Here is a 57,671-nt window from a genome sequence, read left to right as displayed (position 1 = left end):
ATGCTGATCGGCGGGGGTGCCCCGTGTCCGCCCGAGGTGCACAAGCAGGTGCGTGAACACCTACGCGTACCCGTCGTGCATGCCTACGGAATGACCGAGGCGCCGATGATCTGCGTCAGCGAGGCCACCGACACCGACGAACAACTGGCCAACAGCGCCGGCCGGCCCATCCCTGGATCACAGGTGCGGATCGGCGCGAACGGCGAGATCGAGTTGCGCGGCGCCAACCTGACACCGGGATATCTGCAGCACGACCAGTGGGCCGACGCGCTCACCGCCGACGGGTGGTTCCGCAGCGGCGACCGGGGCCACCTTCGCCCGGACGGGCGCATCGTGGTCACCGGCCGCACCAAGGATTTGATCATTCGCAAGGGCGAGAACGTTGCCCCTGACGAGATCGAGAACGAACTGCTGGCCCACCCCCTGGTTGACGAAATCGCCGTGCTCGGCCAGCCCGACGAACTGCGCGGCGAGTTGGTATGCGCGGTCGTGCGTCGTTCGCCACGCCATCGCGCCGTCACCCTCGATGAACTCTGCACGTTCCTCGACCAACGCGGGCTGATGAAGCAGAAGTGGCCCGAGCGGCTCGTCCTCGTCGACGAGTTCCCGCTGACAGGGCTCGGCAAGGTCGCCAAGTCCGAGCTGGCCCGGCAGATCGCAGGAGGAACCCGATGACGGCGTTGTCCGCTGACGAGCGTCAGGAACTCGCGCAATCGGTGCGCTCCGCCTGTGAGCGACTGGCATCCGAGGACCGAGTGCGCGCCGTCGCATACGCCGAGGGCAACCGCGGCGGCGGAGACGGGCATTCCGGCTTCGACACGGTGCTGTGGGACGTGCTGTGCAACCAGGTGGGGGTGGCCGGCATCGCGCTGCCCGAACACCTGGGCGGCGCAGGTTACGGAGTGTCCGCGCTGGGTGTGGTCGCCCACGAACTCGGCCGCGCGCTGGCCCCGGTGCCGTTCGTCAGTTCCACGGTGCTGGCCACCGGCCTGCTGCTCGACCTGACCGAGCGCGACCCGGATGCGGACAAGCGACTCACCGGGCTCATCGAAGGTCGCCGCACCGCCGCCGCAGCCCTTACCGGCGACGGCGGGTTGTGGCGACGGTCCGCGGTGACCCTGCGAGCAGCTCGCGCCGGGGATGATTGGAACATCGACGGCACGGTACGCCACGTGCTGGGCGGCTCCGTTGCCGACGACCTCGTCGTGGTCGCCATCGACGAAGATGGCGAGCCGGCGGTGTTCCTGCTCGACCCGACTATCGACAGCGTCGTCGCGAAGGCCGAACGCGTGCTCGACCGCACCAGGCCGATGGCCACCATCACGCTGAGCTCGGCGCCGGCGCTGCGGCTGTCCGGCGACGCACCCCTTGGCGACGTCGTCGACCGCAACGTCGACATTGCGCTGGCGGTGCTCTCGGCCGAACAGGTCGGCGCCTGCGAGCGAGTGCTCGAGATCGCCACCGACTATGCCCGCACGCGTGAGCAGTTCGGACGGCAGATCGGCAGCTTTCAGGCCATCAAGCACAAGTGCGCCGACATGCTGGTCGATCTCGAGTGGGCGCGCTCGGCCTCACAGGCGGCCCTGGAAGCTCTCGACGATCCGGACTCCGCGGCCGTCGGCGAAGCGGGCTGGCGGGCGAGCATGGCCAAGGCGGTCTGCTCAGAGGCGCTGCGCAACGCGACTAAGGCAAACGTCCAGATTCACGGCGGCATCGGCTTTACCTGGGAGGATTCCGCACACCTGTACTTCCGGCGCGCCCGCACGGACGAGGTGCTCCTCGGCGCCCCGGGCCAGCACTGGGACCGGCTATCGACGCTGGACCCGTCGACTCAGCCGCCGGCTTCGCCAGAAGTGACGAAAGAGCTCAACGATGTCGACGCCCTACGCGCGGAGATCCGCTCTTTCCTGGACAACGCACCCAGGCCGGCCGGCCTCCGGAACTACGGGCCCACTCCCACCGCGGACGACGTCGAAGCCGGCCGGGTCTGGCACCGCTACCTGGCCGACCACGGCTACGCGTGTCTGCACTGGCCGCGCGAGTTCGGCGGTGCCGCAGCAACAGTGACGTACCAGGCCGTCTTCGCCGAGGAGTGCGCGCGAGCCGAAGTGCCCCGTCAGCTCAACATCACCGGCGCTGACCTGGTCGGACCGGTGCTGATCAAGTTCGGCAGCCAGGAACAGAAGGATCGCTACCTGGAGCCGATCAGGCTGGGCGACGATGTCTGGTGTCAGCTCTTCTCCGAGCCTGGCGCCGGGTCAGACCTCGCCGGTGTGCGTACCCGTGCCGAGCGCACCACGACCGGCTGGCGGATCGATGGTCAGAAGGTGTGGAGTTCGGCGGCCGCCTCGGCCCGCTTCGGGCTGCTGCTCGCCCGCACCGGCCCGGACAAGCACCGTGACTTGTCGATGTTCGTTGTGCCCATGGATATCCCGGGGGTGACGGTGCGCCCACTGACCCAGATGGACGGTGAGAGCAAATTCAACGAAGTCTTCTTCGACGGCGCCGAGCTCGACGAAGACGCCCTGATCGGTGAAGTCGGTCAGGGCTGGACAGTGGCGATGGTGACGCTGGGCCGTGAGCGCCTGACGTTGGGTTCGCAGGCCGTATCGATGTTCCGGTTGCACGAGCGCATGGTCGATGCGGCCCGTGACCACGACCTGCTCGACCCGGTGCTGTCCAGGTCGATGACCCGATTGTGGGCCAGGATGTGGCTGCTGCGGTTCACCTGGCAGCGCGCCATCGACTCGGGTGACCTGACGTCGCCGGCCTTCTCGGTACTCAAGCTGATGACCTCGGAAACCGATCAGGACCTGGGTGACATGGCCACCGAGGTGCTCGGTACCGACGCGTGCACCGACCCCGAGGAGGACGGCCTGGTGCACCACATGCTGATCGGTCGAGCGCAGACTATCCTGGGCGGAACCAGCGAGATTCAGCGCAACATCCTCGGCGAGCGAGTGCTCGGACTTCCCAAAGAACCGCGATGACAGCGGGTTTGAACCCTTTGACCAGGGTCGACTTCACCGCCGCGTTGCGCGCTGCGCTGCGCCCCGGAATGACGGTTGCCCTCGGCGACGGAGTTGGCGCGCTGGGCTGCCTTGACGACGGCGGCTCGGTCGGCGCGGCGCTGAGCGCCGCGGCCAGGGAGGTCGGCTCGGTGCGGCTGGTACTGGGCTGGCTGCCCGCCCCGATCGACGGCCTCGACGCAGACGCGTTCGGTGAGGTGGTTGCGTTGATGCCCGGGTGGGGTGTGCGTGAGGTGCTGCGCAGCCCGAAGGCGCGGTTCCTGCCGACGCGGCTGGCGGCGATTCCCGCCCTGCTGGCCGATGTGCTGCGGCCCGACGTGCTGCTCACCCGGCTGGTCCGCCGGGATGGCTTGCTGCACTTCAGCACCGAGGTGTCCTGGCAGCGCGCGGTAACCGACAGCGGGACAAGGACTCTCGCGATCATCGACACCTCGGCGCCCGCAGCGGCTGCCGAGCCTGGACTCGGCCCGCCGGGCCTCGAGGTACTTGGCACTGTGCGGGGCGGCCCACTACGAGTACCGCAGCGCGAGCCCGAGCCGATCCACGAGGCGCTCGCCGATGCGGTATTGCGGTTGCTGCCAGAGGGCGCCCGGATCCAGTACGGGCCCGGCCAGCTCGGCACCGCACTGCTGCGACAGGCACAGGTACCGTTGTATATCGACACCGGGCTACTCACCGACGCCGTCGTCGACTTGGACCGGCGCGGCCTGTTGGCGGGCACTCCGTCGGCGACGTATCTGCTGGGCAGCGACGCGCTCTACGACTGGGCCGACGGGCGCCGGATCCTGCGCGGACTCGACTACACCCACGACCTCACCCGGCTGTCGCGCGGGTCACCGCTGGTCGCAGTGAACACCGCCATCGAGATCGACCTATACGGGCAGATCAACGTCGAAGGCTTGGGCGACAAGGTAATCGGTGGCATCGGCGGCCACCCCGACTATTGCGCCGCCGCGAGGATGAGCCGCGGCGGTCTGTCGATCATCGCCGTTCCGACTCAGCTGAACGGACGCTCACCGCTCGTCGAGCAGCTCAGCCGTCCCGCCTCCACGCCCGCCCATGACGTGGACGTCATCGTTACCGAGTCCGGATACGTCGACCTGCGCGCAGCAGACTGGTCGCAACGCCGGCAACTCATCACCGAATTGTTCTCGAAGTGAAGGGGCTAACGAGCATGCCTGAAGGTCCACTGACCGGCAAGGTCGTTTTGGTGACGGGCGGCGGCCGGGGAATCGGCCGAGCCCACTGCCTCGAGTTGGCCAAGCAGGGTGCGGCCGTCGTGGTGAACGATCCAGGTGTCGGCAGGGATGGCTCAAGCAGTGACGAGGAAGGTCCCGCGGCGGACGTCGTCGCCGAGATCGAGGCGTCCGGCGGCAAGGCCGTCGCGCACACGGGTTCGGTGTCGGCGTGGGACGACGTCGCCGACATGATCTCCACCGCCATCGACACTTTCGGTTGCCTGACCGGAGTGGTGAACAACGCGGGCATCCTGCGCGATTCCATGGTGGCCGCCTCCAGTGAGGCCGATTGGGACGCCGTCATCGCCGTACATCTCAAAGGTACCTTCGCGGTCACCCGACATGCCTGCGAGTACTGGCGCGCTCAGTTCAAGGCAGGCAACCCGATTGACGCGCACGTCGTCAATACGGTGTCCGGCGCGGGCTTGTGGGGCAATGTCGGGCAGAGCGCTTACGGCGCGGCCAAGGCCGCGATCGCCAACCTGACGCTCGTCACCGCGATGGAGGCACAACGTTACGGTGTTGCAGTCAATGCGATCTCGCCACTGGCGATGTCGCGAATGACCGCCGATGTCTTCGGCGCCCGGGCTGACGATCCCGCGCTGGATCCCGCCCGCAGCTCCGCTGTGGTGGCCTGGCTGCAATCGGCGCAGTCGTCGTGGCTCACCGGGCAGATCCTGCGTATCAACGGCGACAAGCTGACCCGCATCGAGGGCTTTACCGAGGCTCCTGGCGCCTACCACGCCAAAGACGGTTTCTCCCTAGCCTTTTCGGAGATCGGACAGGCCGTCAGCTGGCTCTACGGCACTTCGCCCCGCGGGCTGGCCGGGCCGCTGCCGACGGCCTGAGTTCGTTACTAGGGCGCGCCACCGTCGGCGTAGATGGTCTGGCCGGTGACGAACGCGCAGACGTCCGACAGCAGGAAGGCGATCAGAGCGCCGATCTCATCGGGCTGTCCGGGGCGCCCGAGCGCGGCGTCGAACCCGAAATCCTCCACCAGTGCCCGCTCGAGGGCCTCGTCGTAGGGATAGCCCTTGCTTTCGGCGACGTATCCCCGGATGGCATGCAGCGCATCGGTTTCCACGGCGCCGGGGGCTACGCTGTTCGCCCGGATGCCCGATTTGCCATGGGTGCGCGCGATTCCGCGGGTGAAGGTGGCAACGGCCGCCTTCAGGCTGGCGTAGGGCAGCCGGGGCTCGTGCGGCGAGCGCGCCGAGTACGCGGCGGTGGTCACGATCGCGCCTCCGTTGACCGCGAGGTGTGGCAGTGCCGCCTGCACGCTGCGGACGGTGGCTAGCAAGACGTCGTGAAACGCGGCGTCCCAGGCGGCGTCGTCGGAGTCGATCGGCATCATTCCGGCGGTGCCCATAGTGACCGCGATGCCGTCGAGCCTGCCGAGAAGCCGCACTGCCTCGTCGACCGCGGCCACTGCCGCTCCGGGCTGACTCACGTCGAAGACCAGGTCATGCGCCGAGGCCGCACCCGCTGCGGCGACTTCTTCCGCGGCGTTCTTTCCTCGCTGTGGGTCGCGCCCGACCACGACGACCGACGCACCCTCGCGAGCCAGCGCCCGCGCTGCCGCCAGTCCCATACCCGCCGTCCCGCCGACGACGACATAACCCTTGCCGCGCACTCCCAGGTCCAACGCTCAACCCCTTTCCACGGCCGGACTGAAGTACTTCAGCGGCCGCTCGACGAATTCGAATACCACTCCGTCGGGCGAACGCAGGAAGGAGATATACAGCCCCTCGATCTTTGTCCCCGGCAACGGGCACCACACCGGATCACCCATGGTTTCAACGGAATTCGGGACCAACGCCATTGCCGCCTCGGTGTTTTCCACCCGCAGCGCGCAGCGGTACAGCCCTTGATGGTTCCCGCCCCACGGCACCGGGTCCACGTCACGGGTGTCGGGATGTTCCACAATGGTGAGGCTGAACTGATGGGCGTCCTCAGGAAGCGCGTAGCGCGACACCGCGCATTTGACGGCATCGGGTGACCCGTCAGGCGTGAGTTGGTCGCCGGCCACCTCGACTTGAGTCAGCGCCTGCACCTGAGTGAAACCGATCGCGGCAAGGAACTCTCCGGTGGCCACTGCGTCGATGGCGGCGAGGCGGATTCCGGCGAACACCGCCCCCGGCTTATCGCTCGGGGCTTCGGTGAGCTCGATGACCGCTCCGTCGGGGTCGACCGCGAGAACCGATTTAGAGCCGGAGATCAGGCCGTCGACCGGCCCGCCCACGGTGATGCCGGCCTCACGCAACGCTATGACGGTTGCATCGAGATCGGCCACTGTCAGCAGCGTTGACCGGATGCCGGGACGAGTCGGGTCACTGTTCGGATCGGCTTTCAGCGCCGGGTTGTGAAACTCGATGGCCTCCAAAGCGCAGCCGGCGCGGCCGCCTCGCGAATCGTAGAGAAACGATGTCTCGCAAAACGTTTCGTCGCCGTCGATGCCGAGGATGCTGCCGTCGGTCGGAACTTTGGGATCGGTGCGCATTCGCGCCGCCAGTCCAAGCTGCCCGACATAGAGCGCCTCGGTGGCGTCCAGCGATGCGCAGTTGAGATTGACGTGCAGGAACCGTCGCGCGAGTTCCTCGGAACCCACTACAGCACAACCGAATTGATTTTGAATTCGATGATCTCTTCTTCGCTGAAGCCCAACTCGGCCAACAGCGCGTCGGTGTGCTCACCGTGGCCCGGCGCACACGTCAGGTCCAGCGGAGCCTCGTCGAACTGCACGGGGCTGGCAGCCAGCGCGAACTCGTTGTCGTTCGCATCGGTGACCCTTGGCAGATACCCGTTCGCGATCACCTGCGGGTCACTGTGCACCTCATGCGCGGTGTGCATGACGTCCCACACCCCGTCGAAACCAGCAAATGCCTTCTCCCAGTGCGAGAGATCTTGGGACTCGAACGCGCTGCGCAACTCGCCGATACACTCCTGACGGTTGCCGAACCGCACGACCGCATTGGCGAACCGTTCGTCCTCGATCAGATCGGTGCGGCCCAGCCGGGTGCAGAAGTCCGCCCAGAATCGGTCGGCCTGCAGCAGCACGAAGGCGATGAACCGGTTGTCGCGGGTCTTGTAGATGCTGGCCACCGGGTTGGGCATCTCGTCGAGGTTGAACTTCGGGATGTCCTGACCGGTGACGCCTGATCCGACGATGTCCGGACCCAACTGCCAGATCGCGGCGTTGAGCAGCGACACGTCGACCACCGACGGTTCGCCGGTGCGCTCGCGCTTCACCAGGGCCGCGGCGATTCCGCCCGCGATCGCCAGCCCACCATAGGAGTCGCCGAATGCCGGTCGCTGAATCGGCGGGTAGGTGCCGTCGCCGGCCGAATAGGCATCGCCGATGCCGCCGCGCGCCCAGTAGGCGGCCAGGTCGAAGCCGCCCTGCGAGGCGAGGTCGCCACGGGTGCCGTAGCCGTGGCCGCGGGCATAGATGATCTTGGGGTTGCGCGCCCGCACCTGCTCGACGTCAATCCCCATCCGCTGGCGCGAATCCGGCAGCAGATTCGTGACAAAGACGTCGGCGGTTTCGAGCAGCTTCATCAGCAGCTCGAGCCCGTCCGGGGTCGAGGTGTCCAGCCCAATGCTGCGCTTGCCGCGGTTCGGTTGCTCGATGAAGTGATTCACTCCCCCTGCGCCGGTGACGATCCCGGAGCTGATCAGGCCACGCTGCGGGTCACCGGTCTCGGGGTGCTCGATTTTGATGACGTCGGCACCCCAATCGGCGAGCACGGCGCCCGCGGCCGGAACGAATGTCCACGCCGCCAGCTCAACGACGCGTATTCCGCTGAGGATGTCGCTCACAGGGGGTATCCGATCGTCTTGGTCTGTAGATGCTGCTCGAAGCCCTCGATGCCGTTCTGCCTGCCGATACCGCTCATCTTGTAGCCACCGAAGGGGGCGTCGGCGCCGTAGTACATGCCACTGTTGATCATCAGTGAGCCGGTGCGGATGCGGCGGGCGACGGCCATGGCGCGCTCGTCGGAGCCCATGATGCCGCCGGCCAGGCCGTAGGTGGAGTTGTTGGCCAACTCGACGGCGCCGTCGTCACCTCCGTCGTACGGCGTGATGGACAGCACCGGCCCGAACACTTCCTCCTGGAAGATCGTGTGGTCCGGTGCGACGTCGGCAACGACGGTCGGTGCCACGAAGTATCCGCGGTCCAGGCCGTCGGGAACTCCGCCGCCCGTGGTGACGCGGCCTCCGTCACGCTTGGCTATCTCGATGTAGTTCAGCACCCGGGCCTGTTGCTTGGCCGAGACCAGCGGCCCGCAGAAGGTATTCGGGTCCGCAGGGTCGCCGACGGCCAGGGAGCCAAATGTCGCGGAGGCGACCTCGACGGCCTGGTCGTAATGGGAACGCGGGACGAGCATCCGGGTGGCCAGCGCACACCCCTGCCCGGAATGCATCAGTGCGCCGATACAGCCGGGCAGCGCCGTGTCCATGTCGGCATCATCGAGCACCAGGTACACCGACTTGCCGCCGAGCTCGAGCATGTTGCGCTTCATGGTGTCGGCCGAGAGCCGCTGGATGACTTTGCCGACAGCTGTTGATCCGGTGAAGGAGACCATGTCAATCCGCGGGTCGGTGGCGAGCACCTGGGCGATGTCGTTGTCCGACGCCGGGACGATGTTGACGACACCGGCCGGGATGTCAGTCTTCTCGGCGATGATCCGGCCCCACCGCAGGGCGCTCCACGGCGTCTCCATGGCCGGCTTGAGCACCATCGTGTTGCCGGTGGCCAGGATCTGGCCCACCTTGTTGCTGATGATCTCGAACGGGAAATTCCACGGCGTGATCGCGCCGACGACACCCATCGGCTCCTTGACCACGACGCGGTTGTACGGCACGCCCATCTTCGCGTCCTGATCGAGCATCCGCTCCCATTGGAAGGTCGAGATCAGCTGGGCCGGCCACCGGATGGCGTCGGCCAGCGGCCATCCCATCTGTGCGATGTGGGTCATCCCCACCGTCGCACCGACCTCGGCGATCAGCTCGGCGCGGATGTCTTCGGCTTCCTCCTGCAGCGCGTCGTGCAACTGCATCAGGCAGCGTTGACGGAACTCGTGGTTGGTGGACCAGTCGGTGGAGTCGAAGGCACGCCGGGCAGCGGCGATGGCCTCCTCCATGTCTTCGGCGCTGGCGTCGGTGGCGAGGCCGAGCACTTCTTCGTTAGCCGGATTGATGTTGTCGACGGTCTTACCGGTCGACGAATCCCGCAACCGGCCGTCGATAAAAAGCCTGGCCTCGGGATTGAACTGGACAGTTGTAGCGGCGACCGGTGAAGCCGTCATTGGCGCTCCCTCTCGCAGAGTTGTCGGCGTGGGGCTAGTGTACCTTGTTATAGATAACTGTTTAGCGGATTCAGCTCCGGCTGGCGAGACGCGAGAACCAACGGAAGGGCAGCAGTTGTCCGCCCCTGTCGATAGCGCCCTGCATAGCGGTCGCCACCCCGAATACCTGTCCAGCATCGCGGCGTACCGCGAGGACTTTCGACGTTACCTGCGTAATTTGAAGACAGCCGACGAGTGGCGCGCGGCCGCGTTCACCAGCGCCGAGGACGGACTTGCGCGCGACGCCACGGTGATGGCCACTCTGAACGCCGACGGCTGGAACCGGTACGGCTGGCCGGAGGCCGCGGGTGGGTTGGGCGGCAACGAGATTCACCGTGCGGTGTACTACGAGGAACTCGGCCGCGCGATGCTGCCCATTCCGGCCCAACACTGGACGCTGGAGACCCTCGGCCCCGCTCTGTTGAAGTTCGCTCCCGGTCTGGCCGCGGCGTATCTGCCGGGTTACCTCAGCGGCGTCGAGTGGTGGGGCCAAAGTTTCTCAGAACCCGAGTCGGGCAGCGACCTGGCCAGCCTGCGCACCCGCGCGGTCGACGACGGGGCCGGGGGGTTCGTCGTCAACGGTCAGAAGATCTGGACCAGCCAAGGGCCCACCGCGACGCGCCTGTTGGCGTTGGTCCGGACCGGAACCCCCGAGAGCCGACACCGCGGGCTGACGATGATCATGGTCGACGCCGACGCACCGGGCGTCACCATTCGTCCGATCGCGCTGGCCAGCGGACGCCGCGAACTCGCCGAAGTGTTCTTCGACGACGTCCGGGTCGACGGTGAGCGGGTCGTCGGCGACGTCGGCGGCGGCTGGGCCGTGGCGATGCATCTGATGCAGTACGAACGCGGCATGTACGGCTACGCGGTGCTCAACAAGGTGCTCACCGAATTGGGTCGATTGCGTGAGCACATGGTGACCGCCGGCGCTACCGACGCGCAACGCCGGCGCTTCGCCAGGGTGTATGTCGACGTGGCGGCCGCCCAGGCACGCACTGCCACCACCGTGCGCCGATTGGCCGCGGGCGAGGCGGTCGGTGCCGATAGCAGCATCGACAAGCTGCTGTTCGGCCGCGCCGAGAAGGAGGTCAACGACCTCATCCTGGAAATCGAGCGAGAGCACCTGATCGCCGGCACAGGCCGTGGCGGCGCGGAACTGGACACCGCGCGGGCCGAGTGGTGGTACTCGCGGGCCGCCACGGTGATGGGTGGCACCGCCGAAGTGCAGCGCGGCATCATCGCCGACCACCTGCTCGGGCTGCCCAAGGAGAAACGATGAGGAAGGCGCCGGTGCCCGACGAGTCATGGCAGATGGTCGAAGAGGCGGTGTTTCGCCTCTTCGAGGAACTGGCGGGTAAGAACGCCGGTGAGCACCTGGCAATCGGTGGGCGGCTGGCCGAGTTGGGCTGGTCGGAGATCGAGGCCGAGTACCCCGTCCAGGCGGGTGAGCTGTTGTTCCGCGCGCAAGGCAGATCGCTGGCCCTGACGGACTGCTTGGACCGCATCATGTTGGCCGAACTGGCCGGAGTGCTCGACGGTTCCGCAGCTCACGTGCTGCTGCCCGACCTCGCCACCGGAAGTGTGGCGGGTTCCGATGCTGAGCGGGTCTCGGGCATCATGCTGGGACCGCCGGAGGGCCGGATCGTGGTCCCGGTAGTCGGACCGAGGAACACCGTTTCGGTGGCCGTTGTGGACGCATCGCGGCTCAACGGCCAGCGGCTGGACACCTTTGACGTGTCGACGCATTGGACCCGAGTGAGCGGATCAATCGACACCCCGCTGGTCGAGGCCTCCACCGAATGGAAGAACGCCGTCACCGCAGCCCGTCGGGCGCTGGCCACCGAACTGGTGGAACTGGCCGAGCGGGCGCTGCGCATCGCCGTCGACCACGTCAGCGTGCGCGTCCAGTTCGGCGCACCGATCGGGTCATTCCAATCGCCGCGGCATGCACTGGCCGATGCCTCGGCGGTGCTGGCAGGCGCGCGGGCGCTGCTGGGCGAGTCATGGCGAGACGGCGGCGAACTGTTGGCGCTGGCCGCCAAGGCCGCCGCGGGCCGGGCACACCGCGCCGTCAGCGACGTGGCACTGCAGGTGTGCGGTGCGATCGGACTGACCGCCGAGCACGATCTGCACCGCTACGTCACTCGAGGATTCCAGATCGACGCGCTCTGCGGGTCACACGACCAGCTCGAAGGGCTGCTCGCGGAGCGGCTCTTCGAGGACTCCGACGAGGGCTGGGCCACCGGCCGCGCGCTGCCCGCCGTCGTCACGTGGGCCGACGAGACAGCCGAGTAGAGGGAAGTACATGCGCCGCAACATTTTCGAGGAGATCCACGACGAGTTCCGGGCCACCGCCAGGAGCTTCTTCGAGCGCGAATGCGTGCCCAACGTCGAGAAGTGGGAACGCGACGGCAAGGTGAGCCGTGAGGCCTGGCTGGCCGCAGGCGAACACGGATTGATCGGCTGGGAGTTCGACGAAAAGTACGGCGGGCTCGGCGTCAAGGACTTCCGGTTCAATCAGATCGTCTCCGAGGAGATGTTCCTTACCGGCTCGGTCGGCATCGGCCTCGGCGTGCAGAACGACATCCTGGTGCCGTACCTGAACGATCTGACCACCGAGGAGCAGAAGGAACGCTGGCTGCCCAAGTTTGTCTCCGGCGAGTACATCGGGTCCATCGCGATGTCCGAACCCGCGGCCGGGTCCGACCTGGCCGGCATCAAGACCACCGCGCGCGACGAGGGCGACCACTGGGTGGTCAACGGCCAGAAGACCTTTATCAGCAACGGCCTGCTGTCCAAGCTGGTGCTGACGGCCGTGAAGACCGATCCGTCGGCGCGGCACAAGGGCATCAGCCTGCTGATGATCGAGGACGGGATGGAGGGTTTCACCCGTGGCCGCAAGCTCGACAAAATCGGCCAATACTCCGCCGACACCGCGGAATTGTTCTTCGAGGATGTCAAGGTGCCCAAGGAGAACCTGGTGGGAGAGCTCAACCGCGGCTTCTACCATCTGGTCTCCAACCTGCCCAGCGAGCGGGTCGGCGTAGCCTGCTACGCGCTGCCGGCCGCCCGCCGTGCGCTCGACCTGACCAAGGCCTACGCGCTGGAGCGCACCGCGTTTGGGCAGCCCATCGGCAAGTTTCAGGTCAATAGGCACTTCCTGGCCGAAATGCAGACCAAGCTCGACGCCGCTCAGACCTACCTCGACCAATGCGTGCTCTCGGTCAACGACGGCACCCTGAGCGATCAGGACGCCGCCGGGCTGAAGTGGTGGACCTCGGAAGTCCAGTGGGAGATCATCGACCGCTGCCTGCAGCTGCACGGCGGCTACGGCTATATCAACGAGTACGAAGTAGCCAGACTCTGGCGGGACTCGCGGGTGCAGCGGCTCTATGCGGGCACCACTGAGATCATGAAGGACCTCATGGGTCGGGCCATGGGGTACTAAGGGTGAGTTTGCTAACTGACGGTCGCCGATTCCCGACTCGGCCCTCTAGTTCGGCTAACCTCTAAATGGTTAGTTGATTCGCATATTCGCATAGCGGTGGAGGTTGCAATGGAGGTCACCAGTCTTCGAGAACCGAAGATGGCCGATCGGGTGGCCACGGTGCTGCGGCGAATGTTCATCCGCGGCGAGATCACCGAAGGCACCATGTTGCCGCCGGAATCGGAGCTGATGGAGCGTTTCGGCGTGTCCCGGCCGACGCTGCGGGAAGCGTTCCGCGTGCTCGAATCGGAGTCGCTGATTCAGGTTCAGCGTGGGGTACGCGGCGGCGCCCGCGTCACCCGCCCCCGGCGCGAGACACTCGCCCGCTATGCCGGCTTGATTCTCGAATACGAAGGCGTCACGGTGAAGGACGTCTATGACGCACGAGTGACGCTCGAGGTTCCGATGGTCGAGCAGCTGGCCAAGGACCGCAATCCCAAGGTGATCGCCGAACTCGAGCAGATCGTCGAACGCGAATCGCAGCTGAATCCCGGCAGCGACGCCGTCGATCAGCTCACCGACTTCCACGCCGCAATCGCGCGGTTATCCGGCAACAGCACTCTGCAAATCGTCAGCGACATGCTGCATCACATCATCGAGAAGGCCAACCGGTCGCTGCAGCCCACCAAGGGCACGCGCGCCGAGCAGGCGGTCCGCCGCTCAGCGAAGACCCACCGGATGGTGCTGGACATGATCAAGGACGGCGACGCCGAGCAGGCCGGCGAGCTCTGGAAGCGCCACCTGCAGAAGGCAGAGGAGTTCGTCTTGACCGGCGCCGAATTGTCCACCGTCGTAGACCTTCTCGAATGACCGGGGTCGACGAACAGGTAAACCAGCACGATCTCGAGACACCCGACTCGATACAGGTCCGGTTCGGTATCGAATACGTCGAATCAGACCCGCCCAAGGCCACAGCCGTGCTGTCGATGCCGATGCATCGATTCCGCAATCCGTGCACCGGCGCTCCCACTGTGGCCCCCTTGGCGATCCTCGTCGACGCGGCCGCCGGGATCGTCAACCACTACCGCAGGCGGCCCGGGCACTGGACGGTGTCAAGCGAGCTTTCGATGGACCTCAGCCCCGACGTCGGCGAACTCGACGGCCCGGTGCTGGCCAGCGCGCACTCACCCGGTCCGCTGGGTGCCACGTCGCTGGGGATCTGCACGCTGACCTATCGCGGCGTGGTGATCGGCACCGGCATAGTGCGGTCATTCTTCGTCCACGCCGGCGACATCGTCCCTCAGCAACGGTCGGAGACCCTGCGCCGGTCGGGCGAGACCGCGTTCGCCGACCTGATGGCGGTGCACGTCGCGCAGGATGGTCCGGCGACGGTGCTGGCGCAGCGTGCGGACGGCAACCTGAACAACGACATGGACATCGTGCACGGCGGCGTGGCCGCCGCCGGCCTCGAGCTCGCGGCTTCGGCGGCGATCAACCAGAACCGTTCCGGCGGTCTGCTGCAGACCTCCTCGTTGCGAGTGAACTTTCTGCGTCCGTTTTTCGCCGGCAATGAATCCCGCTACGAGGGCACGCCGTTGCGGGTAGGCCGCAACACCGGCGTGGGCGATGCGCAGGCCACCGGCCACGACCGCAAGGTGGCGATCACCGCGCGAGTGACGGCCTACCGCTGACTGATTCCCGCGCCGGCCCGTCGAGCTACTTCTTCGAGCGCGCCCGGAACGCGGCCACCCGCTCCTTGAATTCCGGGGTCGAGAACGACGTGTATTCCTCGGCCAGCGCGTACTCCAGCACACCGAGCGCGGCCCGAGACAGGTGCATGTTCATCGCGACCTTGCTGGCGCGCAGGGCCTGAGGCGGCAGACCGGCCAGCCGCTCTCCTATTGCGAGCGCCTCGTCGAGCACGGTGTCATCGGTGGCCACTTTGGTGACGAGGTTCAGCTTGTCCGCAATGGCAGGGGTGATCCGATCCCCCAGCAGCACATACTCTTTGGCTTTCATCAGGCCGATCAGCAGCGGAAGCATCGCGGCACCGCCGTCACCGGCCACCAAGCCGACCGCGACATGCGGGTCGGCCAGGTAGCTGTTCTCCCCCATCACCAGGAAGTCGCTCAACAAAGCGATCGAGCAGCCGAGCCCGACAGCCGGGCCGTTGACGGCCGACACCAGCGGCTTGGGGAAATTGATCACCTCAAGAAAAACCGTGCGGGCCTCGGTGATCTGAAACTGACGTGCCACTGGGTCCTCGATGAGGCGCCCGAACATCACCATGTCGCCGCCCGCGGAAAATGCCTTTCCGACACCGGTTGTCACCACCGCCCGCACGTCATCGTCGGCGGCCAGTACCCGCCAGATCGTCGCGAACGCGTGGTGCACGTCCTCGTTGACGGCGTTGAAAGCCTCCGGCCGGTTGATGCTGATCACGTGCACGTTGCCGGTCTTCTCCACCAGCAGCCACGGCGCAAACTCTTCGTAGCCGGGCAGGGTGGCGATCTCGGAAGTTGTCATGTGATGGTCCTATCAGTTCTTCTGGTTGGAAAGGACGGTGACCGCGGAGACCGCGGTCGGCCCGCCGATGTTGTGCGCCAACGCGATTCGTGCGCCGTCAACCTGATTCTCGGCTTCACCGCGAAGCTGGTTGAACAGTTCGTAACACTGCGCCACGCCGGTGGCACCCGGCGGATGCCCCTTAGCCTTCAACCCGCCGCTCGGGTTGATCGGAATCGACCCGCCCACATAGTGTTCGCGGCCTTCCACCAACTTGTAGGCCTCGAAACGGTGTGCGAAGCCCAGATCTTCGTAGCTGATCAGCTCGACGCCGGTGAAGCAGTCGTGGACCTCGGCGACGTCGATATCGCGCGGCGTCACCCCGGCCATCGCCATTGCGGCCTTGGCGGCACGCACCGTCGGCGGAAACGTCGTCATGTCCGTCTTATGCTGGTGCATCACCCGGTCCATACCCAGCCCCACGCCGCGAACCCAGACGGGACGGTCGGTGTAGCGGTCGACGACGTCCTCGGCAGCCAAGATCACCGCGGCCGCGCCGTCGCTCTGCGGGGTGCAGTCGTAGAGCCCGAAGGGTTCGACCACGATCGGCGCGGCAAGCGCCTGCTCGACGGTGATCTCATAGCGCAGTTGAGCTTTCGGGTTGTTCACCGCGTGGAAATGGTTCTTCACCGCCACCATCGCCATGTGCTCCTTTGTCGCCGGAGACTCGTGCAGATATCGCATCACGTGCAGCGCGAAATTGGCGGGCGCAACCAGCCCCAGCGGATAGTCCCACGCGTTGTCGCGGGTCATCGCCGCCCAGTCCCAGAACGTGGTGTTCGAGGAGGTCTCGCGGACCTTGTCGGCCCCGACGACGAGCACCACATCGTAGAGGCCGGAGGCAATGGCCAGCGTGCCGTTCCGGATCGCGTCATTGCCGGTGGCGCAGGCATTTTCGACGCGGGTTACCGGGATGTCGGTCAGATCGAGGGTGTCGGCCAAAATGCCGGACGGGAACCCGTCGGTGGTCGCTAACTCGCCGAACCACGCGGCTTCGAGCTCAGACTTCTGAATGCCCTTGTCAACGTTGGCGACCGCTTCGGCGTAGGCCATCGGCACCAGGTCCTTGATACCCAGTTCGAAGTGTTCGGCGAAGGGCGTCATCCCCGCGCCGACGATGGCGACTTTTCTCATGCAACCGCTCCTTCCAGCGTCCGTCCGGGCCAGAAGGCGTAGCCGTAATCGGGAATGCCGGTGCGAGTGGCGATCCTGCGCAGCACCACCGACCCCGGCTGTCCGATCGTCGCCTCGCCCGCGGGCACACCGGTGACTTTCAGCAGCACCCGCACCGGGCTGTCGTCGAGTTGAACGACGGCCAGGGAGTACGGGCTGGGCAAGTCGGGCACCGGAATCCGCACCGTGGTGTGGGTGTAGACGGTGCCGGTTCGCGGCAGCGACTCGAGCCGGTACTCGGTGGCCAACCGTCCGGCATTGTCGACTCGCAGCCGCGGTGGAAACTGCGGTGCGGCATCGATGCCGGGGCTCTCTTCGAAAACCGCTGCCTCCCAACGGATCTTCGGCTCGAAAGCGCGCGCATACGCGGGCATCGAAATCGGAATGCCGACGCCGTCGGCAACGCGCGCCTTGGGTAGCTCCCGCGCCGGAAACTCGTCGCGGGCGATCCTGGGCGTGGCGCCCCCCTGCGCGAGATCGGCCGCGCTGACACTGGATTGCTCGACGGCGATCAACAAGCCTTGTGTGCCAGCCTCGATCGCATCGGCCAACAGCCGGATGATCGCCGTGGCGGAGACGGTGGGGATGCCGACGGCGTGCGATGTGTCGAAGTCACCCCCGACCTGCGCGACCGGCACGCCTGCGACCGCTGCCACCGCCGAGTTTGGGGCGAGGCCCAATCGGGCCAGTGTGGAACGCACCCCGACCTCACGTTGCAGCCGGGGGTCGACGTAGGAGTGGCGGGCGCCGTCGGCACCACGGGCCGTCAACGGCAGACTGCGGGTCTGGCGTGCCAGCGGGGTCACGGAGGCGCCGCCATCGCCCGTGAGCACCGCACCGGCCCCCGCCGCGAGATCGTTGTCGTCGGCGGCGATCACCAAGGTGCCTTCGCCGGCGCTGGAGATTTGGTCCAACACGGCGGGCGCACCGCCGAGGACCTCGGCGACGGGGGTGTCGGCCGGCAGGGACAACGCGGCCAACAGCACCGCGCCGTTGCCGCCCTCCAGCAGCGGAAAGTCACGTGACACCAACGCCACGCGTTGCGCCGTGGCCTCGGGATCGGCGGCGCGACCGGCGGCGACGGCCATCGTCAGCGCGTCCTCGTCGGGCCCCTTGACCCGCCGGTCGCGCACAGTCCATGGCGGCAGATAGGTGCCGATCGACAGAACCTGAGTCATGGGGCCTCGCTTCGGTCGGGCGGGTTCATCCCTCCCACTAATGAGCTATATAGTTATAGCATTCCTCGAATCACCGCAGCGACGGCGGAAGGCCAACAAACCGTGGGTAGTCCCGATTCTCGCACCTTGAAGCACCGCGTGGTCGTGGTCACCGGCGCGAGCCGCGGTATCGGAGCCGCCGTCGCCGTTCGGGCCGCCGCCGATGGCGCTGCTGTGGCCCTGTTGGCTAAGACTCAGACGCCGAATCCCAAGATCGCGGGCACCCTTGGCGAGACCGCGGACGCCGTGCAACGTGCCGGCGGTCGGGCGCTGCCGCTGACCTGCGATGTGCGCGATGCGGCAGCGGTCGCAGCGGCAGTCGAGGCGGTAGCCGACGCGTTCGGTGGCATCGACGTCGTCATCAACAACGCCGGAGCCTTGGATCTACGACCGACCGCGCAGCTACCGCCCAAAAGCCTGCGCCGGCTGCTGGAGGTCAATGTCGAAGGGCCGTTCGCGATTGTGCAGGCCGCACTTCCGTACTTGCGCCGGTCGGGCAACGCGCACGTGGTCAATGTCGCCCCTCCGCTGAACATGGACCCCCGATGGGTTGGTGCCCATGTCGGGCACACCGTGGGCAAGTATGCCGAGAGCCTGCTTACCTTGGGATGGGCCGAGGAGTTCGCCTCGGTGCCGATCGCGGTGAATTCACTGTGGCCGGCCACCACGATCGCCAGTACGGGAATGATGGTCGCAATGGGCGAGGAAACGGTGCGGGCGCAGGCCCGCAGCCCGCAGATCATGGCCGAGGCGGTGCACGCGCTGGTCACCCGTCCCGCCGCGGCGTGCAGCGGCCACTTCTACACCGACGAGGAGATCCTTCGTGAGGAGGGCCGCGCCGACCTGTCGGAGTACCTACTGGCGGCCAACGAGGATGACCTGACGCCCAACTTCTACCTCCTGTCGGCCCCGGCGCCTACGGTTTAGGAAGCGGCAGTGGTGAATTCGTTCGACGCGTTGAGCGCCCGTGAGCCTGAGTTGGTCAAACTGCGGCACGCCGTGCGCGACTTCTTGGAGTCCGACCGTGCTGAATTCGGCTGGCAGCCCGGCGTCGATTCATGGCTGGCCGGGTGGGACGAGGAGTTCTCGGGGCGGCTTGGCGCCGCCGGATTCACCGGCCTGACCATCCCGCAGCGTTACGGCGGCCACGGGCTGGGGCACCTGCACCGCTACGTGGTGACCGAGGAACTGATCGCGGCGGGCGCGCCCGTGGCCGCCCACTGGACGGCCGACCGTCAGGTCGCACCCGCCCTGCTGACCTACGGCAATGAGGAGCAGCGCGAACGTTTGTTGCCCAAGATTGTTGCAGGACAGCTTTTTTCGTCAATCGGCATGAGCGAACACGGCGCCGGGTCCGACCTTGCTGCTGTGCAAACCAAGGCTGTCCGCGCCGACGGCGGCTGGCTACTCTCCGGCAGCAAGGTGTGGACCAGCGGGGCCCACCATGCGCACCAGGTCGTCGTGCTAGCCCGCACCAGCCCGCCGGATCCAGAACACCGCCACGCCGGGTTCAGCCAATTCCTGGTGCCGTGCGATGCCGAGGGCGTCCGCATCGAGCCGATCATCTTGATGTCGGGGGCTCACCACTTCAACGAGGTGCTGTTCGAGCAGGTCTTCGTTCCCGATGCCGACGTGCTCGGTGAGGTCGGCAACGGCTGGCACCAGGTCACGTCCGAGTTGTCGTTCGAACGCAGCGGGCCCGAGCGGATCCTGTCCACCGGTCCCCTGCTGTTCGCCGCCATCCGCACACTCGGTCGCGGGCCGGTGCCCGACGACCGTACCGCCGCCGACATCGGCGACCTGATGGCGCGGTTGATCTCGCTGCGGCAGCTGTCGTTGTCGGTGGCCCGCACGCTCACCGACGGCGGCGACGCGGCGAATCAGGCGGCGCTGGTGAAGGACCTCGGCACCCGTTTCGAAGCCGAATCCGTCGGGTTGATCGCCGACCTGCTCGAGGCGGCACCGCCGAATTCCGAACTGGAGGCCATGCTGAACACCGCGTGGCTGCACAAACCCATGTTCACGCTGCGCGGTGGCACCAACGAGGTGCTACGCGGCGTCATCGCCCGCGGTATGGGGCTGCGATGAGCGCGCTGGCCGGCGGGGTATTCGCCGCGACCGACTCTCAAAATGACGACACACAGCTGCGCCAGCTCGTCGACGACCTTGGCCGGCGTTCCTATGACGCGGGGCTGGGCCGTCGCGGCATCCCCGAGCAGTTCGACGCCGAACTCTGGCGCAACCTCGAGGACACCGGGCTGGCCAGGCTGACGAGCACGCCCGACATGGGAGCCGGCCCGCACGAGTTGGCCATTGCGCTTTACGGCGTGTCCCGCCACGCCGGCGCGGTGCCGTTGGCCGAAACCGACGCGCTTGCCGGGTGGCTGGGCCAGCAGGCCGGGATCGAGCTCCCCAACGGGCCGCTGACCGTTGCCGTCGCCGATGCCGAAACCGACGGCGCCAGGGTCACCGGCACCGCGACCGGCGTGCCATGGGCTCGAGCGTGCGCCGCCGCCCTGCTAGCCGTCACCACGCCCGCCGGGCTGCGGGTCGGCGTCATCGACGTGGCCTCTGGTGATCTGCAGGAAGGCCACAACCTGGCAGGCGAACCACGCGATTCGGTTCCGTTCGACGTGTCCGCCGACCAATTACACGCCGTAGACCCGGCACTCGGCGCCGAGCTGACTCGGCGCGGCGCATGGTCACGCTGTGTGCAGACCATCGGGGTGCTGGACGCCGCCGCCGCACTTTCAGTCGAGCACACCCGGCAGCGCGTCCAGTTCGGTCGTCCGCTCAGCGCCTTCCAATCCGTGCAGCAGTCACTGGCCGGCATGGCCGGAGAGATCGAAAGAGCCCGTGCCGCTGCGGAATTAGCTGTCGCCGCCGCTTCCGAGCACGGCTTCAACTCCCCCCACACCGACTATGCCGTCACCGTCGCGAAGGTCGCAGTCGGCCGCGCCGTCGGCCCGGTCACCAGCGTCGCCCATCAGTTGCACGGCGCGATCGGCGTCACCAGTGAGCACCCGCTGTGGCTGTTCACCCTGCGCGCTCAGAGCTGGACCGCGGATTACGGCACGACCGCGAACTACGCACGACGACTCGGCCGGCTGGTGCTGGCCGCGGAGGATCCGTGGAGCTTGGTGACGGGCGATCCGCCTGAAGTGAAAACAATGGTTAATAAGGAGAATTGGTGACTGTAGCGAAATTCGACGGAGCGTCGGCGATTGTCAGCGGCGGCGCGGGTGGCCTGGGCGAGGCGACGGTCCGTCGGCTCCATGCCGACGGACTCGGCGTGGTGATCGCCGATCTCGCCGCCGACAAGGGTAAGGCTCTGGCCGACGAACTGGGCAGCGGGGCACTGTTTGTCAGTACCGATGTAACCAGTGACGAGAGTGTGCAGGGCGCCATCGAGCAGGCCAACCAGCTCGGTCGATTGCGCTACGCGGTCGTTGCGCACGGCGGCTTCGGGGTGGCCCAACGGATCGTGCAGCGCGACGGCAGTCCCGCCGACATGGCCGCATTCACTAAGACGATCAACCTGTATCTCAACGGCACCTACAACCTGACACGGCTGGTAGCGGCTGCGGTAGCCGCTGCCGAACCTCGTGAGGACGGCGAACGCGGTGCCATCGTCATGACGGCCTCGGTTGCCGGCTATGAGGGCCAGATCGGCCAGACGGCTTATGCCGCAGCGAAAGCCGGCGTGATCGGGTTGACCATCGCTGCCGCTCGCGACCTTAGTTCGGTGGGCATCCGAGTCAACACCATCGCACCTGGAACGATGAAGACGCCGATCATGGAGTCGGTCGGCGAAGAGGCGATCGCAAAGTTCGCCGCCAACATCCCGTTCCCCAAGCGACTAGGCACTCCTGCCGAGTATGCCGACGCAGCAACGTTTCTGCTGTCCAACGGCTACGTCAACGGCGAGGTGATGCGCCTAGACGGCGCGCAGCGCTTCACTCCGAAGTAGCCGGCGTGGACTGCGGGCCGACCTCGCGTCGGCCCGCAGCGACGGGCTACAACCGGCCCTGGACCCGGAGTTCCGGGTGCACCCAGTCCGGCGAGTCCTTCTGCTTGAACGCCCGAAAGCCCTCGGCCGCCTCGGGACCGAACAGACTGGTCGTCATGCCGATCCGGTCGTACAGCCCGAGGTAGTTGTCCAGGCTCGCCTTGACCAACCCGCGCGCTCCCGGAGCGGTCCGGCAACACTGCGCGAGCAACTCCTTGGCGACGCTCATCAGGTCGTCGTGCGGGACCACCCTGCTCACCATGCCCCAGTCGAGCGCCTCCTGCGCGTTCAGCGTCCGTCCGGTGAACATCAGGTCCTTGGTCCGGACCGGTCCGATGAGCCGGGCCAGCACCTGGCTGTAGTACGTGTCGGCGATGCCACGGAACAATTCGGGCACCCGGAAGACGGCCCGATCACTCACCACGGCGAGGTCACTGCACATCGCGATCTGCAGGCCACCACCCTGACAGATGCCGTTGACCGCGGACACGACCGGCTTGGCCGACTGCCGCAGCGTGTCGAACGGCGTGACGTCGGTTCCCATGGTGGACGCGAAGTCCATCCAGTTGTCTGCTGCTTTCTGACCCAGGTCACCTCCCGGCGCGAAGACGTCGCCGGTGCCGGTGATGAGCAGGCCCGCGAGGTCGGGGTCGGCATTGACGCGACTCACCGCGTAACGGATCCCGAAGTACATCGCGGGCGTCATCGCATTCCGCGCCTCGGGGCGGTCCAAGGTGCAGATCGCAAACGCACCTTCACGTTCGAACCTCAGGTAGGGGCTCCCCAACCAGTCACCGTCGGGTGGGCGCGGACCGCCATTGGGGCTGTCGGACATGTGATATCCCTTCCAAAGCTCGGAGTGTTCCGTCGTCCACCAAATTAGCCAAATAGTTGTATGATTCCAATTCCGCGGCGTAACGTGGCGCACGTCACTGCGTCGCGCCCTCACCATCCCGCAGAGCGCGGCCGATAGCGAGAGCTACTGGAGGCTTAAAGATATGGGTTCACTGGACGGCAGAGTTGTCTTCATCACCGGAGCCGCTCGCGGGCAAGGCCGTTCGCACGCGGTGATGTGCGCCGAGCAAGGTGCCGACATCATCGGCGTCGACATCTGCGAGAACCTCGACATCGTGCCCTATGCACTTGGCACCGAAGACGATCTCGAGGAGACGGCCCGCCTGGTGGAAAAGACCGGCAGGAAGATGCTGACCCGCAAGGCGGACGTCCGCGACAAGGCTGCCCTGCAGGAGGCGTTCGACGCGGGCGTCACCGAGTTCGGCCACGTCGACACGGTGCTCGCGAATGCCGGGGTCGTGCTCACCAACGCCGATGAGCGCGACGCCTCAGAGGCGCTGAGGCTAGGGCTCGACATCATGCTCATCGGGGTGTGGAACGCCTTCCAGGTAGCGATCCCCCACATGAAGGAACGTGGCGAGGGTGGCAATCTGATCGCGACGAGTTCGATGATCGCCCTACTGGATCTCACCGACGGCCGCGGCGGCAGCGACGCCTACCTGATGTCCAAGGTCGCCGTCGTCGGCCTGGTCCGCGCGTACGCAGCCATGCTTGCCCCCGACCGTATTCGCGTCAATGCGGTGGCGCCGACGAATTGCGCGACCCCGATGATCACTGACAACCCGGCGCTGTTCAAAGTGATCGAGGACAACCCCCGCATGGTCAATGCAGTCCAGACCGCGCTGCCGGACTTGCCGCTGATCGAGCCACGCGACGTCAGCAACACGATCCTCTTTTTGATCAGCGACGCGGGCCGTTCGTTCACCGGAAGCATGCTCAAGGTGGACGCCGGCATGGACGTGCGGCGAGGCTAGTCGGCGCGCCGGATGCATTACGGAATCGACGGCCGATCGGCGCTGGTCGTCGGCGGCAGCAAGGGAATCGGCTTCGAGGTCGCCAAACTGCTTGCCGCAGAAGGTGCGCGGGTTGCGATACTGGCGCGGACTAAGACCGATGTCGACGCCGCGGTCGAGGCGATCCGCACTGAAGGGGGCACTGCCATCGGTGTCACTGCCGACGTGGCCGACGACGGGCAGCTCACCGACGCCGTCCGCGAGATTGCGGCCCGGCACGGGGCACCGCTGATCGTTGTCGGGCAGGCCAAGTACCAGCGGCCCGGCGATTTCGCCGATATCACCGATGTGAACGTCTACCGTGAGTCCTTCGAACTGCACACGATGAGCCAGATCCTCCTGCTGCACGCGGTCCTGCCTGCCATGCAGGACGCCGGCTGGGGCCGATTCGTGCACATCGGCTCCGCCACCGCCAAGGAGCCGGCGGGCAACATCCACCACGCGGTGGCCAACACCAGTCGGCCGTCGACGATCGGCCTGCTCAAGACGGTCTCCGACGAGTACGCCCAGTTCGGCATCACGGTCAACACCGTCGCGCCCGGCTGGATCGAGACTGAGAACGCACTGGCCTACCTGGAGCAGCACCTCGGCGCGAGCACCGATCAGGAGCGACGCGAGTTCATGCTGCGCGAAGCTCGGGTGCCGGCAGCGCGAATGGGCAAACCGAGCGAGATTGCCTCGCTCATCGCCTATCTTTGCTCAGAACCTGCCGGCTACCTCACCGGTAGTTGGATCGAAGTCGACGGTGGCTTGCACCGGTCGGCATTCTAACCTTTAGGAGCATACGTGGAAACCCTTGGCGCACCCGAACTTTCCTTCGCCAGCCTGCCGATGGCGGCAGACCGCGGGGTGGGGTGGAAGGTCCTGCGTGACGCAGGGCGGGTGGTGTCCGTCGACGGAATCTTCTATCTGACCCACCGCGAGGACGTGCTGGCCGCGCTGCGCGATCCCGAATTGTTCTCCTCGAAGAAGGCTTTTGACGTGCTCGGCAGCCCGCTGCCGTTGGTGCCCATCTCGTTCGATCCGCCGGAACACACCCGGTTCCGTAAGATCCTGCAGCCCTTCTTCAGTCCACACACCTTGAAAGAGATGCTGCCCTCGCTGCAGCAGCAGGCGATCGAGATCATCGAACGGGTAGCCGCACAAGGCGAGTGCGAAGTCGTGGCCGACGTGGCGATCCCCTATCCCTCACAGGTATTCCTGACCTTGTTCGGGCTTCCGCTGGAGGATCGCGACAAGCTCGTCGCGTGGAAAACCTCGGTCATCGCGATCTCGGAAGCGCCGTCACTCGAGGATGCCGACCTGACGCCGGCACTCGAATTGGTCGCATACCTCACCGAGGCGATCAACGCACGGCGCGCCGACCCCGGGCCGGACATCCTGTCGCAGTTGCTCAATGGCGAGGAGCCACTCGACGACGCCGAAATCATGGGCCTGAGCTTCCTTTTCGTCCTGGCCGGGCTGGACACCGTCACCGCGGCGATGAGTTCCGCACTGCTGGAGCTCGCCCGCAACCCGGAGCTGAGGGCCACCCTCCACGACGATCCCGACCAGATCGATGTGTTCGTCGAGGAGATCGTCCGGCTGGAGCCGCCGGCGCCGATGCTGCCCCGCGTGACCACCACCGAGGTCACCATCGGGGACGTCACGCTGCCCGCCGACACCATGGTGCGGTTGTGTGTCGCTGCCATCAATCGCGACGACAGCGACGAGATCTCGACCAATGACGTGGTGATGGATGGAAAGGTGCACCGGCACTGGGGCTTCGGTGGCGGGCCACACCGCTGCCTGGGGTCGCACCTGGCCCGCCTCGAGCTGAAGTTGATCGTGGGCGAATGGCTCCGGCGCATTCCCGAGTTTTCGGTGAAAGTCGGTGAGGAACCGCAGATTGTGTTCCCCGCGAGCACCTTTTCACTTGAGCGCGTGCCTCTGAAACTGGGCTGATCACCTATCCCTTCGCCGAATATTTGCCGACGAGCTGCTGCTTGTACAACTTACCGGCATCGGTCCGGGGCAGCTGCGCCTCGAACGAGAGAGACCGCGGACACTTGTAGTGCGCCAACCGGTTTCGCAGCCACTCCAATAACTCCGCCGCGAAGCCGTCGTTGGCATCAGCCGGATCTACCGTCTGCACCACGCCTTTGACAGCCTGACCCATCTCGTCATCCGGAATACCGAAGACTGCGGCGTCGAGCACCTTGGGATGGGTGATCAGGAGGTCTTCGGCTTCTTGCGGGTAGATGTTCACGCCACCCGAAATGATCATGTGATGACGGCGATCAGTGAGATAGAGGTAGCCATCCACGTCGAGATAGCCGATGTCACCGACGGTCACCCAGCCGTGCGCGTCGTGGGCCGCCGCCGTCTTCGCATCGTCTTTGAGGTACTGGAACGAATGCCCTCCCTCATAATAGATCTCGCCGGGCACACCGGGCGGTAGCTCATGGCCGCTCTCGTCGAGGATGTGTGGGACCCCAACCAAGGGTCGGCCGACCGAGCCGGGGTGGGTAAGCCAGTCCTCGGCGCGGATGAACGAGGCTCCCACCGCCTCCGAAGCGGCGTAGTACTCGTCGATGATCGGCCCCCACCACGCGATCATCTGTTTCTTGATGTCCACCGGGCATGGCGCGGCCGCATGCACCACCCGCTGCAGGCTGGAAACGTCGTAGGATATGCGCACCGCTTCGGGCAGTTTGAGCATCCGCACGAACATCGCCGGGACGAATTGGCCATGAGTGATGCCGTAGCGCTGGATGCACTCGAGCGCGTGTTCCGGGTCGAACTTCTCCATCACGACGGTGGTGCCGCCCAGCGACTGCACCACCATCGACCAGAACGACGGCGCGGTGTGGTACAGCGGCGCCGGGCTCAGATACACCGACTCGCTGGTGATTCCGACGGCATTCATCAACGGCATCAGGATGCTGGGTGCTTCGCTTGGTGGTAGATGCGGAAGCTCACGGCGGATCCCCTTGGGTCTGCCAGTGGTTCCCGACGAGTACTGCAGCAGATCGCCTTCGCTTTCGTCGGGGATCGGCGTCTCGGGTTGGTCGGCAACGCATTCCGGGTAGCGGTACCATCCGTCTAGATCGTCGTCGGCGATCAGCAGCAGCTCAGGTAACCCGCCGGGGGAATGCTCGGCAAGGCCTTCGCAGATGTCGCGAGTCGCGCGTGACCCGATCAGCGCCTTTGCTGAACTGTTGTCGACGATGTAGGCGGCCTCGGCGGCTGTCAGGTGAGTGTTGATCAACGCGTAGTACAGACCGCTTCGGCGCGCCGCCCACATCACGGCATGGACGTGTTCATTGTTCTCGAGTAATGCCGCAACCGTGTCGCCCTCGCGAAGTCCGGCGGCATACCAGAAGTGAGCCAGACGATTGGCACGCTTCTCCAGCTCGGCAAAGTCGATCACCGTGCCAGTCCGAGCGAGGACCAGGGCAGGTTTACCGGATGAGATGTGATCGCGGATCTCCACGATTTCACCTTAGAGTCTTCCGAGGTAAAGAAGGCGAAACGCGATATTTTGTAAGGGATCTACCGAATTTTTCGTCACAGGTGTCAAAAAAATGGACTAGGGTGCAGGGATGGCTCCGACACCATGGGACCCCGAGACTACGGCCGTTGTCTGTGTGGAATGCCAGAACGGTGTGCTAGGCCCCGAGTCCGTCTTGCCCGCTTTGGCCGCCGACAGCTCTGAACTCGTCTCCAGTGTGCGCCGACTTCTCGATTCCGCCCGCCAGTTCGGCGCGCGGGTGGTGCACGCGACCTATGAGGGCAACCTCGGGGGCCGGCCGACCGGGACGGCGCGCATCTGGCGGGCCCTGGGCCCCGCAACCGCTCACTGGGCACCCGGAACCGCCTCCACTACAGTGCTTCCCGAGCTACTGGCACCCACCGATCTGGTGTTACCGCGCCACCACGGCCTTTTCCCAACGCTCGATTCCGAACTACTGCCCGTGCTCAAAGGCTTCGGCGTGAGCACCATCGTCCTTGCCGGCGTTTCGCTGAACCTGGCGATCACCCACACTGCCGGGCATGTTACGCAGGCCGGTTTCGAACTCGTCGTCCCGCGCGACGCCGTCGGCGGCACCCCCAAGGACTATGCAGAACAGGTGCTGGACAACACTATTGCCGTGCTGGGTCGGCTGACCACGATCGATAAGCTTATCGGCGAATGGACATCGGTCAGGTCTGACCGTTGACCGTTCGCCACAGCATCTCGGTGGCCGCCATGATCACCGCTTGGCGTGTCGTCGACGGGACCTCGTTGTGGCGAACCATCAGCCATGAGCGTTCGAGCATCGCCATTATCACCAGCCCGGTAGCCACGGGGTCGAGGTCGGGCGGTGTCGGCGCCATCTTTGCGATGCCCTCACCGAGCGCGGCGGCGGTTCGACGGTGCGAGCGGGCGACCGCCGCGCGGAATTTGCGATCGGGAGGCATGTCCTCCGTGGAGCGGATGACGAACGCACCGTTGCGGTCGAGGTAGTCGAAGTAGCCGGCAACCCAGGCCTCGACGTCCTCCCGGCTGGGCGGGCTCCCCTGCTCCATGAAACCCTCGACAACCGCCAGCGCTTCGCGGTAGGTGTCGGTGCCGAGCTCGATGAAAAGCTCGGTCTTGTCGGAGAAGTAATAGTAGAAGCTCGCCCGGGTGACCGGCGCGAGGTCAGTGATGTCCTTGATGGTGACGCCCGAGAAACCCTTGCGCGCAAACGCGGTCCGCGCAGCGTCCAGGATTGACTCTCGGGTGCGGTCGGACTTGCGTGTTACCCGCGGGGGCGAGCCCTCAGACACCATGCGCGACCGGCTCGGCGGCAGCCTCCGGTTCGGGATAAAACCCGCTCGCCCACCGGCGCAGCGCGCGAAAGCCTGCCGCCTCCGAGGTCGCCAGACCCGGCGGTTCGAGGTACTTCTGGTGCTCCCAGATCCGGATGTCGTCGGGCAGGGCGAGTTTCGCTGCGGCCAGGCGCGCCTCGAAATCATCCGGGCCTTCTGACGTTTCCTCGCTGATCCAGTAGCCGGCGAAGATGTCGGATCTGGTGTCGTCCACCGGTGTCGCGCAGATGGAGATGACTCGGATTCCGTCGCGGACGTGTTCGCCGTTGTAGCTGAGCCCGATTCCTGACCAATAGATTTCGATCGTGTTCATCGTGTCGCCGGTGCGGTCCAGGCCGTCGCTCCACCTCCGGCCAAAGCCGACCTTGGCCGACCAGGTCGAGCTGTCGGTGCTTTCACGCAGTACCACGGGACTGATCGGGGTGCGATGGACGAATTGGAAGTGGTGAGGATCGACGGCGTTCTCGGCGATCACCTGGGGATGCACCTTTACCCGCTCATGCCGCGTCCGGCAATCGGCTGTCAATGGGTGGAATCGTTGCGAGCGGACGTGTTCGCCAAGCACCGCGAACGCGTCGGGTGCCGCCCACAATGGATCTCTGCCCGCGCTGTCATGCCAGATCAAGATCGAATCGTTGAGCTCGGCGACCGGGTAGCTACGTACTCGGCGGCCCTTATTGGGCCGATCCTGGTAGGGAATGTGGACGTTGCGTCCCGCGCCGTTCCACACCCAGCCGTGAAAAGGGCACTGGATGCCTTCTTCGACTACGCAGCCGCCGTGGGCCAGGCTCGCGCCAAGATGCTGGCAGTGCGCGTCCAGCACCTTCACCACCCCATCCAGCTGCCGGAAGGCGACCAGATCCCGGCCGAAGTAGTGCATCGGGATCACCTCGGCGACGGCAAGGTCAGCGCTCCAGGCGACCTGAAACCACCCGGTGGGCAGCATGCTCGGCAATGTTTGCATTATCGGAATGTCCTTTCCACGCACGACGCCTAGCAGCAGGACTATCGCGAGGCTACTCTTTTTTGACACTTTTGTCGAAAACGATCGATGCAGGGGCGATGGCGTAGCCACCGGGCAGGAAGTACAATTACGTATCTAACTAGGTTAGTGACGTAGTGCCGACGGATGCGAGGACGCATGGACTGGGGTCTGCCGTGGCCGGGGCCCGCGCTGGCAGCGCAGGCGGAGACCGCCGGCGCGCAGGCGTTTTGCGCCGGCGAGTTCGCCGATCTCAACGCATACATCACCGCGACCGAGATGGCTCTCGGTACCTCGCGGGCGTACATCGGCCCGGGAATCGCATACGCATTCGCCCGGTCCCCGTTCGTGCACGCCGCGGCGGTCCGACATCTCTGGACACTCGCCCCGGGCAGGGTCTTTCTGGGACTTGGGTCGGGGACCTCACGGATGAATAAGGACTGGTTTGGTGTCGACGCCGCCCACCCCGCCCCCCGGATGGCCGAACTGATCGAGGCGATCCGGGCGTTCCTGAACGCCGAGAACGGCGAACGCGTCCGTTACGAGGGCCGGTTCTACACGATTGACGCCGACATCCGTGCACCGGTGCTCGGCCGGTTAGACGTTCCCATCCTGATCGGAGCGTTCAACAAGATCATGTTGCGGACGGTAGGTCGCATCGCCGATGGCGTACTGGGGCACGGCCTGTTCACCGATCGGTGGTGGACCGAAGTCGTGGAGCCCGAACTGGTCCGCGGCGCGGAAGCAAGCGGACGCGACCCGGCCGAGCTACGACGTTGGGGGTGGCTGATCACCGCGATCGACAACGACGACCCGGCCCGGGCTGTCCGGGACGCGCGGCTGCAGATCGCCTTCTACTTCACCGTGAAGACCTACGACTCACTCGTCGAACTGCACGGCTGGACAGACCAGGTCGCCCGGATCCGATCGGCCTTCCGCAGCGGCCATCCGGAAACGATCGCCGACCACGTCACTGACGATATGCTGTGGTCGATCGCGATCTGTGGCGACGACACACAGGCACGCGAGATGCTGGCGACTCGCAAACGAGTGCCCGACACGGCATTTGCCTCACCGCCAAGCTTCCTGGTCGGACGTCGACGACGCTCCGGCTATGGTGCGGCCGCGACGCGCGTTCTTTCGCAACTACATTGACGCCAGCTACGGATGCACCAGATGGGTGCCTTACATGGTGTACTGAGTACTACATGTCGAGTTCAGGAGGTCGCGATGCCCAAGCGGGAACCGCTCGCGCCGATGGCCACGTCACAGAATAACGGTGCGGTGCGGTCGCCGAAGACGGCCGAGATCGTGGCGGACACGTTGCGGCGGATGATCGTCGAGGGACAGCTCAAAGACGGCGACTTCCTTCCCTACGAAGCCGAACTCATGGATCACTTTCAGGTCAGCCGGCCGTCACTGCGAGAAGCGGTGCGAGTCTTGGAGTCCGACCGCCTCGTGGAGGTGCGGCGCGGCTCACGCACCGGCGCCCGGGTTCGCGTCCCGGGCCCCGAGATCGTCGCGCGGCCGGCGGGCTTCCTGCTCGAGATGGCGGGAACGACGCTCGCGGACGTGATGACGGCACGGATGGGCATTGAACCGTATGCGGCCCGGCTGCTCGCAGAGGATGGCACCGCTGCGGCCCACCGCGAGTTACGCGAACTCATCGAGGAGATCCCCGCTGCATGGGAGACCGGCAAGCTGGGCGCGGCGTCCACCGCATTGCACCGCCGGCTAGTCGAACTGTCGGGCAACGCGACACTGACCGTGATCGTCGGCATGCTGCACGAAATCTTCGAAAGGCACATGACCGCAGCATTTCTCAGCGTTCAGAACGTCGTGCCCAAGGCTCAGTACACCAAGCTGATGCGGTCCTACACCCGACTCGCCGACTTGGTGGCCGCCCGGGACGGCGCCGAGGCCGAGGCGCATTGGCGGCGACACATGGAGAACGCCAGCGCTGAGCTACTCAAGGGCCACGAGAAGACGAAGGTCCGAGACATCATGCACTGAGTGGGCACCGTGCCCACCCTCACTTGAAGGACATCTGATGCGTAAACCGCTCACCGGAGTTCGCGTGCTGGAGGTCGCCCAGTTCACCTTCGTTCCCTCGGCAGGCGCTGTGCTCGCCGACTGGGGCGCCGACGTGGTGAAGATCGAGCATCCTGTCACCGGCGATGCCCAGCGCGGCTTGGTCAAAGTGTTGGGAGCCGCGGCAACTGTACCCGGATCGTCGTTCGCGCCGATCATGGAAGCCCCCAACCGCGGAAAGCGCAGTGTCGGCCTGGCCCTGGACAATTCCGAGGCGCGTCCCCTGCTCGACGAACTGATTCGGCGAAGCGACGTGTTCCTGACGAACTACCTGCCGTCGACGCGGAAGAAGCTGTCCATCGACGTCGACGACGTCCGCCGAATCAACCCCGCCATAATCTATGTCGTCGGCAGCGGCTTCGGACTGAAAGGGGCCGACCGGGATGCGGGGGCCTATGACGCGACGGCGTTCTGGGCCCGTGGTGGCAGCGCGGACGGCCTCACGTCGCCCGATGCCGCACACAGTGCGTTCATGCCCGCCGGGGCTTACGGGGACAACATCGGCGGCATCACCATCGCCGGCGCCGTGGCGGCGGCACTCTACGGCAGACAGGCCACCGGGGAACCGTCCGTGCTCGACGTCTCGCTCTTGGCGGTCGGCGCTTGGACAACCCAGTTCAACGTGAACATGGCGATGCTGATGGGCGGCCCGCTGCCGAAGGTAGAACGCCGAACCCAGGCCCCGGGCAACCCGCTCACCGGCGCTTATCGGACTTCGGACGGAAGGTTCGTCCAGTTGTCAATGTTGCAGCCGACGCGGTACTGGCCGGAGTTCTGCCGGCTGATGGGTCTGCACGAGGTCGCTGAAGATCCGCGGTTCACAACGCTCGACGCGATGGCCGAGCACAGCGAAACTGCTCAACAAATCGTTGCGGACGCGATCGGCAGGTTGAGTTTCGCTGCATGCCAAGCGTTATTACGCAAGGGCAGAGGGCAGTGGGCCCCGGTGCAGGATGCCTGGGAAATAGCCAATGACGAAGCACTGACTGCCAACGGTCGCATCGCCGAAATCGTCGATGCCGAAGGTCATCCGCAGAAGTTGGTCGCCAGCCCGGCGCAGTTCGACGACGATCCAGCCAGCCTAACCAGAGCACCGCAATTCGCGGAGCACACCGACGCAGTACTGCGCGAACTGGGCATCGATGACGACCGCCTTATTGAACTAAAGATCGCCGGCGTGATCACGTAATCGCGGCGCTGCCAACGCCATTGATCCGCTTCACTGTCGCTGCTCAGCGAAGTAACCCTCCTGGGTTGCGATGCACACCAATTCGCCCGACCGGTTGTACAGGGTCCCGGTGGCCAAACCGCGGCGGCCCACAATGCTCGGCGAGAACTGGTCGAAGAGCAGCCAGTCAGTAAAATCGGCAGCGGGGACTGCCCCGAGTTCAGTTGACTCGCGGGGTGTGATTTTCAGGCCGCGGTTGCGACTGGTGTGTGGAGCAGTTCGAACTCTATCGGGGTGAGCCTGCCGAGTGCGCGTTGCCGGCGGCGTCGGTGGTAGGTCCGCTCGATCCAGGTCACGATCGCCAGGCGTAGTTCGGCTCGGGTGGACCAGCGTCGCCGGTCGAGCACGTTGCGTTGCAGAAGGGCGAAGAACGACTCCATGGCGGCGTTGTCTCCGCACGCACCGACCCGGCCCATCGATCCGTGTAACCCGTTGTGCGACAGTGCGTGGACGAATTTCGTGACCGAAATTGGCTGCCCCTGTCGGAATGAACGATCGTCGCGACAGGTGCGCGAAGCGCCACGGCGTGATCCAGGGCGGCCACCGCCAGCGAAGACTTCATTCGCGAGTCGATCGAGTAGCCCACGATCCGGTTGGAGTGGACGTCTTTGATGGCGCAGAGGTAGAGCTTGCCTTCGTCGGTGCGGTGCTCGGTGATATCGGCCAGCCAGACCTGGTTGGCGGCCGGGGCGCCGAACTGACGCTGGACGAGGTCGTCGTGGACCGGTGGTCCGGATCGACGGTTTAGTCCACGTTTCTTGGCGAAGATCGACCAGATGCGCTCCTGGGAACACAGCCGTGCGACGCGGTTCTCACCGGCGGTGATCCCGCGCCCGGGAAGTTCGTCTGCGATGAATCGGTAGCCGAATGCGGGGTCGTCGGCGTGGATGTCGCGGGCGGCGTTGATCAGGTGCGCATCGTCCCAATCTCGCTGCGACAGCGGTGCTTTGCGCCATTTGTAGAACGCCTGGGTAGAGAATCCCAAGACCCGGCAGGTCACCGTAACAGGGATCCCGTCAGCGGCAAGGTCGAGGACCAGCGGGTACATCATTTTGGGTTAGCGTCCCGGGACAGGTAGCCGACCGCGCGGCGCATCACCTCGGCCTCCTGCTCGAGGAGTTTGATCCGCTTGTGCGCCTCGCGCAGCTGCGCGGCTACATCGTCAGCAACGGCAGATGGCGTGCTGGCCCGGTCGCCACCGTCTTGGCGGTCGGCGATCTTGAGCCAGCGGTGCAAGCAGGCTTCCGAGATGCCGAAGTCCTTCGCGATCTGGCGCAGCGGCGCCTCGCCCTTGCGGGCCACAGCGATGACGTCGGCTCGGAACTCGGCAGGAAACGGTTTCGGCACGAGCTGATCCTTCCAGCGAGGACGAATCCTCACAGGTCAGGAGTCAACCAAACTGGGGGCAGTCCCGCGCGGTGAAACCAGATGGTGTGGTCGACTAGCGCCGAGAGCCGAGGCCCCACCGGTGTGGTGCGCATCGTCGTCATCACGCACTCGAGCAGTGTGAGCGCGCTGAGATAGGCCACCACACAACTGTTGACCAACGGATCGTCGGTGACCTCGCCGTTCGCACGAAGCCAGATCCGAAGCCGCGGCGGCGGCGGGTCGGAGAGATCAAGGGCGACCCGAGGCGGCGCGTCGAGGTACCGCATGGTGAATGGACGTTGCTGCGGCCACCAGTCACCGAATTCCTCGGCGTAGGGCGTCAAGAGATCCTCGAGTCCGTGGACCGCGGACGGCCCCGCCACGTCAGGCATTCTTTGTTGCCAGTCGACGTCGTCGGCGATGATTGTGAATGAGGCGAGCGCCTCGAAGAGGACGACTCCCGACTGGCTCGCGGTCACCCGACGCGAGGAGATGGTGCCGCCGTCACGTAGCGGGGTCACGTCATACTGGATCGGCTGCCTTGCGTCACCACGCCGCAGAAAGTACATGTGCATGCTGTGCGCCAGTCGCCCGGGTGTCGTCCGCCCGGCCGCCATCAACGCCTGAGCGGCGACCTGGCTTCCGATGATGTGGTGGTTGGGGGTGTCGGGTTGAGTGCCCACGAACGCTGCGTCATCGATCTGCTGCAGGTCCAACAGACTCAGCACGTCTTCGAGCGTCGAGATCATGTAGCCAAGCTAAGCACGCGGCCGGCGGCCGCACCCGGCGGCACCGCAGTTCTCGACGAACCCTTCCGACCGCGGAAAGCTAGCGAACCCCAAAGGCAAAGCTATTCATGCAAATTCGTAGGGTGTGCACACATCGGAGGCTGGACCGACGCACCGCACGTGCGTCCGCTCCCAGATTAAAACCACTGTTGTGCTGCGTCATCCGGGAGCCATGTCACGGTTTATCACCCAGCCAGACCCTCAGGAGATATCTGCCTGTGCCATCTTGGCCTCAAACTGGGTCGAATGCCGAGATAAGCCAACGGTTGCCGACCTTGTCCATGGTCACCCGGACGGTGGATGCGGTATCGGTGGGCGCATCGTTGCCAACGGACACAGTCTGGTCGACATACACCAGCGCGACCGCGTGGTTTGGGTTCGCCGACACCGAGGCGGCGGCGGGAACGGTAGCGACCGCCGAGATGTGGTCTTTCTTCGCGCCTGGTATCACCACATCCTGGACTAACTGTGTGTAGGAGTCCTTGAACTTGCCGGTCAGCCGATCGCGGGCGGCGCCTAGGTCCTTTTCGACGGTGTCGGGTCGGTAGGACAGTATCGCAACGCTGGAATCCTTGGCGGCGGCGACTGACTCGATTTCGGCCGCCCTGGACAGAAGGTTCGAAGCGGCTTGCCACTTGAGAAAGCCCGTGGCCACAGCGATCAGCAAAGCTGATATAGGCAGCACCCCGAAGACCAGCAGCCGCGACCATCCGATCCGGCGCTTACGCGGCCGGGGTTCAACGTCTCTGGAATCTTCCGTTTCGGGATCGTCGGCGGATTCGTCCTCCGATTCGGCAACGTCTTCGGTACTGACCGTGTCCGTGCCGTCCCCGGTCTCGTCGGTTTCGTCGGTCTCAGTATCGATTTGCTGAGTGGCCTGCTCATCGACCTGTGTTTCGTCCCGCTCTACGGCGGAATCGGATATAACCCGCACTGCGATGGTTCCTTATCTGGTTCGTGGTCTTGATCGTCGGCGCTGGCCAGGGCGCGGCCCCGTCACGGTACGAATGCGACGTTGGAGACTTTCATGTCGTTTCCGACCTTCTGTACGATGACGCGCATCCGCCAATGCCGCGGGTCCTGTTCGGCTGCACCGAGATTCGAGGTCTTTACCGACACAGCGACTAGCACTTGGGCTTCGTTCCCCGATTGCGACTCCAGGCCCGCCTCGGTAATTGTCCCGACCGATTTCGACTGCGCTTTCTTGACGACGTCGATGAAGGGTTTGGATCGATGAGAAAAGTCGTCGTAGAAAGTGCCCGTCGCTGAGTCCAGGATGCGTTGGACGTCGGCATCGGCGTGCTGCCAGTCGATTGTCGTCAGGTTCAGCGCGCCTTGCCTGCCGATGCGAACCATCAGTTCGCGCTGTTGTTGGGCCTGGTGTGACTGGTACGTCTGATACCCGAACCAGCCCCCGAGCGCCGCCAGGCCGACAACTGTGACCAACCCGAACACTGTCGCCAACAGCGCAGGCGAGCGTAGTTTCTTGGCCGGCACAGGGTCTTCGGCATCCGGTTCGGCAGCGTCATCAACCGAGGCGTCGTAATCCTCGACTTCGTCGTCCGGCGCCTCGACTGTCGGGTTGTCCGAAGCGGGCGCCTCAGCGGTCGTCTCATCAGCTGTGACCGCTTCCGATGAACCCTCGTCCGGGGGACCGGCCGATGCGGACGTTCCCGCCAGGTCCGTCTCGCTCAGTTTCTCTTGGGTGGCATCAGCATGCTCTGCCATGTTTGCCCTTTCTTGGTGCCGACAGCTAGGTCGGTCTGGGTGTACATCCGGCCGTCTGGCCCCATATACATGCCCGTGGCGGGATCGTATTGGACGGCCGCTATCGGCGGTGGCGCCGGGCCCGGCGGCGACGGTGGGGGGACCTGTCCGGGCGGCTCCTCGCCCGGTCTGTACTGGGGCACGTCCTGCCCGGAATACGTCGCGTTCGGATCACCCTTCCAGTTGAAGCCGTCGTTAAGCGGAACGTAGGTTTGGTCGCTTTCGCACATCTTGACGGTCGGCGCGCGTTTGCCGGGGCGCGTTTCGCAGGGCATGTTGTGGGCACCGCGCACGTTGAGCACCGAGTCTTGCGGTACCCGGCAATAGATGTCGCCGTTAGGGGAGTCCGGATAGTCCTCGTAGCTGGCAGCGCGCTGCTGTTGGATGGGCAGGAATCCGGTGGTGCATGGGGGCGGCCAGTTGAGGTTCAGATTGAAGCTCAGGAACGCGCCGTTGTAATCCTGCTTGGTGTTGCGGTTGGCCACCCCGGTCGCTTGGATTTCGGCCACCCCCTGGGGCAGCTCGACCAATAAGGATTCGAGGTTGTCGCGGTAGGTGACGCCTACCTGCCCGACACTGACCAGATTGGCCAGCACGATCGGCAGCGTGGGGCTCAGCCGGTCGAACAATTGCCGGGCCTCGGCGGCCGCCGGGCCGCCTTCTCGTAGCAGACCTGCGACCGAGGAGTCGTTATCGCGCAGCTCGGAGGTGATCGTCGCCAGGTGTGCGGCCCAAGCTTGGACCGAGTCTGCTGACTGGGTCTGGCTGTCCAGCAGCGGCTTTGACCCATCGATCAGGTTGACTAGCGCGTCGAGGTTCTGACGGCTGTCGGTCGCCAACTTCGCCGTTCCGCTGACCAGCCGGGAAAGCTCCGGGCCGAGCCCGCCCACGGCCGTATAGGACTCGTCGACAACCGTTTTGAGGTTGTCACGCGGGATTACGGTAAGGCCACGGTTCGTGGCCGCCAGGAGTGAATTGATGTCTGGTGGAACATAACTACGGTCGACCGGGATCACGTCACCGTTTTTCAGTGACGGCCCCTGCCCACCACGTGGCAGCAGCTCGACATATTGCTCGCCGACCGCCGAGACACTGTGGACCTGCGCATTCAGGTTGGCAGGAATGTGGACATCAGAATTGAGCTGAAGCACGGCCTCGGCGCCGGTCGCAGTCAGCTTTACCGCTTGCACGCGCCCCACCTCGACGCCTCGGTAGGTGACGTTGCCGCCTGGGTAAAGGCCGCCGGCTTGAGGTAGCTCCACCGTGACCGTGTAGCGGTCGACCCCGAAGAATACCGTCGGTATCTGCATGTAGTCGAAGAACATGAGCGAGGCTGCGCTCAGGCTGATCACCGTGAAAATGGCCAGCTGGATCTTGGTGCGCCGGGTCAGATGCAGCATCTCAGCGCCCCTGGTCGAAATGGTAGGGAACAACCAAGGGGTTGCCAGGGTTGTACGGCCCGCCCCCGGTGCAGGGGCTGGGCAATTGCCCGATGGTGCGGCCCCACTGCAACTCAAGCTCAGTCAGATTGCACTCGAAGCGGGTGCCGGTTAAGAACGACGCGTCGAGCCGACTCAGCGTCAAGTCGATTACCGCCGTCAAGTTCGCGTAGTCGCCACGTATCCATTTGCTGAGCGTCTCCGCGGGGAAGGGGAATGTCCCGAGGAAGCCTAACGATCGGGTCAACGCCGGCCCTGCATCGGCCAGCGATTGCAGCACGGGGCCAAGGTCTTTCAATTCCTTGATCAGGTTTTCCTTGGTCTTGTTAACCGAGTCAGCGGCGAGCGCGCTCAACTGGCCGACTTCACCGAGGGCGTTGGCGAGGTTGTCTCGCTCGTCTTTGAGCACGGTCAATGCTTGCGGAATGGTCTTCAGTGCCTTGTCGATAATCGGTTTCTGATCGGCAAATTGACCGACAAGATTGTTGAGGTGGTCCGTTGCGGCGATGATGTCGCTTTTTTGGTCGTTGAGGTAGCCGACGAATGTATCGAGCTGATTCAGCAGGTTTCGCAGATCTTGTTCGCGCCCACTGAAAGCAGTACTCAACGTCTTGGTGATGTCTTGAACCTGACCCAGGCCGCCGCCGTTGAGCAGCAGCGACACGGCGGCCAGTGTCCGCTCGGTGGACGGATAGGCGCCAGCCGACGACAGCGGAATCAACGACCCGTTCTTCAGCTTGCCCTGCGGCGCTACTCCCGCAGGAGGCGCCAGTTCGACATGCACCGAACCGAGCAAGCTGGTTTGACCGAGGGTAGCGGTTGCATTGGCGGGTAGGTCGACATCGCCGTCGATCGTCATGGTAACCAGCGCATTCCAACCCTGGAGTTCTATGTCGATGACATTGCCGACCGTCACATCGTTTACCCGGACCCGCGAATTGCGTTGCAGATTCTGCACATCGGGCATCTGCGCCCGAATGGTATACGCGCCCGGGCCGCCGCCTTTGGTGCCCGGCAAATTGAACGAGTTCAGGCCCCGAAACCCGCAGCCGGACAGTGTTGCGAGCGCCACCGCCGCCAGTAGCGCCGCCATCACGCGACGCCGAAGTGGTGATCGGCTCATTGTCCACCTCCGGGCGGCATCATCATTCCGCGTAATCCCTCAGCCGGGTTCGTTGGCGCCGCTTGCGCAGGCGCCGGCGCATCCGCCGCCGGCGGCGGGGCTTCAGCCGGGGTCGCCCCGGCGGCCGGCGGTGCCGTGCCGTCTCCCGTTGGCGGGGAGTCAGGGTGCGGCGGAACATAATCCGGGCGCAGCCAGTCCTCGCTATAGGTGAGTTCATTGGGGCGCGCCGCGGCCCCGACGAAGAGATTTTCGCCCAGCGGCGGAAAATTCACTTGGCGGTTTTTAATGATCGGCGCCAGGTACTGCACACACAGCTTCGCTGATTCCTTGGCGCCTAGACGTGATGCGGCTTCTACTGCTCCACAAAGGAATTGGATCGTGTTAGCAAAGTTGTTGAAGGCCAGCGCACCGGTCAACGTCCCTTGTGCGGGTTGATAGATGTTGAGGAAGTTCTGAAAGGCCGTTGGCGCGGTATGCAGAATTTGCTTGACGTCGCCGAGGCTGTCGGTCACGGCTTGAGTCACTGACGCCAGTTTGTCCGACGTGGTACCCAGCGCGTCGCGGTTCTCGGCCACAAAGCCTCGGACGTCGCCAACCACGTCGTTGAGGTTGCGGACGGCATTGGCGACCTCGTTGGGGTCATTGGCGAGCAGACCGGTGACCTCGGCAAGGTTCTGATTCAGTTGTTGGAGCAGGTCGCTGCTGTCGTGCAGCGCGGAGACCAGAATGGACAGGTTTTTCACGGTGCTGAACAGGTCATTGCTATGGTCGCCGAGCGCTGAAATCGCCTGCGAAAGTTCGATGACCGTCTTACGGATGTCTGGGCCTTGGCCTCGCAAGTTGTCGGCCGCGGTGTTGATGAACGCCCCCAAGGTGCTGGTTCCACCCGGTGCGGTCGGCTGCAGCACCTGCGTCAGCTTCTCCAGCTGCTGGCGGAAGTCGTCATACTCCACCGGCACCGCGGTACGTTGCTGCGGGATCACCGCATGGTCGGCCAGTGCAGGGCCGCCCGTATAGGCGGGGGTCAACTGGATGGACCGGGGCGTCACCAGCGACGGCGAGAGGATGGCAGCTTTGACGTCAGCGGGAACCTTATATTTGTCGTTGAGCCAGAAGGTGATTCGCACACGGTCCGGTTCCGGTTCGATTTTCTCGATCTTGCCGACCGGCACACCGAGAATAACGACGCTGTCACCGTTGTAGAGGCCAGTGCTGTTGGCGAAGTATCCGACGACGGTGGTGCGACCGACCCCTGCAGCCGACCGCACCACGGTGACGATTCCGCCGAGCAGTACCGCTGTGAGAGCGATGGCCACACCGATCCTCGCGCTGCGGGGACTCATCGTCCCTCACCCCCTTCGCCCGGCTGTGCGGGCCCCGGCAACGGTGCTGACTGCCCCGCGCCTTGACCCGGCTGCGCGGGTGGCCCTGGCGGCGGCCCACCGGGGGGCGGCGCGGGAAGGGGCTCCCGGTAGGGGTAGCAGCCGGGCCCCGACGAGGCTGCGCCGGGAGAACCGCACGGATGGTCGCCCGGATTGCCGGTGATGGCGTCGGGCAGCGTCATTCGCGGTTCCCCGCCCTGACCGGTCCGCGGGAACGGCATCGGCAGCGGCGGTGTCGCTGGCTGGCCAACCTGCGGGTCGGCGCGTTGACTGGGCAGCAACACATTCGGGTCCAGGCCGAGGTCGGAGAACGCCGCATCGATGAACGGCTGCACAAACTGTCCGGGGAAAAGGTTTACGACATAGGCCTTGAAGAAGGGCCCGGACGACACTGATTCCCCCAGGCCCAAGGCGTACTTGTTGAGCCCGACGAGCGCCTTCTGGACGTTCTCCTTGCGGTTGTCGACGATCGCCAGCACACTGTTGAGCTTGTCGAGGGCCGGCTTCAGCGTGTCGCGGTTCTCGGCGATGAAGCCTTTGAGTTGGCGGGCCAGCGCAGCAAGATTGTTGGAAATCTGCTCCAGCGCGCTGCTTTGGCTTCTCAGTTGCCTCAAAAGGGCGTTGGTGTCGCGGACGAGCTTGGCCACTTCGTCGCTGCGCTTTGCCAGCACTGTGGTCGCCTTATTGGCGTTACTCAGCAGGGTCCGCAACTGGCCGTCGCGTTCATCCAGGGTTTGCGAGAAGCGCGCCACCCCCTGCACCGCGGCCTTCAGGTCGGGCGGGGTGTCGGTGAAGGTGTTGGCTAGCACTGCAAGCGATTTCGACAGCTGGTCGGTGTTAAGACCGCTGATCGTCGCGGTGAGGTCGCCTAGCGCGTCAGGCAGCTGGTAGGCAGATGTGGTCCGCTGCTGCGGGATCGGTCCGGTCAGCTGCCCCTCGCCACGAGGGCTGACCTCGAGGACCTTGCTGCCCAGCACGGTCCGCAATTTGATCGCTGCCTCGGTGCGCTCACCGAGGCGGAGATTGCTGGCGACGGTGAACGTGACCAGCACGCGCGGTCCGTCCAACTCGACGCTGTCGACCTGCCCGACCCGGTAACCCGATATCTGCACGTGGTTACCGGGCTCCAGGCCGCCCGCTTCGGCGAAGTATGCCGAATACGTTCTGTCGCTATGGAAAAACGGCAGCTTGTCGTAGTTCAGGGACACCAACATGAGTGTAAAAACCGCGCCCAGGCCGATGGCGCCGATGATGAACGGATTGCGTTCGGAGAACGTTTTCATCGCGGCGTGCACCTGCCGCTGGCCTGGCCGGCCACCTTGACGTACACCGGCTGGCCGCCCTTGCCGTTGAGCTTGAGCACGATGTCACACAGGTAGAAGCTGAAGAAGTCTCCGTATAAGCCTTGCCGGTTCAGTATCTTGAAGGCGTCGGGCCAGTGGTCGAGGTACTTTTCGAGCCACTCGCGGTCGGCCAGCATGGTCCCCGCGGTGCGATCTGCCTCGTGCACCACCTTTTTCACCGGCGGGCGGGCTTGGGCCAGTAGATCGGTGATCGACCCGGCGGCGGCGTTCGCGTACGCCACGCCATTGCTGATGTCCTGCTTGCGGGCTTCAAGGCCTGCTACCAGTTCGGAGAGGGAGTCGACGGCACGGGCGAACTGACCGCTTTGGCCGCCGAGCGAACCGAGCACGGTGTTCAAGTTGACGATGACCTGACCGATCAGGTGGTCGCGGTCGGCCAAGGTGTTGGTGAGTGCGGCGGCCTGGGTGAGAAATGAGCCAATCGTGCCGCCCTGACCTTGGAAGGCCGCGATCAGCTGCCCGGTCAGCTTGTTGACCTGGTCTGGGTCCAGCGCCCGGAACAGTGGCCGGAAACCGCCTATCAACGCGTCCAGATCGAGTGCCGGTTCGGTACGGGCTAGGGGGATGGTCGCGCCTGGACTGAGTCGCCTGATGTTGCCCGCTCCCTCTTCGAGTGCCACGTACCTACCGCCGGTGAGGTCGGCGAAACGGATGGCGGCCCTGGTGCCCTCGGTGAGCACGACCTTTTCTGCTGCGGTGAATTCGACGAGGACCGTGGAGTCGGGCTCGACGGTGATGTTCTTGACTTTGCCGACCTCGACACCGGCGATACGGACGAAGTTTCCGCCCTCCAACCCCGACACGTTCGCGAACTGCGCTTTGTAGGTCTTCTCGGACTGGAAGCGCAGCTGCCCGAACAGGGCGACCAGCGTGAACATGCCCAGGACAGAGACGACGACATAGATGGCGAGGCGCCACAGTGTCCCGGTGAGGTTCTCTTTCATGTCTGCCCTCCCCTAACTCTTCTCAACGCGGTGGGCAGTCATGGCCCCGGGACATTTGGTGGCGGTGGCAGCGGTTCGCACACCTGGTTGAGGACGCCGCAGGTCGGTTGGATCGCCCCCGGCACTGGCGGCGTGAACGGTTCCGACCCCGCAGGCGGCGGGCCGGGATCTCGCGGTCGTCCCGGCGGAGGCGCGGGCGGCAACCCCGGATACAGCGGCGTTCCATCCGGCGCGTACTGCTGCGCTCCGTACGGTGGCGCACCCGGGTACGGAATCGGACCAGGTGCCGTCCCTCCCGGATGGCGAAGGCTGGGCGGCTGCGGTGTTCCACGGGTGGCCGGCAGGTAGTCGACGTATCCGGGGAAACCGATGCCGGGGTTGGGTCGCATGTCCAGGCCGCGCCCCCACCCGGTGTTGGTGACGAGGTAGCGCAGCGGGAAGTTCTTGGACACGTCGGGTAACGCTCCGCAGCCGGGCTGTCCCCCGGGGCCGCCTTTGGCTCCGTTGATCGGGAGGTTGTCAGGGTATCGGTACGCCTCGTCACCAAGCAGCAAGGCGACGTCGAGTGTGACCGAGTACCCGTTGTGGCCGCCCGATACGTCGCCGAAAAACTCGGCGTCGTACTTGGAGCCGACCAGCGTGCAGGTCAGTTCGGGGTTGTACTTCATCAGCAGCCGCGTGGTCGACTCGAGCAAGTTGACGCCGTGCACGAGGTTGTCTTTGTTCGGGCCGATCAAACCGATGCCGCTGTGGGAGAGTCCAACGACGTTGAGCAGCAGTGAGTCCAGGGCCTGAGCATTGTTGCTGACGGTGGCGCTGGTGGTGCTGGCCGCATCGAGCACCGTAACGATGTCGTGTGCGGCGGAGCTGTAGGTGTCGCTGAATCCTTTGAGTGCGCGAAAGTCGGCCCGGATCGTCTCGCTGCGGGGATTGATCGCCTCGAGGACTTCGTTGAGGTCGGTGGTCGCCTCACCGAGGGCCTCCCCTTTGCCGCGCAACCCGTCGCCCAGCGCGGTGAGTACGGCGTTCAGCTTGGGGGTGTCGACCTGGTTGAGCACCGCGACAAGGTTCTGGAACACGGTGTTGACCTCGGTCGTCACGTTGCGTGATCGCACGACAGCGCCCGCCGCCAGGCGTCTGGGGCTCGGGCTTTCAGGTATCTGAAGATCGACGTATTTGCCCCCGAACGCCGTGGTGGCGGTGATCTGGGCGCTTACGTTGGCCGGGATGTATTGGAGCTGCTCGGGGTAGAGCTCCAGCCGCAGCGTCACGGGATCGCCCGAGTGAATCGAGGTAACCCGGCCGACCTGAACGCCGCGCAACTTCACCTTGGCGCCGGGTTCCATGATGAGACCGGAGCGGTCGGCGGTGAGGGTCACCCTCGCATAGGGCCTCAGGTCTCTGTTGAACGCCGCTACCGTGAGCACGACCAGGCCGGTGATCGTGCCAAGGAGGATGAGAGTCCACAGCGCCGGGGGAAGGCCGGCTTCACGTTGCATCTTCTTCATCGCGTGCTATCCAGACAGGTTGAAGTTGCCGGACACGCCGTAGGCGGCCATTGCCACCGCCAACTGCACCGTTACCGCCACGACCAGTGAGGCGCGCACCGAGCGGCCGACAGCTTCGCCGACGCCGGCTGGGCCGCCGGTCGCGTTGAAACCGTAGTAGGTGTGTACCAGCATCACGACCGTTGCCGTCGCTATCACTTGCAGCAGTGACCAGATCAAGTCGGTGGGCTGCAGGTAGGTGTTGAAATAGTGGTCATAGACCCCGGGTGCCTGCCCGAAGGCGACGACCACCAGCGTTCGCGTCGCCAGATATCCGGCCAGCGAGGACAGGCACCACAAAGGAACGGTAACCAGCACGCCGGCTACGATTCGCGTTGATGCCAGGTAGCTGATCGCGCGGATGCCCATCACTTCCAGAGCGTCGATCTCCTCGTTGATGCGCATAGCTCCCAGCTGTGCGGTGGCTCCGGCGCCGATAGTCGCGGCAAGCCCGATGGCCGAGGTCAGCGGCGCGGCGAAACGGGTGTTGAGGTAGGCCGAGGCGAAACCGCTCAAAGCCTCCACGCCCACATCGGACAGTGATCGGTAGAGCTGGATACCGATGAACGCTCCGGTCGACATGACCAGTGTGGTGACGACCACCACGGTCCCGCCGATGATGGCCAGCGCACCGATCCCCAGACTCATAGTGGCGATCAGGCGCAGCGTCTCAGCCTTATAGCGGGCGACCGCATCCCACACCAGACTCAGCGCCTTGACGTAGAACGCGGTTTGGCTTCCCAGCCGATTCCAGCCGGCGACCAAGCGGTGCAGGGTGATCGACAATCGTGCCAACCGCGGCGGTGCGGGAATCACGCTTGTCGGGCGGTGTCGGGCGGGGGCCGCGGTCACATCGTCACCTTCGTGCCGACCGCGACTAGCACGACGTTGATCACGAACAACGCCATGAACGTGTACACCACGGTTTCATTGACCGCGTTGCCGACACCTTGGGGTCCCCCACCAACCGTGACGCCCTTGTAGCAGGCGATGGTCCCAGCAACCAGGCCGAACAAAGCCGCCTTGAAGAAGGCGATGGCCACGTCGGCGATCTTGACCAGTAGCGTCAGGCTCGCCGCCCAGGCACCCGGAGTGACGTGCTGAAAGTAGACCGAGAAGAAGAAACTGCCGACCAACCCGACGATGGTGTTGATCGAGTTGAGCAACAACCCGTTGAGGCAGAGCGCCAAGACCCTGGGTACCAGCAGTCGCTGCACTGGGTTGATCCCCATCACCCGCATCGCGTCGAGCTCTTCGCGGATGGTCCGAGCACCCAGGTCAGCACAAATCGCAGTAGCGCCGGTACCCGCAACGACCAGCACCGTGGTTATCGGGCCGATGTATGCCACGCTCGCCAACGCAGCCCCAGCACCTGATGCGTCGGCGGCGCCGATCTCCACGAGCAGAACGTTGATGATGAAGACGCTGAGCGCGTTGAACGGAATCGACAACAAGATCGTCGGGGCGATCGACACCCGAGCCACGAACCACGCCTGATGGATGAATTCGCGCCAAGCAAACGGCGGGCGCACCAGCTGCGTGAAGATGTCGAGGGTCAATGCGAAGTAGCTGCCTACCTCGCGTAGCGGCTTGCCGGCAACGGCCAGCCGAGCGGTTCCCGGAGACTCGACCACCACGCCCTCCTCTGGCGGAGCGGTCAAGGCGGGAATAGGTGCTGTGTCCGCGACTACCACTAGCGCACTCGTTTGTAACCAGTCGGAGCCGACATTAGACGATGAATCCTCCCCGGCAGCGGTACGACGTGCTGCTCCCTTTCGAAACGGTGTGGCCCAGAGCACAGCGGGACGCTACACCATTACATTAAGGCAAGGCAACATCGACGAACGCCATTTTGGACAAACCGGCGAAGTGACGTGAGCGCAACTGCGGTGGTTTGCTGTGGGTTCCGACAATTTTGGCTGAAATGTCGCAATACCCGCAAACGGGAGGGCCGTGTCAGGTTGGCTCGCTACACCCGTGTCGAACAGCACAGCACCCATCAGACCTCGTAGATATCGCAAGGGCCAGGTGATCGGCCGCATCGGCCAGGGCTGGACGCTCCCGCGCCCAGCATCACCCGCATCGCGACCAGTCCAGGGCCATAAAGTTTGCTACGAACTACACTATTTGACCATAAATTAGGAATGGTATCCAGGAACTGCGCGCTATACGTTCGCAGATCTATCTACAGTAATCACCTTAACTGAGTTCATTCCAGACGGTAAACAGTAGTATTTATTGCAGAGCAGGATGCTTAAACGTCGTTTCTTATTGCGCACCGGAATCAATAAAGGGATTGCGACGTAAATCGGCTCACTGAAGTACGGATACATCCCTTGCATTTCCACCATCGCAGCCCGCCGCTGAGCGGGATCGAGTGCACACCGGCGCGTCTCCATATCCCAGGCCCGCACAGAGCGCGTCGAGCCACCGGTGGGGTCCTGAGCTGCACTTACCGCAAGGTAGGGCTACGAATTTTCTGGCGTCAGCGCGACCCTTAACACTCCGGGCGAAAACTTGTTCACGCGGGTATACCAGCATGGGTCAACACCAACCCCCGCATGCGTGGCAATTAATCGCCGATCTTGACTAACCGACCTCTCGCCTGAGCCTTACTCTGTAGCGCGGATGGCAGTGATCCAGCGCACAAAAGGGGCTGACAGAAGTGACGGTTAAAGCTAAATAGTTATCTATATATCGGTTTGTATCGTTAGCTCATTATTCGGAGCATTACTGGAGAATCTCGAGGGAACTCTGCACTGCTGAGCCGCAGTGAGTCAGGTGCGCTGCCGGACAGTTGCTACCCGGTTAACTGGTCGGGGGTAGAGCCCGGCTCATCTGGATGTGGGCTTGCCCCATCGCCGAGATTCCGGGCAGCCGCCAAGGCCGGTTGAGCTTCACTCGCCGGGAACAACCGGTGGCGCCGCCACCTCTCGCAGCGCAGTTAAACCGCCAGCGAGTCCTCGCCGAGACATTCGCATCGCGTCACCGACACAGCTGCGAGGCCGTAGTGTGCTGGTGTGACCGCCCAATCCAGAGGCCGTCGCCCGAGGCCAGCCGGGGCGGACTCGCCGGCAGATGATGAGGCGCGCGAACGGTTGCTGACCGCGGCCGATTCCTGCTACTCGGATAAGGGGCCTGTGCGCACCCGGATGGGCGACATCGCCCGGCGCGCTGGCGTGCACCGGTCGACGGTGTACTACTACTTCCCGAGCAAGGACGCTCTGCTGGCGGCCTCCTTCATGCGAGTGCTCACCGTTACCCTGCACGCCGTTGAACAATGTTGGCAGACTGACGAGCCCTTCCTGACTCAGCTCGTCGCCGCATGCATGCGGGGAATCGACATCGCCCGTGGCTCACCGGTGATGCGATCACTAGTCGACGACCATCAAGCCGTCGGCGCTGCCTATCATGCCGCCGAAGGTTCCGAGTTGTGGCGAGCCAAGCTCGCTGACGCGCTGGTGCGGCGCCTCGAGGCTGCTGCCGCTGTCGGCGATATTCGCCGAGATGTCCCGGCTGACACCCTCGCCCGCTGGATCGTCCGCATCAACTTCAGCCTTATCGCGGAGCCCGCCGACCCCGATGACGGTGGTGATGAGGGCGTACTGCGCAACTTGCTCGTCGCCTCGCTAACCCCTCGGCGATAGCCTCTCGCCGAGATCAAGTCACGGCTGCACTGGCTACACCGTCAGCTCTTCAATCTTGTTGTCCTCGTTAAGAGGACGCGCAATCGACCACGATGACGGCTGATCACCGACCCACAGACGAAAACGGTTGTCGACGAATACATCGCGATAGCCGTGACCACGATGCCAAAGTCGGATATCGTTGTTTTGACCAAGCCGACCGCTCGCCGCACCGGGCAAGCCGACGCCGAAATCCAGCGGTGGCGACCTTGCTCTAATTCGGAGTCGGGATGGCGGCGAGATGAAATGGGGTGCGCTCGTGCAGAAGCGGTTCCGCAACGCATCCGCGATCGTCGTGATAACAGCAAGTGTCGGTGCATGTTCGTCAACGCCCCGCGCAGCCGCACCTCCGGGAACATTGCCCCCAGAAACCGCACAGGTGACGATCAACGATCATGCCCTTCCGGAGACCCACGCTGTGAAGTGCATTCCGATGGGATCACTCACTGCGGTTACTATCGGTGACACAGCGGCAGGCACAAAAGCGTTTATTTCCAACGGAAGTGCGCTGACCGCCAAGTCGGTCAACATCAGCGACCTGGGCGGCTTCACCGGCGGCTACGCCGAAGACCTCCAGGGCGCCGCCGATGTAGCCCTGCACGGATACACCTACACCATCCGGGGACGTGCCGAGGGCTTTGACACCGATAATCCCAGCCTGAAGGCAACCGACACGTTCATAATCAAGGTCGCGTGTTAACGCGACCTTGCGACCTATGGCCGGATTACATTGATGTGCGGGCTTTTGACCCGCGTTTGCTACCGATAGACGAATCTCGCTCTACTGCGGAGGATTGCCCGGCGGCGGGTACACGCCCCTCAGGATCCACGGGAACCAGTTGAGACCGAACTGGAGTTCATCGCTGGCGTCATAGTCAGGACTGGGATCGAGCGGAATGTTCTGCCCATCGGTGTTCAGTGGTGTTGCTCCCCGTCCCGAGGGATCGGCTTGTGGCTGTCCGTAGACCGCAACCACGACCGTACGATCCGGACTGTTCAGCGACCAAACCCCCATCTGGCTGTTCGCACAGCTGGACATGATCTTGAAATAGTCGGGGTTGTAGTACCACCGGTTGATTAAGTCATTGCCGCTGATCGCGATTGACTGATTGATCGCCACCGTCTCGGCCACCGGGCCATGGAAACCAGCCGCGTTGGCGCGGTCTTGTGGGCTAGACCCGTCCGAACCGATGTCACCATCGAGGGCCCGGTTGTTCAACAAATCCTGGGTGTGTCGCTGCGCAGCGGCTTGCAGCTGGGGGCTGATTCTCACGTCGTTATTGCAGCCTGCTTGATGCTGCACGGTGAAGACGTTGGCGACGACACTGTCATTGAGCCGCTTGTTGTTCGGTATGAGCGTGTTGTTGTCATTGTCCGCATGCGCGACGGGACTGCTCAACAGAGCGCCGGCGGTAACAACCAAGGCAGGCAGCCGGTGCGGCCGACGTTGCATGTCCAAGTCCTCCTTGTTAGCCACCCAGCGGTGGTCGACGGTGCTGTGCGGCGGACGCGCTGCGACCGAGTGCCGGCCTGGCTGATCGGATCGCCTCAGCTAGCCGTTGCAGGACCGAAACGAGCCTGACATGCATGTAGGCTACCCACGACGCCGCGAAGTCGTCTAGAGGTTTTATTACTTAAATGAATATCTATTTAAGCACTTGTCTGTGCCAGCTGCGATCCCGACTGGCGAGGCGGGCTAAACAATGTTGTCATCGGCACGAGGCGTCCGCTCGATGCCAGGATTACCTTGCGAGCAGCTCAGATGCTGTGGTGTGCAGGTCAATGAACCCGGGCGTGACCAACAGGCTTGCCGCATCGATCTCACGCGTGCCCATACATCGACCGAACCAACCGCCACGATGACACCACCACGCACCGCGACATAACCCCGCTCGGGCACTCCCCTCGAACCGTCAACGATCGAGCCGTTCCGGATCACCAGATCCGTAACTCATTAACCAGCTCTCTCTTATCATTGTCCCGCAACCGATTTCGAATCCGCAATCGTTACGCGGCACCGATTCCATGGCCCGTGGTAGGCCGAGTAGTGCCGCGGCTTCGGCGCTGGTGGTAGCCTGCCGGCCGGCTGCGGCGGCCGCCTCGACGGCCTCCGTCACCAGTTCGAGGTTGAAAGTTGCTCGGTTGATTGAAAGTGGTTACTTACAAGGGCTCGCCTAATTCATGGTCGGAATGCTGAATTCGGCGCCGTCCTTGATGCCGGACGGCCACCGCGACGTCACGGTTTTGGTCTTGGTGTAGAAGGTGATCGACGAGGGGCCGTGCTGGTTGAGGTCGCCGAAGCCCGAACGCTTCCAGCCGCCGAAGGTGTGGTAGGCCACCGGCACCGGGATCGGCACGTTGACACCGACCATGCCGACCTGCACGCGGGCGACGAAGTCGCGGGCGGCGTCGCCGTCGCGGGTGAAAACCGCCACGCCGTTGCCGTATTCGTGCTCGGACGGCAGCCGCAGCGCCTCCTCGTAGTCGTGCGCCCTTACGATGCACAGCACGGGACCGAAGATCTCGTCGGTGTAGATCGACATGTCCGGTGTGACGTGGTCGAACAGGGTGGGGCCGATGAAGAAGCCGCGTTCGAGGTTGGCGTCACCGAAAGCCAGGTCGTCGCTGGCGCGTTCGCGGCCGTCGATGACCAGTTCGGCTCCCGCGTCCACGCCCTGGGCGATGTAGTCGCGCACCCGCGCCACGGCGGCCTCGGTCACCAGCGGGCCGTAGTCGGCCTTGGGGTCCAGGCTGTGGCCCACGCGCAGGTTGTTGACCCGCTCGATCAGCCGGGCGCGCAGCCGGTCGGCGGTCTGGTCACCGACCGGGACCGCCACGCTGATCGCCATGCAGCGCTCGCCGGCGCTGCCGTAGCCGGCCCCGATCAGGGCGTCGACGGCCTGATCCAGATCGGCGTCGGGCATCACGATCATGTGGTTCTTGGCGCCGCCGAAGCACTGCGCACGCTTGCCGGTGGCCGCGGCCCCGGCGTAGATGTACTGGGCGATCTCGGAGCTGCCGACGAACCCGACCGCCTGGATGTCGGGGTGGTTCAGGATGGCATCGACGGCCTCTTTGTCGCCGTGCACCACCTGGAACACCCCGGGCGGCAGGCCCGCCTCCACAAAGAGCTCGGCCAGCCGCACCGGCACCGAGGGGTCCCGCTCGCTGGGCTTGAGCACGAACGCGTTGCCGCAGGCCAGCGCCGGGCCGGCCTTCCACAGCGGGATCATCGCCGGGAAGTTGAACGGGGTGATGCCGGCGACCACGCCCAGGGGCTGGCGCAGCGAGTAGACGTCGATGCCCGGGCCGGCGCCCTCGCTGTATTCGCCCTTGAGCAGGTGCGGGATGCCGATGCAGAACTCGATGACCTCGATGCCGCGCTGGATGTCGCCCTTGGCGTCGGCCAGTGTCTTGCCGTGCTCGCGGGACAGCAGTTCGGCCAGCTCGTCGTTGTGCTTGTTGACCAGCTCGATGAAGCGCATCATCACCCGCGCGCGCCGCTGGGGATTTGTTGCAGCCCAACCCTTTTGGGCCTCGACGGCCGATACCACCGCGGCATCGATGTCGGCCTGGCCGGCCATCGGCACCGTCGCCTGAACACCCCCGGTGCTGGGGTCGAAGACGTCAGCGCTGCGACCGGACTGCCCGGTGGTGCGCTGCCCATCGATGAAGTGCGGAATCAGCGTCGTGTGCGCAGTCATTCAGTCTTGTCCTGGCCTCGTCATGGGTTTTAACGTGCGCGAAGTTTGGATACCTACGAAGTAGAACAATTAATGCTGTTTATGGTAGTCGTTAGATGCGTTAAACGGAAGTGATGGTCTACCAGTGGAATCATCCTATCCTCCATGGCTGTCAATCCGGACTCCCGGGCGCAAAGCTGCAATTCGTCTTGGGCTCAGTTATGCGGCTGCGCTGACCTCCGCGCACCTCCTGGCCGCCGGCGCAGTCTCTTTGATGATCGTCTCGCTCACCCGTAACCGCGGCGGGGACCCCGGCATCCTCTCCAGCAGAAAGAACCTGATTGCTGTGTGCGGTCTGGTCGCAATCTCGGCAACCGTCGGTGGTGTGGCCGGTGTCTTGAATATGGTTCCGTCCTTCCGTTGGTTCGCCGATGGCGCCGAACCAACGCCCGCTCAACAGCGCGCGGCTATGCGCATAGCCGCCCGCCAGACCGTCGTCCAGTTCGGCATCTGGGCTGTCGGCGGCGCAGTGTTGGTTCTGGTCAACTTTCACGCCGGCGGCGCCGTCGCCTGCGTGATTGGTACCGCCATTCTGTTCGGGGGTGCGGCCACCGCCTCCATGGGCTATCTGATAACTCAACGCATCCTGCGGCCCATCCTGGCGGCGTCAATGAAGACCGCCGAACCCTCTAGCGAAATGCCGGGGGTACTTGCACGAGTGATGATTACGTGGGTCCTCTTTAGTGCATTACCCATCGCTGGAATCGCATTGATCGTCTTGTCGCGCTCCAACGGGTGGCTTGTGCCGAAGTCAGCGCCAATCGAAACACCGGTTCTGGTGCTCGCTGTGGCATCCCTCGCCTTGGGGTTTCGCGCGATGATCTTGGTTGCCCGGTCAATCTCGGACCCAGTTCGTGAAGTCGTCATCGCCATGACCGAGGTGGAGCACGGCCATGGCGGGGCGCTCGTCGAGGTGTATGAGCCCTCCGAAATCGGACGACTCCAGGTCGGATTCAACCGGATGGTGGCAGGCCTTGAGGAAAGGGAACGCCTCCGGGACCTCTTCGGGCGCCACGTGGGCGCAGACGTGGCACGCCAGGCACTTCAACACGATGGCTCCCTATCGGGTGACGTCCGCGATGTCGCCGTACTCTTCGTCGATCTGGTGGGGTCAACGGCGATCGCCGCCGGCCGGCGGCCCGAGGAAGTCGCGAGCATCCTGAACGACTTCTTCCGCATAGTGGTCGCGGCCGTGCACCAGCAGCACGGCCTGATCAATAAGTTCGAAGGCGACGCGGTCCTGGCCGTGTTCGGAGCACCCATCGACATTGATGAACCGGCTTCGGCGGCGCTCGCGACGGCACGCGCGCTCGGCACGGAACTGAGGGCGCTGCCACTGGTGGACTTCGGTATCGGAGTGGCCGCCGGTGCGGTATTCGCAGGCAATATCGGCGCGGAGAACCGCTACGAATACACGGTCATTGGAGACGCCGTCAACGAGGCCGCACGCTTGGCTGATCACGCCAAGCAATGGGACTCCAGAATTCTGGCGTCGGGTAGCGCACTCGCTCTAGCCCAGGTGTTGGAACGGGAGCACTGGGCAACGCGCGGTTCGGCGTGGCTTCGAGGCCGATCGGCAATGACCGAACTGGCCGAGCCGCTGTTCGATGATGTCGTTTAGCATTCGCTGGCCGGTCCGCTCACAGCAGGACCGCGCTATCAGCTCTCGCACATCGGCGTCGGCGGCGAGGAAGACAGTGGCGTCCCACCCGGCCATCACCCGATCGAACAACCACCCGCCGGCGTCGTCGTCCACCTCGATGACGCTGTGGGCAGCGACATCCAGCCGATACCTGATGTCCAGCCCGCCGGCGCGCGAGTGATCGACTTCGCCTCCCGCGCGCCCACCGAGATCGCCGTTATCTAACGATCGAGCAGCTATAGCTTTCCAACTCCATTGACGGAGGCGACATTCCCCTCCCCCTCGCTGTCGGGACTCATAGCTCACCGGGGAGCAGCGCAGACGTGGAGTTCTGCGTGCCGACGGACCAACAGGCTGTCCACCCACCGCGGTGCGCGATCCTCGTCGAGCGTGAAGCATCGGGTCTGCTCGAGGATTGCGCCGAGCACCGCACGGGCTTCGATACGCGCGAGAGCCGCCCCGACGCAGAAATGAATGCCGTGCCCGAAAGCGAGGTGACGTTTGGGGGATTCGCGCGTCAGGTCGATTCGGTCGGGGTGTTTGAACTGAGCGGGGTCGCGGTTCCCGGCCGCGAAGAGAAGCAACACCGTGGAGCCCGAGGCGATCTCGACGCCGCCGAGCGTGGTGTCTCGTGGCACGCTGCGCATCATTTGCCGAAACGGTGACTCGAGCCGCAGCGCCTCCTCGACGAAAACATCGATGTCCTGCGGCTTTTCGCGCAGCCGCTGTTGTAATCCGGGATTTTCAGCGAGCATCCCGACCGCATTGCCCAGCAGGCTGGTCGTGGACTCCCCGCCGGCGCTTAGCATGGTGTGCAGGATGATGGTGGCCTCCCCGATGCGCAAGGTGCCAGCATCCAGCGCCCGCCGAACCGCCAGCAGGATTCCCTCTTCTCCCCCCTCGCCGGTGCCCGCGATCTGATCGGCGATCCAGGCCTCGATAGTCTCGGTGCGCGCGACAAAAGTACTGAGCTCATCCATTGACATCGTGCCGCCCACCATCGTGGTGGAGTCAAAGGCCGCTTCCAATAGTTGCATGGGGTCGATGTCGCGAAAACCGATCAGCCTGGCCACCACGGTGATCGGCACCATGTTGCCGATCTTCGCCATGAAGTCGAAGCTGCCGTCATCTAGGGCTTGCTTGACTGCGGCCGCTGACAACGCGCGAATGTCGTCCTCCAGGGTGCGCATGCGCCGTGCCACTAATTCGGGGAAGACCGCGCGCCGATGCGTGGTGTGCACGGGCGGGTCCGCGGTCGCCAGCGTCGGCATGGCCGCCTCACCGAAATCGAGGCGCGCAGGCAGTCCATCCTGATCGCGGTAAAGCAGACAACGCATGATCGAGGAGAAATCCTCGGGCCGCGCGACCGCCTCCGACAACAGTGCGAAAGTGCTGATTGCGACGACGTCCGTACCAGGCACCATCCAGACCGGCGCCTGCTCCCGCAGCATCGCGTAGAAGGCGTAGGGGTTCTGCAGGACTGCCGGGTCTAGCAGCATCGATGCCGTCAACATCGTTATCTGTCCGCGTTCAACGGGAATTCCCCAGGGCCACTACGACACCCACGCTAGTTCGACCCGTTGCCACCCGTTGAGCAGCGCCGTCGGGTTGCGTTCCAGCGGCGCATCGGTCAATTTGAGGCGGTCGAGGTAGGGCAGCAGCCCGCCGATCGCCGCGCGCACTTCCTGCCCTGCCAGGTGAGCACCCAGACAAAAGTGGATGCCGTGACCGAAGGCCAGGCTTTTACCGGGAGGACGAGTGATCAAAAAACGATCGGGCTCGTCGAAGCGACGCGGATCGCGATTCGCGGCGGCCATGTGCAGAGCGATGATGGCCCCCTTCGGAATCGTCGTACCAGCGACGACGGTGTCTTCGGTCGCCTCCCGAAATGCGAACTGGATCGGCGTCGTCAGCCGGTTCGCCTCATCGACGGCGTTGGGCAACAACGACGGATCGTCGAGCAACAATTTGAGCTGGTCGGGGTTGGCCAGCAGTTCGACCACGGCATTGCCGATGAGGTTCGTGGTCGTCTCGTTGCCGGCGACCATGATGGTGATCGCCACCATCAATGTTTCGACGTTGCTCAGCGACTCGTTGTCGATCGCCGCGACCATCGCACTGACCAAATCATTCCTCGGCTCAACTCGCCTCGCTTCGATCAACGGCACGAAGTAGGTGCTGAACTCCTTGATCGTCGTCAACATCAACTCGTTGCGTTCGGCGGCACTGCTGAAATTGCCGCCGGCGGCGGCGGCGAAAGCGTCGGACCAGCACTTGGCGCGCCCGTACTCGCTTCGGTCGATACCGAGGATGTGGCAGATCATCTCCACCGGCAGTGGAATAGCCAGCCGCTCGACCAGGTCGAAGCTGGGAAGCTCGTCAATACCGCTTAGGCAGCGGTCGACGATCTTGGCGATCGCGTCAGCCATCTCCTTGATTCGAGGGGGTGTGAAACCCCTGCTCACGATTCTGCGTATCCGGGTGTGTTGAGGCGGGTCCGCGGCGGCGATGGTCTTGGCGGAGGCCATCTCGTTCATGTCGACGGGAATCCCCGCGGTCAGGGCCATGAGTCGCTCGATGACCTCGGGCTTCATCTCGGCATCCGCCGGTGCTGAATCTCCCTCGTAGGGGTTGGGACGGGACGAGAAAACAGCGGGATTGGATTGAACGGCCTTCACATCATCAAATCGCGATATCACCCAGATATTCGTACCGGTCCGGTAGACCGGAAACCGCTCTCGCAGCGCCGCGTAAACCGCTGGCAACTCGTCAGCGGGACCAGGCTTGAACGGGTCGAACTCCAGCACGCTTCCCTCCGTCGACAATGTCCCTCCTGTTCACTGGCGAACGCCTGCGAGCCATGTTGCAACCGGTCGATCAGCACTAAGCTACAAGGCTGTGTTCGCTATAGTAGGATGTCATTTCCCACTGAAGCAAGGACCGGTAGATTAAAAAGCACTCAACGTCATCCATCGCAGCACCGCTTGAGTGCTGACGTATCTCTGAGGAGATGAGAAAGTGTTCCCCGCCCACGTTATGGAGGTGGCAATCGCCTCGCCCGACGACCCGGGGCGATCTCGCACCGCCATTGGTCATGCTCTGAATTGGTGGAACTGCGCGAGCGGGCAGCGGACCCAGATTGCGTTAATTCCGTCAAGCGGGATCACCGACCGCTGCGACGCGTTCATCGCCCTCTTCGACCCGATGGGCCGCGATGTCGTTGAGGTGATGGGTGACGTAGAGCGCGCAAAGCGAGCCGGCAAGTTGGTACTCGTTTGGCTCATCGCCGAATCACCTTCGCACGGGCCCAGTTCGGACGACCAGAGTTGGCTTGACAACGTGACGCAGCGACTGACAAGGGAAGGGATCTGTCCGCGCTACATTGGTCATGGGGATGCTGACTTCGAGGGCCGCTTGCAAAGCGCGATTGCAGCCGATCTGACCGACGCCGATCTCGGCGCGCTGACCGTGGAATCCGAACGCATCGCATCGGCACGGCAAGTAAGGATCTACCGGACGCCAGTGGCGTTTCTTGGCCCGCAGATCTGGGCCGTGACAGTGGTGAATCACGGCACCTCTTTAGCCGTCGACCTACAGGTCTCGGTAGGCGCGGTCGACTCCAAAGGACGCGCTCGACCCGGCGGTGCCAAACGCTCGACGCAAGCGATCGCCGACGTCGTCGCCAAGCTGAGCACTGGTCCGTGGCCCGACGAGCATCACCCACTGCTCGAAAGGGGCGGGGCCTTACCAACTCGGCAGCCGGCGTTCCTAGCCAACCGGATGGACCTTGTTGCTGCCCACAACGCAGTGGACTTCCCGCGCTGGCTACGGCCAAACCAACACGCTTCCGCCCTTTATTCGTTG

General features: G+C 64.6%; 52 protein-coding genes and 4 pseudogenes (2 of these 56 only partly in view). 26 read left to right on the top strand and 30 right to left on the bottom strand.

From position 1 onward, the window contains the following. From OCU_RS31835 to OCU_RS31815, 5 genes and pseudogenes are all read left to right on the top strand, one after another. Positions 1–675, top strand: partial view of a class I adenylate-forming enzyme family protein gene (locus OCU_RS31835; protein ID WP_009953768.1) — the end only. The gene continues 816 nt to the left of window position 1, outside the view; 675 of the gene's 1,491 nt are visible here — the last part of the coding sequence; its start codon lies off the left edge, out of view; it ends in the stop codon at positions 673–675. Further along, positions 672–1,727 (top strand): annotated as a pseudogene (locus OCU_RS51825) (acyl-CoA dehydrogenase family protein); the annotation flags it as partial. The gene OCU_RS31835 and the pseudogene OCU_RS51825, both read left to right, overlap by 4 nt. Positions 1,728–1,853: 126 nt before the next feature. Then, positions 1,854–2,990, top strand: a complete 1,137-nt coding sequence (locus tag OCU_RS51820; protein WP_036390527.1) for an acyl-CoA dehydrogenase family protein — start codon at positions 1,854–1,856, stop codon at positions 2,988–2,990. After that, positions 2,987–4,189: an acetyl-CoA hydrolase/transferase C-terminal domain-containing protein gene (locus OCU_RS31820; RefSeq protein WP_014382030.1), complete on the top strand. Its 1,203-nt coding sequence runs from the start codon at positions 2,987–2,989 to the stop codon at positions 4,187–4,189. Before OCU_RS51820 ends, OCU_RS31820 begins: the two co-directional genes overlap by 4 nt. A gap of 14 nt (positions 4,190–4,203) precedes the next feature. Further along, positions 4,204–5,115 (top strand): SDR family NAD(P)-dependent oxidoreductase, encoded by a 912-nt coding sequence (locus OCU_RS31815; protein ID WP_009953764.1) that lies wholly within the window; start codon positions 4,204–4,206, stop codon positions 5,113–5,115. Positions 5,116–5,123: 8 nt separating this feature from the next. On the opposite strand, the gene OCU_RS31810 is transcribed toward OCU_RS31815, so the two are convergent. From OCU_RS31810 to OCU_RS31795, 4 genes are read right to left on the bottom strand one after another with little or no spacing between them, the layout of a single operon-like run. Beyond that, entirely contained in the window at positions 5,124–5,858 is a 735-nt protein-coding gene (locus tag OCU_RS31810) for an SDR family NAD(P)-dependent oxidoreductase (protein WP_009953763.1), read from the bottom strand. Positions 5,859–5,915: 57 nt separating this feature from the next. Continuing rightward, positions 5,916–6,875 (bottom strand): VOC family protein, encoded by a 960-nt coding sequence (locus tag OCU_RS31805; RefSeq protein WP_009953762.1) that lies wholly within the window; start codon positions 6,873–6,875, stop codon positions 5,916–5,918. Then, positions 6,875–8,086: a CaiB/BaiF CoA transferase family protein gene (locus OCU_RS31800; protein ID WP_009953761.1), complete on the bottom strand. Its 1,212-nt coding sequence runs from the start codon at positions 8,084–8,086 to the stop codon at positions 6,875–6,877. The genes OCU_RS31805 and OCU_RS31800 overlap by 1 nt, the downstream gene beginning before the upstream one ends. Next, a complete protein-coding gene (locus tag OCU_RS31795; RefSeq protein WP_014382029.1) occupies positions 8,083–9,576 on the bottom strand; it encodes an aldehyde dehydrogenase family protein in 1,494 nt (497 codons plus the stop codon). The genes OCU_RS31800 and OCU_RS31795 overlap by 4 nt, the downstream gene beginning before the upstream one ends. Before the next feature lie 115 nt (positions 9,577–9,691). Here OCU_RS31795 and OCU_RS31790 point away from each other — a divergent pair, with 115 nt between their 5' ends. The 5 genes from OCU_RS31790 (at position 9,692) to OCU_RS31770 (ending at position 14,736) form a co-directional block, all read left to right on the top strand. Continuing rightward, entirely contained in the window at positions 9,692–10,897 is a 1,206-nt protein-coding gene (locus OCU_RS31790; RefSeq protein ID WP_014379518.1) for an acyl-CoA dehydrogenase family protein, read from the top strand. Beyond that, on the top strand, positions 10,894–11,913 hold the full coding sequence (locus tag OCU_RS31785) for an acyl-CoA dehydrogenase family protein (RefSeq protein WP_014379517.1): 1,020 nt from the start codon (positions 10,894–10,896) through the stop codon (positions 11,911–11,913). The genes OCU_RS31790 and OCU_RS31785 overlap by 4 nt, the downstream gene beginning before the upstream one ends. Positions 11,914–11,923: 10 nt before the next feature. Beyond that, a complete protein-coding gene (locus tag OCU_RS31780; RefSeq protein WP_009953756.1) occupies positions 11,924–13,066 on the top strand; it encodes an acyl-CoA dehydrogenase family protein in 1,143 nt (380 codons plus the stop codon). A 108-nt stretch (positions 13,067–13,174) separates the two neighbouring features. Continuing rightward, complete coding sequence (locus OCU_RS31775) at positions 13,175–13,915, top strand: FadR/GntR family transcriptional regulator (RefSeq protein WP_014379516.1); 741 nt, start codon at positions 13,175–13,177, stop codon at positions 13,913–13,915. Then, positions 13,912–14,736, top strand: coding sequence for a PaaI family thioesterase (locus OCU_RS31770; protein WP_009953754.1), 825 nt, complete (start codon positions 13,912–13,914; stop codon positions 14,734–14,736). Before OCU_RS31775 ends, OCU_RS31770 begins: the two co-directional genes overlap by 4 nt. Positions 14,737–14,761: 25 nt before the next feature. Here OCU_RS31770 and OCU_RS31765 read toward each other — a convergent pair whose 3' ends face one another. From OCU_RS31765 to OCU_RS31755, 3 genes are read right to left on the bottom strand one after another with little or no spacing between them, the layout of a single operon-like run. Continuing rightward, positions 14,762–15,571: an enoyl-CoA hydratase/isomerase family protein gene (locus OCU_RS31765; RefSeq protein ID WP_009953753.1), complete on the bottom strand. Its 810-nt coding sequence runs from the start codon at positions 15,569–15,571 to the stop codon at positions 14,762–14,764. 12 nt (positions 15,572–15,583) lie between these two features. After that, the gene (locus OCU_RS31760; RefSeq protein ID WP_011724876.1) at positions 15,584–16,744 is read right to left on the bottom strand and encodes a thiolase C-terminal domain-containing protein; all 1,161 of its coding nucleotides are present in this window, start codon (positions 16,742–16,744) and stop codon (positions 15,584–15,586) included. Further along, positions 16,741–17,961, bottom strand: coding sequence for a Zn-ribbon domain-containing OB-fold protein (locus OCU_RS31755; protein WP_009953751.1), 1,221 nt, complete (start codon positions 17,959–17,961; stop codon positions 16,741–16,743). Before OCU_RS31755 ends, OCU_RS31760 begins: the two co-directional genes overlap by 4 nt. Before the next feature lie 138 nt (positions 17,962–18,099). Between OCU_RS31755 and OCU_RS31750 the strand changes: the two genes are divergently transcribed. The 4 genes from OCU_RS31750 to OCU_RS31735 are packed head-to-tail and all read left to right on the top strand — an operon-like array spanning position 18,100 to position 21,970. Beyond that, positions 18,100–18,927, top strand: coding sequence for an SDR family oxidoreductase (locus tag OCU_RS31750; RefSeq protein ID WP_014379515.1), 828 nt, complete (start codon positions 18,100–18,102; stop codon positions 18,925–18,927). Positions 18,928–18,936: 9 nt separating this feature from the next. Continuing rightward, positions 18,937–20,088 (top strand): acyl-CoA dehydrogenase family protein, encoded by a 1,152-nt coding sequence (locus tag OCU_RS31745; RefSeq protein WP_009953746.1) that lies wholly within the window; start codon positions 18,937–18,939, stop codon positions 20,086–20,088. Beyond that, on the top strand, positions 20,085–21,194 hold the full coding sequence (locus OCU_RS31740) for an acyl-CoA dehydrogenase family protein (protein ID WP_009953744.1): 1,110 nt from the start codon (positions 20,085–20,087) through the stop codon (positions 21,192–21,194). Before OCU_RS31745 ends, OCU_RS31740 begins: the two co-directional genes overlap by 4 nt. Further along, the gene (locus tag OCU_RS31735; protein ID WP_009953742.1) at positions 21,191–21,970 is read left to right on the top strand and encodes an SDR family oxidoreductase; all 780 of its coding nucleotides are present in this window, start codon (positions 21,191–21,193) and stop codon (positions 21,968–21,970) included. Before OCU_RS31740 ends, OCU_RS31735 begins: the two co-directional genes overlap by 4 nt. Before the next feature lie 46 nt (positions 21,971–22,016). On the opposite strand, the gene OCU_RS31730 is transcribed toward OCU_RS31735, so the two are convergent. Then, entirely contained in the window at positions 22,017–22,844 is an 828-nt protein-coding gene (locus tag OCU_RS31730) for an enoyl-CoA hydratase/isomerase family protein (protein WP_009953740.1), read from the bottom strand. 163 nt (positions 22,845–23,007) lie between these two features. Here OCU_RS31730 and OCU_RS31725 point away from each other — a divergent pair, with 163 nt between their 5' ends. The 3 genes from OCU_RS31725 to OCU_RS31715 are packed head-to-tail and all read left to right on the top strand — an operon-like array spanning position 23,008 to position 25,821. Then, positions 23,008–23,838, top strand: a complete 831-nt coding sequence (locus OCU_RS31725) for a mycofactocin-coupled SDR family oxidoreductase (RefSeq protein ID WP_014379513.1) — start codon at positions 23,008–23,010, stop codon at positions 23,836–23,838. A gap of 12 nt (positions 23,839–23,850) precedes the next feature. Continuing rightward, the gene (locus OCU_RS31720; RefSeq protein ID WP_009953736.1) at positions 23,851–24,648 is read left to right on the top strand and encodes an SDR family oxidoreductase; all 798 of its coding nucleotides are present in this window, start codon (positions 23,851–23,853) and stop codon (positions 24,646–24,648) included. A 60-nt stretch (positions 24,649–24,708) separates the two neighbouring features. Then, positions 24,709–25,821, top strand: a complete 1,113-nt coding sequence (locus OCU_RS31715; RefSeq protein WP_224112187.1) for a cytochrome P450 — start codon at positions 24,709–24,711, stop codon at positions 25,819–25,821. A gap of 4 nt (positions 25,822–25,825) precedes the next feature. Here OCU_RS31715 and fadD4 read toward each other — a convergent pair whose 3' ends face one another. After that, a complete protein-coding gene (fadD4, locus tag OCU_RS31710) occupies positions 25,826–27,352 on the bottom strand; it encodes a fatty-acid--CoA ligase FadD4 (RefSeq protein ID WP_009953733.1) in 1,527 nt (508 codons plus the stop codon). A 109-nt stretch (positions 27,353–27,461) separates the two neighbouring features. On the opposite strand from fadD4, the gene OCU_RS31705 reads away from it, so the two are divergent. Continuing rightward, positions 27,462–28,079, top strand: coding sequence for a cysteine hydrolase family protein (locus OCU_RS31705; RefSeq protein ID WP_020188810.1), 618 nt, complete (start codon positions 27,462–27,464; stop codon positions 28,077–28,079). On the opposite strand, the gene OCU_RS31700 is transcribed toward OCU_RS31705, so the two are convergent. Beyond that, positions 28,063–28,674 carry a TetR/AcrR family transcriptional regulator gene (locus OCU_RS31700; protein WP_009953731.1) on the bottom strand — a complete coding sequence of 204 codons (612 nt, stop codon included), beginning with the start codon at positions 28,672–28,674 and terminating at the stop codon, positions 28,063–28,065. The genes OCU_RS31705 and OCU_RS31700 overlap by 17 nt on opposite strands. Next, a complete protein-coding gene (locus OCU_RS31695) occupies positions 28,664–29,677 on the bottom strand; it encodes a Rieske 2Fe-2S domain-containing protein (RefSeq protein WP_020188811.1) in 1,014 nt (337 codons plus the stop codon). The genes OCU_RS31700 and OCU_RS31695 overlap by 11 nt, the downstream gene beginning before the upstream one ends. 177 nt (positions 29,678–29,854) lie before the next feature. Between OCU_RS31695 and OCU_RS31690 the strand changes: the two genes are divergently transcribed. The 3 genes from OCU_RS31690 to OCU_RS31680 all read left to right on the top strand — a co-directional run bounded on the left by OCU_RS31690 (position 29,855) and on the right by OCU_RS31680 (position 32,975). Then, positions 29,855–30,850, top strand: coding sequence for an LLM class flavin-dependent oxidoreductase (locus OCU_RS31690; protein ID WP_009953728.1), 996 nt, complete (start codon positions 29,855–29,857; stop codon positions 30,848–30,850). Between the two features lie 75 nt (positions 30,851–30,925). Further along, complete coding sequence (locus OCU_RS31685) at positions 30,926–31,708, top strand: FadR/GntR family transcriptional regulator (RefSeq protein ID WP_009953727.1); 783 nt, start codon at positions 30,926–30,928, stop codon at positions 31,706–31,708. Between the two features lie 37 nt (positions 31,709–31,745). Beyond that, positions 31,746–32,975, top strand: coding sequence for a CaiB/BaiF CoA transferase family protein (locus OCU_RS31680; protein ID WP_014379510.1), 1,230 nt, complete (start codon positions 31,746–31,748; stop codon positions 32,973–32,975). Positions 32,976–33,005: 30 nt separating this feature from the next. Here OCU_RS31680 and OCU_RS51005 read toward each other — a convergent pair. From OCU_RS51005 to OCU_RS31615, 13 genes and pseudogenes are all read right to left on the bottom strand, one after another. After that, positions 33,006–33,158 (bottom strand): annotated as a pseudogene (locus OCU_RS51005) (acyl-CoA thioesterase domain-containing protein); the annotation flags it as partial. Between the two features lie 41 nt (positions 33,159–33,199). Further along, positions 33,200–34,361, bottom strand: a pseudogene (locus OCU_RS31675) (IS3 family transposase). A gap of 29 nt (positions 34,362–34,390) precedes the next feature. Then, positions 34,391–35,131, bottom strand: coding sequence for an acyl-CoA thioesterase (locus tag OCU_RS31665; RefSeq protein WP_014379508.1), 741 nt, complete (start codon positions 35,129–35,131; stop codon positions 34,391–34,393). A 271-nt stretch (positions 35,132–35,402) separates the two neighbouring features. After that, positions 35,403–36,104: a hypothetical protein gene (locus tag OCU_RS31660; RefSeq protein WP_009953722.1), complete on the bottom strand. Its 702-nt coding sequence runs from the start codon at positions 36,102–36,104 to the stop codon at positions 35,403–35,405. A gap of 62 nt (positions 36,105–36,166) precedes the next feature. After that, positions 36,167–36,898, bottom strand: coding sequence for a hypothetical protein (locus OCU_RS31655; RefSeq protein ID WP_009953721.1), 732 nt, complete (start codon positions 36,896–36,898; stop codon positions 36,167–36,169). Further along, complete coding sequence (locus OCU_RS31650) at positions 36,862–38,337, bottom strand: MCE family protein (protein ID WP_009953720.1); 1,476 nt, start codon at positions 38,335–38,337, stop codon at positions 36,862–36,864. Before OCU_RS31650 ends, OCU_RS31655 begins: the two co-directional genes overlap by 37 nt. A 1-nt stretch (position 38,338) precedes the next feature. After that, the gene (locus OCU_RS31645) at positions 38,339–39,469 is read right to left on the bottom strand and encodes an MCE family protein (RefSeq protein ID WP_009953718.1); all 1,131 of its coding nucleotides are present in this window, start codon (positions 39,467–39,469) and stop codon (positions 38,339–38,341) included. 26 nt (positions 39,470–39,495) lie between these two features. After that, on the bottom strand, positions 39,496–40,842 hold the full coding sequence (locus tag OCU_RS31640) for a virulence factor Mce family protein (RefSeq protein ID WP_136244918.1): 1,347 nt from the start codon (positions 40,840–40,842) through the stop codon (positions 39,496–39,498). Continuing rightward, positions 40,839–42,164, bottom strand: coding sequence for an MCE family protein (locus OCU_RS31635; RefSeq protein WP_014379507.1), 1,326 nt, complete (start codon positions 42,162–42,164; stop codon positions 40,839–40,841). Before OCU_RS31635 ends, OCU_RS31640 begins: the two co-directional genes overlap by 4 nt. Further along, the gene (locus tag OCU_RS31630; protein WP_009953715.1) at positions 42,161–43,189 is read right to left on the bottom strand and encodes an MCE family protein; all 1,029 of its coding nucleotides are present in this window, start codon (positions 43,187–43,189) and stop codon (positions 42,161–42,163) included. The genes OCU_RS31635 and OCU_RS31630 overlap by 4 nt, the downstream gene beginning before the upstream one ends. A gap of 38 nt (positions 43,190–43,227) precedes the next feature. Continuing rightward, complete coding sequence (locus OCU_RS31625; RefSeq protein ID WP_009953713.1) at positions 43,228–44,697, bottom strand: MCE family protein; 1,470 nt, start codon at positions 44,695–44,697, stop codon at positions 43,228–43,230. Between the two features lie 6 nt (positions 44,698–44,703). Then, a complete protein-coding gene (locus OCU_RS31620; RefSeq protein ID WP_009953712.1) occupies positions 44,704–45,552 on the bottom strand; it encodes an ABC transporter permease in 849 nt (282 codons plus the stop codon). A gap of 32 nt (positions 45,553–45,584) precedes the next feature. Continuing rightward, positions 45,585–46,373 (bottom strand): MlaE family ABC transporter permease, encoded by a 789-nt coding sequence (locus OCU_RS31615; protein ID WP_009953710.1) that lies wholly within the window; start codon positions 46,371–46,373, stop codon positions 45,585–45,587. 1,503 nt (positions 46,374–47,876) lie between these two features. Between OCU_RS31615 and OCU_RS31610 the strand changes: the two genes are divergently transcribed. After that, complete coding sequence (locus OCU_RS31610) at positions 47,877–48,383, top strand: TetR/AcrR family transcriptional regulator (RefSeq protein WP_014379506.1); 507 nt, start codon at positions 47,877–47,879, stop codon at positions 48,381–48,383. Positions 48,384–48,416: 33 nt separating this feature from the next. Here the strand turns inward: OCU_RS31610 and OCU_RS51315 are convergent, their stop codons facing one another. Next, a complete protein-coding gene (locus OCU_RS51315; protein WP_162130881.1) occupies positions 48,417–48,812 on the bottom strand; it encodes a hypothetical protein in 396 nt (131 codons plus the stop codon). On the opposite strand from OCU_RS51315, the gene OCU_RS49990 reads away from it, so the two are divergent. Next, a complete protein-coding gene (locus OCU_RS49990; protein ID WP_009953707.1) occupies positions 48,802–49,122 on the top strand; it encodes a lipoprotein LpqH in 321 nt (106 codons plus the stop codon). The genes OCU_RS51315 and OCU_RS49990 overlap by 11 nt on opposite strands. An 81-nt stretch (positions 49,123–49,203) precedes the next feature. Here OCU_RS49990 and OCU_RS31600 read toward each other — a convergent pair whose 3' ends face one another. From OCU_RS31600 to OCU_RS31595, 3 genes and pseudogenes are all read right to left on the bottom strand, one after another. Further along, on the bottom strand, positions 49,204–49,875 hold the full coding sequence (locus OCU_RS31600) for a CAP domain-containing protein (protein ID WP_026071529.1): 672 nt from the start codon (positions 49,873–49,875) through the stop codon (positions 49,204–49,206). Between the two features lie 316 nt (positions 49,876–50,191). Then, positions 50,192–50,364 (bottom strand): annotated as a pseudogene (locus OCU_RS51625) (D-aminoacylase); the annotation flags it as partial. Between the two features lie 232 nt (positions 50,365–50,596). Then, the gene (locus OCU_RS31595; RefSeq protein WP_014379501.1) at positions 50,597–52,126 is read right to left on the bottom strand and encodes a CoA-acylating methylmalonate-semialdehyde dehydrogenase; all 1,530 of its coding nucleotides are present in this window, start codon (positions 52,124–52,126) and stop codon (positions 50,597–50,599) included. Between the two features lie 253 nt (positions 52,127–52,379). On the opposite strand from OCU_RS31595, the gene OCU_RS31590 reads away from it, so the two are divergent. Further along, positions 52,380–53,786, top strand: coding sequence for an adenylate/guanylate cyclase domain-containing protein (locus OCU_RS31590; RefSeq protein WP_014379500.1), 1,407 nt, complete (start codon positions 52,380–52,382; stop codon positions 53,784–53,786). A 76-nt stretch (positions 53,787–53,862) separates the two neighbouring features. Further along, positions 53,863–53,988 carry a hypothetical protein gene (locus OCU_RS51770; RefSeq protein WP_263644111.1) on the top strand — a complete coding sequence of 42 codons (126 nt, stop codon included), beginning with the start codon at positions 53,863–53,865 and terminating at the stop codon, positions 53,986–53,988. Positions 53,989–54,109: 121 nt separating this feature from the next. On the opposite strand, the gene OCU_RS31585 is transcribed toward OCU_RS51770, so the two are convergent. Beyond that, on the bottom strand, positions 54,110–55,321 hold the full coding sequence (locus tag OCU_RS31585; RefSeq protein ID WP_009953700.1) for a cytochrome P450: 1,212 nt from the start codon (positions 55,319–55,321) through the stop codon (positions 54,110–54,112). Positions 55,322–55,360: 39 nt separating this feature from the next. Next, positions 55,361–56,614: a cytochrome P450 gene (locus tag OCU_RS31580; protein ID WP_009953698.1), complete on the bottom strand. Its 1,254-nt coding sequence runs from the start codon at positions 56,612–56,614 to the stop codon at positions 55,361–55,363. 229 nt (positions 56,615–56,843) lie between these two features. On the opposite strand from OCU_RS31580, the gene OCU_RS31575 reads away from it, so the two are divergent. After that, on the top strand, positions 56,844–57,671 hold the 5' portion of the coding sequence (locus OCU_RS31575; protein ID WP_014379499.1) for a hypothetical protein. It continues 129 nt past the right edge of the window; 828 of the gene's 957 nt are visible here — the first part of the coding sequence; its start codon is at positions 56,844–56,846; its stop codon lies off the right edge, out of view.

The sequence above is a fragment of the Mycobacterium intracellulare ATCC 13950 genome, assembly GCF_000277125.1.
Taxonomy (GTDB): domain Bacteria; phylum Actinomycetota; class Actinomycetes; order Mycobacteriales; family Mycobacteriaceae; genus Mycobacterium; species Mycobacterium intracellulare.
Note: the sequence above shows the minus strand (reverse complement) of the source record. Positions and strands in the feature narration are given on the sequence as shown.

Coding starts and splice junctions, on each gene's coding strand:
- OCU_RS31820 (WP_014382030.1), top strand. CDS start 2,987: ATGACAGCGGGTTTGAACCCTTTGACCAGGGTCGACTTCACCGCCGCG.
- OCU_RS31815 (WP_009953764.1), top strand. CDS start 4,204: ATGCCTGAAGGTCCACTGACCGGCAAGGTCGTTTTGGTGACGGGCGGC.
- OCU_RS31810 (WP_009953763.1), bottom strand. CDS start 5,858: ATGGGACTGGCGGCAGCGCGGGCGCTGGCTCGCGAGGGTGCGTCGGTC.
- OCU_RS31795 (WP_014382029.1), bottom strand. CDS start 9,576: ATGACGGCTTCACCGGTCGCCGCTACAACTGTCCAGTTCAATCCCGAG.
- OCU_RS31785 (WP_014379517.1), top strand. CDS start 10,894: ATGAGGAAGGCGCCGGTGCCCGACGAGTCATGGCAGATGGTCGAAGAG.
- OCU_RS31780 (WP_009953756.1), top strand. CDS start 11,924: ATGCGCCGCAACATTTTCGAGGAGATCCACGACGAGTTCCGGGCCACC.
- OCU_RS31775 (WP_014379516.1), top strand. CDS start 13,175: ATGGAGGTCACCAGTCTTCGAGAACCGAAGATGGCCGATCGGGTGGCC.
- OCU_RS31770 (WP_009953754.1), top strand. CDS start 13,912: ATGACCGGGGTCGACGAACAGGTAAACCAGCACGATCTCGAGACACCC.
- OCU_RS31765 (WP_009953753.1), bottom strand. CDS start 15,571: ATGACAACTTCCGAGATCGCCACCCTGCCCGGCTACGAAGAGTTTGCG.
- OCU_RS31760 (WP_011724876.1), bottom strand. CDS start 16,744: ATGAGAAAAGTCGCCATCGTCGGCGCGGGGATGACGCCCTTCGCCGAA.
- OCU_RS31755 (WP_009953751.1), bottom strand. CDS start 17,961: ATGACTCAGGTTCTGTCGATCGGCACCTATCTGCCGCCATGGACTGTG.
- OCU_RS31740 (WP_009953744.1), top strand. CDS start 20,085: ATGAGCGCGCTGGCCGGCGGGGTATTCGCCGCGACCGACTCTCAAAAT.
- OCU_RS31730 (WP_009953740.1), bottom strand. CDS start 22,844: ATGTCCGACAGCCCCAATGGCGGTCCGCGCCCACCCGACGGTGACTGG.
- OCU_RS31725 (WP_014379513.1), top strand. CDS start 23,008: ATGGGTTCACTGGACGGCAGAGTTGTCTTCATCACCGGAGCCGCTCGC.
- OCU_RS31720 (WP_009953736.1), top strand. CDS start 23,851: ATGCATTACGGAATCGACGGCCGATCGGCGCTGGTCGTCGGCGGCAGC.
- OCU_RS31715 (WP_224112187.1), top strand. CDS start 24,709: ATGGCGGCAGACCGCGGGGTGGGGTGGAAGGTCCTGCGTGACGCAGGG.
- OCU_RS31705 (WP_020188810.1), top strand. CDS start 27,462: ATGGCTCCGACACCATGGGACCCCGAGACTACGGCCGTTGTCTGTGTG.
- OCU_RS31700 (WP_009953731.1), bottom strand. CDS start 28,674: ATGGTGTCTGAGGGCTCGCCCCCGCGGGTAACACGCAAGTCCGACCGC.
- OCU_RS31695 (WP_020188811.1), bottom strand. CDS start 29,677: ATGCAAACATTGCCGAGCATGCTGCCCACCGGGTGGTTTCAGGTCGCC.
- OCU_RS31690 (WP_009953728.1), top strand. CDS start 29,855: ATGGACTGGGGTCTGCCGTGGCCGGGGCCCGCGCTGGCAGCGCAGGCG.
- OCU_RS31685 (WP_009953727.1), top strand. CDS start 30,926: ATGCCCAAGCGGGAACCGCTCGCGCCGATGGCCACGTCACAGAATAAC.
- OCU_RS31680 (WP_014379510.1), top strand. CDS start 31,746: ATGCGTAAACCGCTCACCGGAGTTCGCGTGCTGGAGGTCGCCCAGTTC.
- OCU_RS31665 (WP_014379508.1), bottom strand. CDS start 35,131: ATGATCTCGACGCTCGAAGACGTGCTGAGTCTGTTGGACCTGCAGCAG.
- OCU_RS31655 (WP_009953721.1), bottom strand. CDS start 36,898: ATGGCAGAGCATGCTGATGCCACCCAAGAGAAACTGAGCGAGACGGAC.
- OCU_RS31650 (WP_009953720.1), bottom strand. CDS start 38,337: ATGCTGCATCTGACCCGGCGCACCAAGATCCAGCTGGCCATTTTCACG.
- OCU_RS31645 (WP_009953718.1), bottom strand. CDS start 39,469: ATGGCGGCGCTACTGGCGGCGGTGGCGCTCGCAACACTGTCCGGCTGC.
- OCU_RS31640 (WP_136244918.1), bottom strand. CDS start 40,842: ATGAGTCCCCGCAGCGCGAGGATCGGTGTGGCCATCGCTCTCACAGCG.
- OCU_RS31635 (WP_014379507.1), bottom strand. CDS start 42,164: ATGAAAACGTTCTCCGAACGCAATCCGTTCATCATCGGCGCCATCGGC.
- OCU_RS31630 (WP_009953715.1), bottom strand. CDS start 43,189: ATGAAAGAGAACCTCACCGGGACACTGTGGCGCCTCGCCATCTATGTC.
- OCU_RS31625 (WP_009953713.1), bottom strand. CDS start 44,697: ATGAAGAAGATGCAACGTGAAGCCGGCCTTCCCCCGGCGCTGTGGACT.
- OCU_RS31600 (WP_026071529.1), bottom strand. CDS start 49,875: ATGCAACGTCGGCCGCACCGGCTGCCTGCCTTGGTTGTTACCGCCGGC.
- OCU_RS31595 (WP_014379501.1), bottom strand. CDS start 52,126: ATGACTGCGCACACGACGCTGATTCCGCACTTCATCGATGGGCAGCGC.
- OCU_RS31590 (WP_014379500.1), top strand. CDS start 52,380: ATGATCGTCTCGCTCACCCGTAACCGCGGCGGGGACCCCGGCATCCTC.
- OCU_RS31585 (WP_009953700.1), bottom strand. CDS start 55,321: ATGTTGACGGCATCGATGCTGCTAGACCCGGCAGTCCTGCAGAACCCC.